Raw genomic sequence first — 56,464 nt, 5'->3', positions numbered from 1 at the left:
GCCCGATCTCTCTCCAGGATGGCGTCAACGCGCATGGCGCGTGACTGACGCGTAGGTGCCGCGAACAGGCGCGCCCGGCGCCCCGCGTCAACCACGCCACGAATTTTATCGTTGAGTATGACGTATCAACGCCGCGCGAAAAACCCGACATCGTGTCAAGCTAGTGTCAACTTCTAGATCGCGTATTTCGCCCGCTGTGGCCGGCTGAATCGCATTCGCCTCGTCGTCGCCGATGAAGCGCTCGGCTTTCGGGTCCCAATGTCACTCGCCCGGCGACAAACGCCAGCGAGTCAAGCATGCGCCCCGGCGCGAAGCCGGGGCACAGGAATCAGGCCGCCTTCTTCAGGTGCCGTCGGCCCAGCAGCTCGGCGATCTGCACGGCGTTGAGCGCTGCGCCCTTGCGGAGATTGTCGCTGACACACCACAGGCTCAGCCCGTTCTCGACGGTCGAATCCTCGCGGACGCGGCTGATGAAGGTGGCGAATTCGCCGACGCATTCGATCGGCGTGATGTATCCGCCGTCCTCATGCTTGTCGATCAGCATGACGCCGGGCGCCTCGCGCAGGATGCTCTTGGCCTGGGCCGCCGAGATCTCGTCCTCGAATTCGATGTTGATCGCTTCCGAATGGCCGACGAACACCGGCACGCGCACGCACGTCGCGGTCACCTTGATCTTCGGGTCGAGGATCTTCTTGGTCTCGACCACCATCTTCCATTCTTCCTTGGTCGAACCGTCGTCGAGGAAGCTATCGATGTGCGGGATCACGTTGAACGCGATCTGCTTGGTGAACTTGCTCGGCGTCGCCGGATCGCCGACGAAGATGTTGCGGCTCTGCTCGAACAGCTCGTCCATGCCGGCCTTGCCCGCACCGGAAACCGATTGATAGGTCGCGACGACGACGCGCTTGATCTTCGCGGCGTCGTGGAGCGGCTTGAGGGCCACGACCATCTGCGCGGTCGAGCAGTTCGGGTTCGCGATGATGTTGCGCTTCTTGTAGCCGTCGATCGCCTCGGGGTTCACTTCGGGGACGATCAGCGGCACGTCCGGGTCCATCCGGTAGAGCGAGGCATTGTCGATCACCGTGCAGCCGGCCGCGGCGAAACGGGGCGCGTGCAGCTTCGAGCCTTCCGAGCCGATCGCGAACAGCGCCATGTCCCAGCCCGTCGGGTCGAAATGGTCGATATTCTGGACCTTATACTGTTTTCCGGTCTCACCAAAATCGACCATGTCGCCTTGGCTGCGCGCCGAGGCTAGCACCGCCAGCTCGTCGATCGGGAATTCCCGCTCGGCAAGGATGTTCAGCATTTCACGCCCGACATTGCCGGTGGCGCCAGCGACCACGACACGGTAGCCCATTTTCGTCCTTCCATCAGGATCGTCGCACGATCGGCGACGAGCGGTTCATTGGTGGTAGATGTGGCGGAATGCCAGTGCATTCCAGTTGCTTCGCCGCAAAGCTCCGCTTCGCGCGCGCCTGAGGCTCAGGCGCGTTTGGTAATTCGCGTGGTAGTTCGCGGTTTTCGAAGCATAAGCGCGCCCCTAACAGACCGAATGCTGCGTGGCGAGGCTATTTTGCGAAAAAATGTGTCGGGGCGGATACCGCCCCGACCGTATCGTTTACTTGCTGTCTTTGCGGTTGCCCCGCCAGAACAGCAGCCCTGCGACGATCGCGGCCGAGCCGACGCCGACCGCCGCGCCGATGCCGAGCTGGCGTGACGTAGGACCGACGCGGCGCTGCTTCGCCGCAGCCATTTCGCGCACGATCGCTACGGTCTCATTGTCCTGGGCGTGGTCGTGTGGCGGTTCCGCGATCGGATAGGGCGACTGGTTTTCGGCGGGGACAGGCGGCTTCTTGCTCATGATCTTCCTTACTGATGCGCCATGCTTCAACGAGCCGCTAATGCGGCGGTTGCGTGGTTGGTTGCAAGCGGTCACAAGCCGGGCATGAATCCGCTCTACGCGCAGATGGGCACGACGATCTTCGAGGCGATGTCGGCCCGGGCACGCGAAACCGGCGCGATCAACCTCGGCCAGGGGTTCGCCGACGGGCGCGGCCCCGAAGCGGTTCTCGAGGCGGCGGCACGCGCATTGCTGGAGAAATCCAACCAATATCCGCCGATGGCCGGACTGCCCGAACTGCGTGAGGCAGTCGCCGACCATTATGTCCGCCATCAGGGCCTCGATCTCGCGCCGGAGGAAGTGATCGTCACCTCGGGCGCCACCGAGGCACTCGCCGCCGCCTTGTTCGCGCTGATCGAGCCCGGCGACGAAGTCCTGCTCTTCCAGCCGCTCTACGACGCCTATGTGCCTCTGGTCCGCCAAGCCGGCGGCGTCCCGCGCTTCGTCCGGCTCGAACCGCCGCACTGGCGGATCGATATCGCGGCGCTCGAAGCGGCGATCACCCCGCGCACCCGGCTGCTGGTGCTCAACAACCCCCTCAACCCCGCCGCCACGATGTGCAGCGCCGAGGAGCTGGCGACGCTGGCGGCATTCTGTGCCGCACATGATCTGGTGGCGGTGTGCGACGAGGTGTGGGAGCATGTCACTTTCGACGGCGCGCGCCATCTGCCGCTGATCGGCTTTCCCGGCATGCGCGAGCGCACGGTCAAGATCGGCAGCGCGGGCAAGATCTTCGCGCTCACCGGGTTCAAGGTCGGCTGGATGTGCGCCGCGCCGCCGCTCGCCCGCGTGCTCGCCCGCGCGCACCAGTTCCTCACCTTCACCACTCCGCCCAACCTGCAATGGGCAGTGGCCGAGGGCCTCGCGACGCAGGACGCGTGGGTGCAGGAAGCGCGCCACCGCTTCCAGCAGGGCCGCGACCGGCTCGCGGTCGGCCTGGCCGCGGCCGGGCTCGCGGTGCTGCCGAGCGCGGCGACCTATTTCCTATCGGTCGATCTCGCTGCCTCCGGAATCGCGCTCGACGATCGGAGCTTCTGCGATCGGCTGGTCGAAGCCGGCGTCGTCGCGATCCCGGTCTCGGCTTTCTATGCCGAGGCGCCGGTGACGCACGTCGTGCGCTTCTGCTTCGTCAAGGAAGACGCGACGCTCGACGCAGCCATTGCACGCATTATCGCAGCCCGGGACACGCTTGGTCGGTAGCCAGCACCGGTTCGTCGTCGCAACAGCAACCCTTGTCTACCGGAGCCGTTCGCCAGCGGGGCAACCAGGAGTTGCAAACATGCGAGCATATCAAATTATCATGCAGGGCGCCGGCATCGCGGCGCTGCTGGTCGCGACGCCGTCGCTCGCCCAGAGCCGGATCGATCGCGCACGCACCGCGGTCGCCGAAGCCACCGCCAGAGTCGACGCCGCCGAAAAGGCGGGTGCGGCGACCTATGCCGCCGAGACGATGGCACGGGCACAGGAGTCGCTGCGCGTCGCGCGCGACCAGCTGGCCCGCGACCATCGCGATTCGACGATCAACGAGGCCCGCCGCGCGTCGATGCTCGCCGATGAGGCATTGACCACCGCCGAGCGCAACAAGACGCAAGCTGCCTCGGCCGAGCGCGACGCGCGTCTCAATGCCGAGGCACAAGCCAGCGCCGAAGCCAGCCAGCGCGCAGTTGCCCAGGATGCGGCAGCGGCTGCCGAAACTCGGGCGGCGCAGGCGCAGCAGGCTGCGGCCAGCTCGGCCGCGGCCGCGGAAGCAGCCGCAGCGCGCGCCGCGGCGGCCCAGCAAGCGAGCGCCACGGTGACCACGGTCGAGCAGACCACCGCGCCGGCGCGCAGCTATTCGAGCCCGCGCAAGAAGACGACGGTCCGCAAGACCACCCGCAAGGTAAACCCCGCGCGTCCGGCGACGACTACGACCACCACGACCACAGTCGAGACCGGGCCTAACTGACGCTGACGAGAACCCCGCGCTCGGTGATGTACCCGGTCACCAGCCGCGCGGGGGTGACGTCGAAGGCCGGGTTGGCGGCGGGCGAATCGGTGATCTTGACGGTCGCCATCCCGCCCGCCGCCGGCCCCGTCAGCCGGGTCAGTTCCTCGGGAGCGCGCTCTTCGATCGGCACATCGGCACCCGTAGGAGTCGCTGGATCGAAGGTCGTGTAGGGCAGTGCGACATAGAAGGGTACGTTGTTGTCCGCCGCCGCAAGCGCCTTCAGATAGGTGCCGATCTTGTTGCAAACGTCGCCATTGGCGGTGACCCGATCGGTCCCGACGATCACTGCGTCGACCTTGCCCTGCATCATCAATAGCCCGCCGGCATTGTCGGCGATGACGGTGTGCGCCACTCCGTGATTGGCGAGCTCGAACGCAGTTAGCAGCGCACCCTGGTTGCGCGGCCGCGTCTCGTCGACCCAGACATGCACCGGAATGCCGGCGTCGTGCGCGAGATAGATCGGCGCGGTCGCGGTGCCATAGTCGACCGTCGCCAGCCAGCCGGCGTTGCAATGGGTGAGGATGTTGAGCGGACGATCCGGATTGGCAGCGTGAAGGGTCCGAAGGAGCGCCAGCCCATGCTCCCCGATCGCGCGGCACAGGGCCGCATCCTCTTCGCAGATCGCACCGGCACGCGCGAACGCAGCGTCGGCGCGTTGCGGCTCGGGTAGCGCCGCGACTGCGGTCCGAACTTCATCGAGCGCCCAGCGCAGATTGACCGCCGTCGGCCGCGTCGCGAGCAGTGCCTGATAGGTACGCGAAAGGCTCGCATCGCCCGGATCGTCTGCCAGCGCCATCGCCAGTCCATAAGCAGCGGTGGCGCCGATCATCGGGGCGCCGCGGGTCCACATCTCGTGGATCGCCACCGCCGCCGCTTCGGCGCTTCTTAGCTCGACCCAGCGCACTTCCCACGGCAGCAGCCGCTGATCGAGGATGCGCACGCCCTTGCCGTCCGCCGTGCGCGCAATCGATCGCCGATGCTGGCCCTCGAGAATCACGGCAGCACCTCCCCGAGACTCCGCACCTCGCCCCCACCCTCCCGGGCGATCAGCAGCGCCTGCAACCCCGCCGCATGGGCGGCGTCGACTTCCGCCTGGACGTCCGACACGAACAGGATCGCGCCGGGCGCCAGCCCGAGCGCAGCCGTGATCACTCTGTAGGACCCCGCCTCTTGCTTCGGCCCGCTGGTCGTGTCGAAATAGCCGGCAATCAGAGGGGTCAGATCCCCCTCGATCGAATGGCGAAACAGCAATTTCTGCGCCGCGATCGAGCCCGAGGAATAGATATGCACTGCGATCCCCGCTCCCCGCCAGCGCCGCAGTGCGACGGGCGTGTCGGGATAGACATGTCCCTTGAGCGTCCCGTCGGCATAGCCCTCCGCCCAGATCATTCCCTGCAGCGTCTTGAGCGGCGTTGCCTTGCGGTCATCGTCGATCCATCGGAGCAACGTCGCTACCGGATCATCGCCGGGCACTTCGGCGAGGATCGGCGCCACTGCATCGGCATGCCTCGCCACGAAATCGCGCAGATGCGCCCGCGCATAGGGAAACAAGACTTCCGAGACGAAGGCGATGCTGCTCGTCGTCCCCTCGATGTCGAGCAGGACCGCGCCGATCTCCGGCATCAGGCCGGTTCGTGCCTGGGAAAGCGATCGGCGATCGCGTCGCCGGTGAAGTTCGCGACCCAGCCCGCGGGATCGACGAACAGCCGGATCGCAGTGAAGCGCGGGCTCGGCCCCATGTCGAACCAGTGCCGCATTCCCGCGGGCACCGAGATCAAATCGCCTTCCCGGCAAAGCACCGCATATACCCGGTCCTCGTCACGCAGGGTGAACAGCCCCTCCCCCTCGACGAAGAAGCGCACTTCGTCCTCCGAATGGCGATGTTCGGACAGGAACTTGCTCCTCAGCGTCCCGCATTCGGGATGATCGGGCGTCATCCGGATCACATCGACCGCGCGATAGCCGTTCTCCGCCTTGAGCCGCCCCACCTCGGACGCAAACGCCGCGAGCACCGCCTGCTGCGCAGCCCCGGCGGGAAGCGCCCGCGACGGCCATTGCTCGAAGCGTACTCCGATCGTTGCGAGCGCCCCGGCGATGCGCGCCGGTTCTTCGGTCTCGAGCACGGGCTCGCCGTCGAGCGTGTAAACGGTGAGCTGCGTCATCGCGACAATGCCTTCCTGAAATTCCGTTCGGCAAGCTCGGCCGCGATCAGCCACTCGGTCGCCTCGAGCACGCGCTCCGCTTCGTCGAGATCCTTGCCCCAGGCATAGAGCCCATGGCTGCGGATCAGATAGGCCGGCGTCGCGCCCGGCGCGGTCAGCGCAGGACGTACCCTCGCTTCGATCTCGGCCATGTCTTGACTGTTGTCGATCATCGGCAGTCGCATCTCGCCTTCGTGCGATGCCACGCCGGGAAATGCCTTGAGCATCTCGTGCCCGCGAAACACCCATTCGCCGGCCTCGCTCGCAGCACGACTGAGGCCCACCGCCTGCGGCGAATGGCCGTGCAGCACCGCCCCGGCCTCGGGGAACATCCGATAGAGCGCAAGATGGAGCGCGGTCTCGGCCGAGGGCTTGCCCGACGTCAGTCCCTGCCCCGCCGCATCGACTCGCATGATACCGTCAGGGTCCAATCGCCCCTTGTGCGTGCCCGAGACGGTAACCGCGAAACTGCCGTCATCGAGCCGCGCCGAGTAATTGCCCGATGTCGCCGGCGCCCAGCCGCGCGCATCGAGCCGCCGTCCGATTGCGATCAGCGCCGGCACGGCCTCGGCAAAGTGGATCCCCGTCATGCCGCCCGTCTAGCGCACGACTATGACGGATTGCAGAAGGTTTTGCTTAGCGCGAGCCGCGCGCGCCCAGGGCTTGGCCCGCAGGCGGTCCGCCGCCCATCGTCAGCACCTCATAGGCGCCGCCCGCCAGATTCTGCGTCTCTGCGGCGAGCAGCGGCGCCGGCGGCGTATAGCTGGTCACCGAGGTGCGGAGGCTGCGGGTGTCCGCCATCAGCATTGGCTCGCGTAGCAGATGTGGCTGATAAAGCGGCGCGTCGGCCACATCGTCGACTACCAATACCGTCCCGCCCATCGCGGTCAGATCGAAAAGCTGGCGCGCAAATGCCTTGGGGAGCCGGATGCAGCCATGCGAGGCGGGATAGCCCGGCAACACACCGGCATGGAGCGCAATGCCACCCCAGGTGAGCCGCTGCATATGGGGCATCGGCGCATTGCTGTAGAGATTGGAGCGGTGGAACACCTTCTTCTCGAGAATGGTGAATTCGCCGAGCGGCGTCTCATAGCCCGGCGATCCGGTCGAGACGGTCGTGACTCCGGCCAGCCTGTCGCCCTGATAGACCAAGGCCTGTTGCTGGCGGATCGCCACGACGACCCGCACCGGCGAGTCCGTGCGCGTGCTCGCTTTCACCAGCTCAGGCGTTTCGAACCAGATCGACTGGCCGGGTTTCAGCTGCGGTATCGCCGGCTGGCTCGCTGCCGCGCGCGGATCGGCGCTGGCTGGCACTGCAGGAACGAACGCCAGTGCGGCCATCATCAACAGTGCGCGCACGCCAGGGATCATCATCGTCTTCCTCATGCCGCGGGAGCTCGCACCCATATCTTAAATATTATTAACCTATTTTGCCAGCGACCGCGAATCGGGCCTCGTCGACGCGGGCCCGGCAAAGTTTAGTTCCCCATCGGCGGCATAACCGGGTGAAATGGGCAGCGATTGCGGTGAGTTGCCCAGCGTGGGGCGGACGTTCACCCCATATCAAAGCTAAGCTTGGTACAAAGACCGGGCATAATGGCGGGTAGCGGGTAACCAGTGACGGACACTCTCGATTCGGTGCAGACGCGCCGCGCGCTGATCAGGTCGGCGTTTGTGATGGCCAGCGGCGCGGCGGTTTCGGCCTGCGCGACGCGGACCTTGAATCTCGCGAGCGCGCCGGCGCCGATCGTCCCGGTGCCTGCGCCCGTTCCGATCCCGGCTGCGCCAAGGGTGGCGAAGGCGACCCCCAGGGCGCCCGGCAATATCCGTCCCGAACTGTTCAAGCGCGCAGTCGCTGCGCTCGACCGGCATTCGATCCGCGTGCCTTCGCACGATCGAATCGCCATCGCCGATTTCGCGACTCCGTCCTATCGGCCGCGTTTTCACATCGTGAATCTCGGCAGCGGCGAAGTGCAGAGCTTCCTCGTCGCGCACGGCATCGGTTCGGATCCCGAACATACCGGGCTGCTCCACAGCTTCTCGAATGCGATCAACTCGGAGGCGACCAGCGAAGGTGCGTTCCTCACCGCCGATTATTATATCGGCAAGCACGGCGATTCGCAGCGCCTGCTCGGGCTCGATCCGACCAACAATAACGCCTTCGATCGCGCGATCGTGGTCCATTCGGCGTGGTATTCGAATGCCGACATGGTCGCGAAGCACGGCAAGCTCGGCCGCAGCCAGGGCTGTTTCGCAGTGGGCGAGAACGAACTCGCCAAGGTGTTCGAGCGCCTCGGCCCCGGCCGGATGATCTATTCCGCCAAGGTCTGACGCGGCGGCTTTCATCGGAATAGAAGGTTCTCGCGAGGGCCGGCGGCGTCCTTGCGCAGCAGCGCGATGATTTCGGCACCCGCCAGCAGCACTGGCCCGTAGCCATGCGCCGCCCGGACGTGGCGCGGGCGGAAGTAATAGAATGCCGGATCGAAGGCCATGCCGGTGCCGACGCACACGTCCTCCACTTCGCCGGCCGCGTTGACCTTGGTGCCCACTGCATTCCACGCGAGCACGGCCACAGGCGCATAAACCCGCCGATCTAGCCAGCCGCGATTGACCGCGCGGGCCAGTGCATAGGCATACATGGCGGAGGCGGAGGTCTCGAGATAGCTGTCGGGCCGATCCAGCAATTGATGCCACAGCCCCGTCCCCGACTGAACCCGGGCGAGGCCGGCCGCGTGGGCGCGCAGTTGCCCGAGGATCGCCGCGCGGCCGGAATGGTCCACCGGCAGCACCTCTAGCAGTTCGATCGTCGCCATGATCGCCCAGCCATTGGCGCGTCCCCAGAAGAAGCTGGGATGCGGGTCCATGCCGGCGACCCAGCCGTGTCGGTAGAGCCCTGTCTCGGACACGAACATGCGCCGCGAGAATTGCAGGATCTGGCGCACCGCATCGTCGAAATAACGCCGCTCGCTGGTCAGCGCCCCCATTTGCGCGAGTGCGGGGACGCTCATGTAGAGATCATCGAGCCACAGGCTGCTCGGCATAGGCACCTGCCGGGCGAGCGTACCGTCAGACAGGCGGAACTGCCGTTTCGAAATCCAGTCGAGATAGATGTCGATCTGCGTGCGACCTTCGGTAACCACTCCGGCACGCTGTGCCTTGATCAGTGCGGCGGCCATCGCGCCCGTATCGTCTAGCCTGTTGGGCGCCAGCATCTGGCGGACCGGCGTCCGTTCCGGATCCGTCTCCTGCCGACGATAGCGGCTCGCCGCACTCACCACGGCGCCAAGCCGATCCGCGACATAGCCCGTGTAACGCGCGTCTCCGGTAACAGTGCCGGCGAGAAGCGCGCCCGAATAAGTGACGCCCCACTCGTAGCTGGTGAGGCGATAGGCCGAGGCAAAGCGGCTGCCCGGCGCGAGCGCCTCGTCCGGCTCCTGTTCCCTGCCGGCGGCGCCGATCAGCTTGGTCGAGGTCTCGCGATCGATATAGCCAAGCACGCGGTCCATCACCGCCTTGACCGCCGCCTCCGCGGGCCGACCATAGGGAACCGGATAGGCCGGCTTGAGCCGCGTGGGAGCATCGGCGACATCCGTTACCAAATCGCGATGCATCCCGCCGGCAGGTCCGGCGAGCTGTGCTTCGGCGGCGGGAGCCACCAGCACGAAGGAAACCGCAACGGTCAATGGCAGGACGATGGTTCCGAGCGAGGCGTTCGGCATGTTCCCCTCCAAGATTTCCGGCAATGCTGCCGGCTTCGGTAAATTCAATCTTTGGCACCTGGTGCCATATGACGGCACCACGATCCTGAGCCGAACACAAACTGCAATCGCGAACACCGGAGGGCAACCCCGCGAACGGAGGACCCGCACGCCTTAGAACCCTGCCGCTCTCGCGAGGCAACCATCCGCTCCGCGCCGGGTTGGCATTATCCCGTGCCCCGGACTAGGACCATTGCATGACCGAAACGCTTTCGCCGGTCCTCCCCGATGAGGTCGACGCCGCCGCGCGCAAGCTGCTCGAGCGTGCCTGTGACAAAGATCTGTCGATCGCCACCGCGGAAAGCTGCACTGGCGGTCTGCTCGCCTCGCTGTTCACCGATGTCGAGGGCGCGAGCCACGCGTTCGAACGGGGCTTCGTCGTCTATACCAACGAAGCCAAGGCCGAGATGCTCGGAATCGCTCCCGAGCTGATCGAAGCCGAAGGCGCCGTCAGCGAAGCCGTGGCACGGCGCATGGCCGAGGGCGCATTGCGCTTCAGCAAGGCACAGGTCGCATTGTCAGTGACCGGGTTTGCCGGCGCGGGTGCGCCCGGCGACGAGCCGGGGCTGGTCCATTTCGCTTGCGCACGCGACGGTCGCCCGACCGAGCACCGCGAAGCGCATTTCGGTGACATCGGCCGCGGGCCGGTGCGAATCGAATGCCTCCGCGTCGGGCTTGAAATGCTATCGGAGGCGCTGTGATGGCGAAGTCCCACCCGTTTTTCTCGCTCCACCGCCAGGGTATGATCCGCGCGGGCGTGTGCACGCCCTCGGTTGTCGTGGGAGATCCCGCCGCCAACGCCGCCGCGACGATCGCGCTGGCGCAGCAGGGCGATGCCGAGGGCGCCGACCTGCTGGTCTTTCCCGAGCTCAACGTCACAACCTATGCGATCGACGACCTGCATTTGCAGGACGCGATCCTCGATGCGACCGAGGCGGGGATCGCCGCGATCGTCGCGGCCAGCACGAAATTGAAGCCGGTGCTGCTGGTCGGTGCGGCGCTTCGCCGCAACGGCCGGCTCTACAATTGCGCGCTGGCGATCGCTCGCGGCCGCATCCTCGGCGTGGTGCCCAAGCAGTTCCTGCCCAATTACCGCGAATATTACGAGAAACGCTGGTTCGCCTCGGGGCTGGGCCTCGCCGGACTCGATATCACTGTCGCGGGGCAAACCGCCCCATTCGGGGCCGATCTGATCTTCGCCGCGTCCGACCTCGAGGACTTCGTCTTCCACATCGAGATTTGCGAGGATTATTGGGCGCCCACCCCGCCCTCCACCGATGGGGCGCTCGCCGGCGCCCTGGTGCTGTGCAACCTCTCCGCCTCGAATATCGTGATCGGCAAGGGGCGCGAGCGCGAAATGCTCTGCGCCGCGCAATCGGCGCGGACGCTTTCGGCCTATCTCTATTCGGCCTCGGGTCCCGGCGAGAGCACCACCGATCTCGCCTGGGACGGCCAAGGCCTGATCTACGAATCCGGCGAATTGCTCGCCCGCTCCGAACGTTTCGAGCTGACCACCGAAGTGGTGTGCGCCGATCTCGATCTCGAACGGCTGCGGCTCGAGCGGATGCGCAACGGCACCTTCAACGACAGCACGCGCTACGCCAGCCATCCCGAGATGCGCTTCCGCCGCATCGCCTTCGCGCATCAGCCCGACATGGCCGATCGTGGGCTCATCCGCCCGCTACGCCGCTTCCCCTTCGTACCCAATACCCCTGCGCGGCTGGAGGAGGATTGCTACGAAGCTTTCAACATCCAGGTCGAGGGCCTTCGAAAGCGGCTCGAATCTACTGGCAGCAAGCATCTTGTGATCGGTGTCTCGGGCGGGCTCGATTCGACGCATGCGCTGATCGTCGCGTGCAAGGCGATGGACCGGCTCGGCCGGCCGCGTTCGGAGATTCTCGGCTTCACCATGCCCGGTTTCGCGACCGGGGAAGCGACGAAGGCGAATGCCTGGGCGCTGATGCGGGCGTTGGGTGTCACCGGCGAGGAAATCGACATCCGACCCACGGCGCGGCAGATGCTGGCCGATCTCGGCCATCCGTTCGCCGAAGGCCAGCCGGTCTATGACGTGACTTTCGAGAACGTTCAGGCGGGACTGCGCACCGACTATCTCTTCCGCCTCGCCAACCAGCGTCAGGGCTTCGTTGTCGGCACCGGCGACCTGTCCGAGCTGGCGCTCGGCTGGTGCACTTATGGCGTCGGCGATCAGATGAGCCATTATGGCGTCAATGCGGGGGTTCCGAAGACACTGATACAATATCTTATCCGCTGGACCTTGCAGACCGGTCAGTTCGCCGACGATGCCGCCACCACGCTGGACCAGATACTGAACACGGAGATCTCGCCCGAACTCGTCCCCGCGGACGCCGACGGCAAGATGCAGAGTACGCAGGACCGCATCGGCCCCTATGAGCTCCACGATTTCTTCCTCCATTACGTGGTCCGCCACGGTCTGCGCCCCTCGAAGATCGCCTTTCTCGCCTGGCATGCATGGCGGGATCGCGAAGCCGGACTGTGGCCGATCGGCTTCGAGGCGGGGCGCAACGAGTACGATCTAGAGACCATCGCCAAATGGCTCGAGACCTTCCTGTTCCGCTTCTTCCAGACCAGCCAGTTCAAGCGCTCGGCCATGCCCAACGGCCCCAAGGTTTCGGCCGGCGGCGCGCTCAGCCCGCGCGGCGACTGGCGGGCGCCTTCGGACAGCGTCGCGACGACATGGATCGAGGAACTGCGCCGCGCCTTGCCCTAGCGGCGGAGCAGCCCGGCGACCTTCCGCAGCAATTCCTGCGCCTCGAAGGGTTTCCACAGCACCGCCACGCTGGCGTCGGCAACTGCGTTGAGCTTCGCGGTGTCGGCAAAGCCGGTAACGAGTACGACCGGCAGATCGGGGTGTTCCTCGCGCACCTGCCCGACGACATCGGCGCCGGTCATCCCCGGCATCGCGAAGTCGACCACCAGCAGATCGGGGCGAACGCTACGGACGAGTTCGACCCCTGCCCCGCCGTCCGCTGCCTCGCGCACCGTCGCTCCGGCCGAAATCAGCGTATCGGCCAGTGAGCCGCGCACCTGCGCGTCGTCGTCGACCAGCGCGATGGTGTATCCCGAAAGATCGATCCGGGTATCCGACCGGGCATCGTCGCCGACGATCCGCCGCGGCTGACCGGCGGCCACCCGCAAGAACAGCGTGATCGCGGTTCCCCGCCCCTCTTCGCTATCGATCGCAAGTGATCCGCCCGAGCGACGCGCCACGCCGAGCGCCATGGAAAGCCCCATGCCGGTGCCCTTCCCCGCCGCCTTGGTGGTGAAGAACGGCTCTGCCGCGCGGGCGCGCACTTCCGGTGACATGCCGACGCCGGTGTCCGACAGAATAAGTGCGACATAATCGCCGACCGGCAGCTCGGGGGACACCGCGCCGCTGCGATGCTCGGCCGAGATCGTCAACGTGCCGCCTTCGGGCATCGCATCGCGCGCGTTGAAGGCGAGGTTGAGCAGCGCCAGTTCGAGCTGGAGCGCATCCACTTCCACGTTGAGGCCGGGGTCGATCCGTTCGACTCCCACCTGGCCGAGCGGCGCCACGGCCCGCTCGAGCAAATCCTTGACTCCGCCGATCAGTTCGGTGAGCCGCACCGACTGGAGGTCGACGCGCTGCTTGCTCGAAAAGGCGAGGAGTTGCCCCGTGAGCAGCCGTCCGCGCTCGACGGCATTCAGTGCGCTAGCGCTCCAGCTGACGACGCGGTCGATATCGTCGGGCTTGCGGGCGATCAGCTCCAGATTGCCGGCAACGGCCTGCAGCAAATTGTTGAAATCGTGCGCGATGCCGCCGGTCAATTGGCCGATCGCCTCGAGCTTCTGCGACTGGAGCAACGCTGCCTCGAGATCGCGCCGATGCGCGATCTGCTCGCGAAGCTCGGCGAGTGCGGCGTCGCGCTCCTCGACGATAGCTTCCAGTTCGGCATTTGCGGCAGAGAGCTGCGCGCGCGAGGGCATCGAAATCACCTTTGAGACGAGAGGCCAGAGGGCAATCGCCGTCGCGATCGACGCAGCAGCGGTCAACCCCTTAACTATTGCCTGCAAGCCATAGAAAGGATGCCACAAAGTGACAATGCTCATTAAATGATTGAGCGAGTCCGCGGCCAGGAAAAGCGCGAAGCACCAAAACATCCAGCCGAACGCGAAATCGCGGCGGCGGCGGATCAGCACGGCGAGGCCCAGCGCGATCAAGAAATAAGCAAGCGCCAGAATCGCGTCGGCGGCGACATTCGACCATAAAAGGTCGGATCGCCAGGCCATGGCCGCCCCATGCGGCGCGTAGCTGCCATTGGACAGCGCAGCCAGAAGGCTCAGCATGCAAAATCCCTAGTCTCGGAACGCGGCCGCGGAAAGCGTTTTGTATAGACGCATCGCCACGCCGTCCCACCTAAGGGAAATGCCCGAGCCCGATCATATCAGAACGGTAACGATCGGCCCTCTGCCGCGCTCTGCCGGGACAGCTCGATGATCCTGAGGCAGGCAAGCGCATCGGCCGGGGCCACCGGCGGCGGTACCTGCTCGTAGATTGCCTGCGCGACGCCCGAATAGAAGCGCCGATAGTCGCCGCGCTCAGAAGGAACGGTTTGCTTCGATCCGTCACTGGAGACCAGCACACCATATTGCGCCGGCTCCTCGACGCCGTGGTACGGGTCGTCGGCGCGCGCGCCGGCGCGCAGCTGCGCTTCCTGCGGGTCGAGCCCATGTTTGACGAAGCTCGCTTTGGTGCCGTGAACGGCAAAGCGCGGCCTCGGCGCCGGAACGATCGAGGCCGAGGAGAGCAATGCGCGCATCCGCCCATAATGCAGCGTCAGCTCGAAATAATCGTCGACCAGCGAACCTTTGCGCTGCGCGGTGATGTCGGCGGTCACCCTTTCGGGCGGGCCGAACAGTGCGAGTGCCTGATCGATCAGATGGGGGCCAAGATCGATCAGGATACCGCCGCCCGGCCCCGCATTTTCGTGCCAGCTGTCGCGCAATGCGGGGCGGAAGCGATCCCAGCGCGCTTCATAAAGCGTGATTTCTCCGAAACTTCCCTGATCCACCAAGTTGCGCAGGGTGAGGAAGTCGCCGTCCCAGCGGCGGTTGTGGAAGACGCTCAACACCCTGCCCTTCACCTCGGCCAGCGCGATCAATGCTTCGGCCTCGGCGACGGTGTTGGCGAAGGGCTTGTCGATCACGACGTGCTTGCCCGCCTCGAGCGCGGCCCCGGCCAGCGGGAAATGCGTGTCGTTCGGAGTAGAGATCACGACCAGCGCGATATCCGGATCGACGAGCAGCGCCGCGACATCGGGCACCGCCTGCACCCCCGGATAGCGCTCCCCCACTGCGTCGGCGCGCGAAGTGACGATCGCTGCGAGCTCCAGTTCGGGCACGGCGTCGATCAGCGGAGCATGGAATGCCGAGCCGCCAAGGCCGTAGCCGATCAGTCCAGTGCGGATCATTCAGGGGTCCTTTGGCGGTTTGCACTTTCTCCGGGCGGCATAGGGAAAAGGTGGAACATGCGCACGCCGAAGTTGACACCGGCCGCGTCGAGCGTGCGCGCGTTTTGCCCGGGAACGGGGAATTTGGTCGAGCGACGCTAGATCGCGTATTTTGCGCGTTGTGGACGACGGAGCATAGCATTGGCTTCATCGTCGCCGAGGAAGCGTTCCGCCTTCGGATCCCATTTGAGCCGGCGCCCGGTCTTCATCGCGGTCCAGTGGAGCAGACAGGTCGAGCAGGCGCGGTGCCCCACCTCCGCCGGCGCGCTGACCGGCACGCTGGTCAAAATCGCGTCGAGCCAGTTGCGATGCTGCTCGGGGACCTTGAGGAGGTGCACTTCGTTGGGACCGATCACGCTGGTCAGGATCTTGGGATCGCTCGCCTGCAGCGGATCGATCTGCGGCCCGCTCGGGTCCGAAGCGGTCACCGCGCCGCTCCGCGTGACGAAGATCCAGCCCTTGTCGCCGATGAACTTCACGCCGTTGGGCAAAGCCCCCGACACGGTCATCGTCACGCCATTGGCGTAGCGGGCATGCGTCTCGAAGGCGCCATGGACGTTCCACAGGCCGCTCTTGGGGAATTCGGCCTTGCCCCAGATCTCGACCGGGCCCGAATGCTCCATGTCCATGCCCCAATGGGCGGTATCGATATGGTGCGAGCCCCAGCCGGTGATCATCCCGGCGCCATATTGCTCGATGCGCAGCCAGCCCGGCCGGTTCTCGAACGAATCCTGCGGATGCACGCCGATCTCGGTATAGGGCACTTCGGGCGTGGTGCCGAGCCACGCGTCGTAATTGAGGTTGCGCGGTACGGGCATCGCCGGCGCCTCGGGTCCCGAAGGATCGCCCGGCAACCCCACCTCGACATGGCGGAGCGTGCCGATGCGGCCGTTGCGGACCAGCTCGCAGGCGCGGTGGAATTGCGGCCACGGATCCTGCGCGCGCTGCTGCGAGCCGATCTGCACGATGCGCCCGCTCGCCTTGACCGCATCGGCCATCGCCCGGCCCTCGGCGATGGTCAGCGCGGCGGGCTTCTGGAGATAGACGTGCTTGCCCGCGCGGACCGCGTGCACCGCCTGCGGCGCATGCTGGTGATCGGGCGTGGAGATCAGGACCGCATCGATCTCCTTGTTCGCCAGCAGCTCGCGATAATCATGGTACATCCGCGTGCCGGCATAGGGCTTGCCGGTGCTGGCGGTGTAGCGCGAGTCGACCAGTTCCTTGCCCGCCCCCAGGCGGACGGTGTCGACGTCGCAGACCGCGACGATCTGGGCGTCCTTGTGCTTGTGGACTTCCTTCATGTCGTGGATGCGCGAGATGCGCCCTACGCCGATCGCGCCGATCACCACCCGGTTCGACGGCGCATTCTGGCCGAACACGCTGGCGGGGACGATCGTCGGGGCGGCCAGCGCCGCGCCGGTCTTCAGGATGCCGCGTCGGGTTGTCTCGAGAGTCATCGACTGTCCTCCTATTCCGCCGTCGTCCCGGCGAAAGCCGGGACCTCATGCCGCAGACCGTTCGCTCGCGGCCCGAGATCCCGGCGAAAGCCGGGACGACGATTGATCATCATCCCAGCTTGGGCCGGGTCGCGTTCTTCTGCGCGGTCAGCACCAGTTCGGCGGCGAGCAGCGCCTGATCCTGATCCTGCGCGATCGACGATCGCTCGACCACGTCGGTCACGAATTGCGGGCCGAACGGCAGCGGCACTTTCGAGCAATCGACATAACGCACGCCCTTCTTGTCGGTGATGAACAGGTGGTTGCCCCCCGGACGGCCCGCGACGTCGACATATTTGCGAAGCTCGATCGAGCCTTCGGTGCCGACGAGGAACAGGCGGCCGTCGCCCCAGGTCGGCAGGCCATCCGGAGTGAACCAGTCGACCCGGATATAGCCCGTCCCCCCGTTGCCGGTGGCGATCATGTCGCCGAAATCCTCGAATTTCGGCTTGTCGGGCCAATGGAGATTGCCGGTCTGCGAAGCGACGACCTGCGCCGAAGTCGAGCCGGTGTAGAACAGGAACTGATCGGCCTGGTGGCTGCCGATATCGGTGAGGATGCCGCCGTAGCGAGCCTTGTCCCAGAACCAGTCGGGGCGGCTGGGCGCGCTGACCCGGTGCGGGGCGAGATTGACCGTCTGGATCACCTTGCCGATCGCGCCCTGCGCGACGAGATCGCCGGCATGGACCGCGGCGCGCACCTCGAGCCGCTCCGAATACATGATCGCGAACTTGCGGCCGGTCTCCTTCACCGCGCGGCGGACCTCGGCGAGCTGATCGAGGCTGGTGACCGCGGGCTTGTCGCCGAGATAGTCCTTGCCGGCGCGCATCGCGCGAATGCCAAGCGGCGCGCGCAAATCGGGGATCGGCGCGCCGATGATCAGCTGGATGCCCTTGTCGCCGAGGATCTCGTCTTCGCTCTTCGCGAGCTTGACGCCGTTGCCGTAGCGCTTGCCGAACGTCTCGATCTGCTTCGGATCGGTGGCGAAGAAGGCGACCGGCGTGCCGCCGCCGCGGATCATCGCGTCGGTCATGCCATAGATATGCGCGTGATCGAGGCCGATCACGCCGAACTTGATCCGGTGCTTCGCGGTCGGTTCGGGGCCGGCGGGCGCGGCGTCGGCGGAGACGGCATTGCCCTGGCTCTGCGACTGGGCGGCGAGCAGCTCGGGCGGCAGCGCGGCGGTGATTCCGGCCAGTCCGGCGCCGGTGAGCATCGTGCGACGGTGCATATCTTCTCCTCAATTCGCGGGCGTTGCCGGCGTCTTCCAGTTGATCACGTGATAGGTCGCCGGTGTTGCACCGACATTGCGCAGCGCGTGCGGCGAATTGGAAGCGTTGAAGATCACCGAGCCGGGGCCGAGACGCTTCCAGGTCCCGCCGTTCAGCACCTCGACAATGCCTTCGCGGACGATCACCAATTCCTCATTGGGATGGGTGTGGGGGGCATGCGAGGCGAGCCCGGGATTGAGCGTGGTGACGTGCATCTCGAGCTCGTCGAGCGTCGCGGTGGGCTGGCGGACGAGATTCCGGATTGCGCCGACATCGGTGGTCTTCGCTTCCATTCTCGCCCAGTCGAACACCGCAGGGCCGAGCTTTGCGGGAGCGGTTTGCGCAGATGCGGCGATCGCCCAGCCCGACAGCGCCGCGATACCGACAATGATGGCGTCCCTCGGCGTGACCCGCATCTTATCTCTCTCCTGCCGTGCTCCCGCGGAAGCGGAAGCCAGCGTTTCAGACCGGTTCGCTTGTGATCCTGGGCGCCTGCTTTCGCAGGCGCACGAATCCGGTGGTCGCCCTCAGACTACCCAAAACTGCAGCGAATGGAACTTATTGTCCGAGAATATTGCCATCGATGCGCACGGGCGCGGAGCTTACCCTCGCCGCAGAACCGTGGAAGCGATCTCGCAAATCGCCAATAGCCGTAAGTGGTGGTTAGCGACATTGGTCGCACGAGCCCGCGCCTGTATGGCGGCGTCTAACTGAATCCCAGAGGGCTGGATGACCTTCCCAACCTATGACGCTGATTCCGACTCGATCCGCCTGAACGGCGGCGCGGCCATTATGCTCGCCCTTTTGATGAAATCGAAGTTTGGCGAGCGTTTCGATGTTGAGACGATGTTCCATCCGCAACTCCCGGGCCTGATCAACCAGCTTTACGCGGCTACGGGCCATAAGCGACCCGCGGCGGGAGAATGTTTCGACAGGATGGCCCTGCTCCAGATCGCGGAGAGGGTGCTCAAAGACAGTGTGAATATCGGATGGTGGTCGATGCGCGGCGACGAGAAGAGAGACTTCCTGCAGGGCGCCGCATCCCCCTGGATTCTGACTGCCGAGCAGCTGGAGACGATCATTCAGGACGTTGACGACGATCTCAATCGGCAGCGTGAGGTGGTCGCCCTGGCTGACCGGGAGAATATCTGAACGTCCGCAACCGGGGGATAGCCGACCGGCAGGTTTGCCGCCCCAAAAGGGAACGACAGGTTCAGGGCACCCGCGCACCAGGCCCCGCCCGAATGTCCGGGATTGCGGACGTCGGCGGATCGCTGCATCCTCAATCGATGCAGCTACCCGGCGTTCCGATCGAAGATAGCTATCTGGCCGTTGTCCCGACGCTGAAAGCGCGTTTTCCAGCATTCGCGCTTTCGGAGGAATATGTGCTGGTCGATGATTGCGACGATCTGCCAGGTGTCATCCTGGCGGCTTTCGCCCGCTACCTCGCTACCCTTGCCGCGGCTGGAACGGTCATGCCCGAACTGTCGCGCGGAATTGCCGCGATCGAAGACCTGTACGGCTCGAACGACTCGCGCATTCGGGAGGCCATTCGCGACGAGTTCATCGAAGCCTTTGACGGTTCTCCGTCCGCCGTGGATCTTGTCCGCCCGTTGCTCGGCAAGCCACTCGCGGAGGATTTCGCTCGCATTCTCCAATAGATGAACATCCGTTGGCGGATGGTAGCTGCCGTCCGCTTACCGCCGAAAGCGGGCCAACAGGTTTCGGGCAACACGCACCGCCAGCTGGGTCGGGAATGACCGCGAATGGTGAAGCGGTCGTCAGGAAATTGCCTCTGCCTCGGCGATCCACTCGCTGAGCCTATCCAGATAATATTGGCCACGCGGTTCGATACCTTCGACCAATGACGCGGCCGCGTGTGTCATATCGCGCTCACCCAGGTCTGGATCGCGGGTAAGTCTCATGATGAATCCGGACAGGCGGTGGATGAACTCGCTGGACTGGTAAAGGCGCATCGGGTCATCGGGATGATCCAGATGTGCGCCGCGCACATGGATCGTTTCCATGTGAATGGTCCGAGCGAGAACGGCGATCTTCGCCCTTGACGAGAGGGCGACGAAGGCCACGGCGATGTCCTGATGCATATATCAGGATCGCGCGATCATCGGCGGCGGTCAACGTCCGCAATTGGAGCACTCGCCGCCCGGCAGGTTTCCTAAGCGGAACGGCAGGTTCAGGGCACCCGCGCGCTACAGCCGGAAACAGGGCGTCCGGGATTTGGGGGTTATCTGCCGTTCTCTTCTCGTGCTCCTGCGAAAGCAGGAGCCCAAGATAGCGGAGGGCTGCACGGCCCTGGGCTCCTGCCTTCGCAGGAGCACTGAATGGCTGAAGCTGGCGTTAGCTGCCGTTCGGCGGCCAAGGTATGGGGGAGCTTGGCTCTGCCTCCTCGAACTCCTCTGCGAGCCTGCCCCGAACCGTCAACAGGTCAAGCGCACTTTGAGCTACTGGCCTGATTCGATCGGGCCAGCCGGAGTGGATTATCTGTTGAACGGTCGGGTTTTTCGGGAGGTCTGCAATTGCTTGCTGCATGGTCAGGCACACGGCCCCGACAGCGGTCGCTTCATCTGTGGTCATGGCGGGGTACCCGTGGGGCTGCCCCTCGTAAGGAAAGTGATCGAAGAAGCTTTCGAACCATTCGACCGCCCCGACCTCCTTGATCCATGTATGATCTCTGGAGTGGCCCCAAAGTTCTTCCATTATGCGGTTTCGCAGCCTTTGCTCGATGAGGCGTTCGGAAGGCTTCTCTTCATTCATCCGAACAGTCTGATTGAAGACAGTACGTCCGCAATTGGGGCGATGGGGTCAGAAGGCGAAAAACCCCGTTCGCCTCATAGTTTCCGCGCCCGCAGGAACGGCTCGATCACGGTGGCCATCCGGTCATAGCCTTCATCGGTCGGGTGCACCCCGTCGGTGGCGAGGCCGGGCTTCATCGCGCCTTTCTCGTCGGCGAGCACCGGCCAATAATCGATCCAGGTCGCCCCGGCGGTCTTCGCATAGTCTTTGAGCCACGCGTTGATCGCGCGGATCGGCTTCACCGTCTCGAGCCCCTGGCGCCATGGGAAATGATCGGCGGGCGGCACCGAGGCGAGCAGCACGTGGATGCGATTGGCCTGTGCGATCGCAGTCATCATCCGGAAATTGTGGCAGGTCTGGGCGAGTGTGATCTTGCCGGTGTTGCCCGCCACGTCATTGGTCGCGGCCATGATGTGGACGTAACGCGGCTTCAACCCGACCACGTCGGCCATCATCCGCAGCACCATTTGCGGGGTGGTCTGTCCGCTGATCCCGCGGCCGACGCGGCCGGGCCTGAAGAAAGCCGGGCGCTGGCCCCGCCAGCCCTCGGTGATCGAATCGCCCATGAAGACGATGTTGGTCTTCGTGCCCGCGGCGCGCAGCTGGCGGTTCTCCTCGGCATAGCGACCGAGCCACGGCCAATCGTCCTTGAGCTGGCGCTGGCGTTTCTCTTCCCAGCTTTCCTGGGGCTGGGCATGCGCGACGAGCGGCAGCGCGAGCGCACCGGCGAGGAATCCGCGGCGGACGACCATGATCTCTCCTGTCCCGGCGGCTGGATCGCGCCGAATTTCGCGCGAGCTTAGCGGGACGCGAAGAAAGCTGGCAAGGTCGGGCGGCTGCGGTCGTTCTTGAGAAGGAGCCCGGTCGGGCGCGGGTGCCGGGCGCGGGTTCGGACAGTAATCCGCGCCCCTGTTTTGACCCGCGGCCGGCATATATCGGCCGCGGGTCAATAGTTGCTCGCACTCGCACCCGAAATTCGCCTATTAGCAACGCGATTCAGCTGATTTACCGGGGGGTGGACAGCCGGGCAGGAGTAATGACCAGTGAAATTGCGAGTGAGTTTGGGCAGATCCGTGCAGCTTGGCGCCGCCGTGGCGAGCGTCGTGGGGCTGGTGAGTGTGCCCGGCCTTGCGCAGCAGACCCCGGCCGCGCCGGTGGTGCAGTCGGTGCCGCCTGTCGCGCCGGTTCAGGTCGTGCCGCTGCCGACGCTCTCCGCCGCGCAGGCCGCGCAGCTCGGGCAATTGCTCGCCGATGCCGGGTTCGCCCACGGGCTGCGCCATGACGGCACCGCGAAGCCGCGGCTCGACGGCAATGACGCAGTCGTCCGGGCCGCGCTCGATTATGCCCGCGCGGTGCATTCGGGCCGGCTCGACATCAGCGACTTCCAGCAGGATTGGGGGCTGCGGCCGGTCGCCTATGACCCCGTCCCCGCCTTTGCCGACGCAGTGAAGCGCGACCGGATCGCCGCGTGGTTCCGCGCGCTGCCGCCGCCTTATGCCGGCTATGACGGACTGCAAAAGGGGCTCGTCAACTATCGGAAAATAGAGGCGAATGGCGGCTGGGCGACGCTTGCCGCCGGTCCGGATCTCGCGGTCGGCGCGAGCGGGCCGCGCGTTGCGGCGCTGCGCAAGCGGCTCGCGGTCGAGGACAGCGAGGTCGCCGCCGGCGGCGACAAGTTCGATGCGGCGCTCAAGGAAGCGGTGGTCCGGGCGCAGCGGCGCTATGGGCTCAATCCCACCGGGCTGGTGTCGACCGGGACGCTGCGGGCGCTCAACGTGCCCGCCGCCGATCGCGTGCGCCAGATCATGGCGAACATGGAGCGCTGGCGCTGGCTGCCCTCGGAGCTTCCGGCCAAGCGCATCCAGGTCAACATCGCCGCGGCGGTGCTGACGGTGTTCGAAGGCGATGCGCCGATCGCCTCGATGAAGGCAGTCACCGGGCGGCCGGGCAACGAGACGCCGATGCTCCAGTCGCGCATCCACTCGATCGTGCTCAATCCGCCGTGGAACGTGCCGGCCGGGATCGCCGCCAAGGAGCTGTTCCCCAAGGGCGCGGCCTATCTGGCGCGCAACAATTACAAGATCATCGGCACCGGCGCGGCCCGCCGGATCCAGCAGCAGCCGGGGCCGAAGAGCGCGCTCGGGCTCTACAAGTTCGACTTCGCCAACCCCTATGCGGTGTATCTCCACGACACGCCGGCGCAGGCGAAGTTCGCGAGCTTCGACCGGCTCGATAGCCATGGCTGCGTGCGGCTCGAGAAGCCGGGTCCGCTCGCGCAATTGCTGCTGCGCAACGATCCGGCATGGCAACCCGAGCAAATCGACGAGGCGCTGGGCAAGGGCAAGACGCTGCGCGTCCAGCTCCAGCCGCAGGACCAGGTGCAGGTCTATCTGCTCTACTGGACCGCGTTCGCCAGCGCGAACGGCCAGATGAACTTCCGCGGCGACCCCTATGGCTGGGACAAGACGCTCGCGGCGAAGATCGAAAGGCGCTCGGCGATCACCGCCGTCGCCGCACGTTGAAAAGGGAGCATCGAATGAAGTTCAAGCGTATCGCCCTGCTCGCCTCGGCGGCCGGCACTCTCGCCCTCGCCGCCTGCTCGGGCAAGGACGAGGCCGAAGCGCCGACGAGCAATGTCGGGAACATGGCGCCGATCGAAGCGGAGAACACCGCCGCCCCGGTGGCGAACGAAGCGCCGCCGGCGACCGTGATCGACAACGCCACCGCCACGACTCCTGCCGAGACGGTCCCCTCCGATCTCACTTCGGACGAGCAGACCCAGGACGATGCCGACGCCACCGGCATGACCGCCCGCGTCTCGCGCGACGAAGGCGGCAACGAGGCCCAGCCGGCCGAATAGGCTCAGGCATCGCCGGCGGGGCAATAGCTTTTCAGGAAATCGCCGTGGCGGGGCATCGCCTGCACCGCCGCGGCGATATCGCCGCGAATCCCGCCAAACGCGTTGCGCAGCTCTTCCGGCGGCATCATCCGCGCGAGCTGGTGATAGCCGCGGGGAGCCAGCCCCTGGCCGAACAGCACCTGCACCCAGCTGTCGACCCGGAACAGGTCGTCGGCCGCCTGATAGGCATGCGCGGCCTCGCCGAACAAAGCGAGCCGCTCGACGAGCGTATCGGGCACGGACATCTCGCGGCAGCGCTGCCAGAACGGTCCGTCGCGGGCGTTGAGATGATAATGCAGGATGATGAAGTCGCGGATCCGCTCCATCTCGTGGCGCGCCTGCGCGTTGAAGCGTTCGGCCTGCGCCTCGCCCACCCCTGAGAAGGGGAAGGTCTGGATCAGCCGCGTGATCGCCACCTGGATCAAGTGGATGCTGGTCGATTCGAGCGGCTCGATGAAGCCGCTCGACAGCCCGAGCGCGATGCAATTGCGGTCCCAGACCTTGCGCCGCTGCCCGGTCTTGTAACGGATCAGCCGGGGCTCGGTGAGCACTTCGCCTTCGACTGCGTCGAGCAGTTGCTGCCGCGCCGCGTCAGGCGAGAGGAACTCACTGCAGAACACCAGCCCGTTGCCGACGCGGTGCTGGAGCGGGATCTTCCAGCGCCAGCCCGCCTGATGCGCGATCGCCCGCGTGTAGGGCACCGCATCCTCGGTGGCGCGGGTCTGGATCGCGAAGGCACTGTCGGTGCTGATCCAATGGCCCCAATCCTCGAACCCGGCGCCGAGCGTCTGCTCGATCAGCAATGCGCGAAACCCGGTGCAGTCGAGGAACAGATCGCCTTCGATCCGCGCGCCCGATTCGAGCGCGAGTGCAGTCAGGAAGCCGCTCTCCGGATCCTGCTCGACGCGGGCGATCTTGCCCTCGACGCGGCGCACGCCCGCCCCTTCGCTCAGCCGGCGCAGGAAGCGCGCATAGAGCGTCGCGTCGAGATGATAGGCATGTTGGATCGTCGCGTCAGGGCCGGTGGCGAAACGCCCCGCTGCCGCTGCCTGAAGCTCGAGGCAATAGTCGCCGAGATCGCCGCCGAACCCCTTTTCGCGCGCCTCGAGCCAGAAATGGTGGAAATCGGCCATCCATGTCGAGGGGCGGCCGATCTGGCCGAAGGAGTGGAAATAGCGCGAACCGTCGCGCGTCCAGTTCTCGAAGGCGATGCCCAGTTTGAAGCTCGCCTGCGTCTCGCGCATGAAGATCCGCTCGTCGATCGTGAGCAATTGATGGAAACGCCGCGCGGTCGGGATCGTCGACTCCCCTACCCCCACCGTGCCGATCTCGTCGGACTCGACCAAAGTGATGTCGAGCATCGGCCCGAGTTGCTTGACCAGAGCCGCCGCGGCGACCCATCCCGCAGTTCCGCCGCCGGCGATCACTACGCGCCGCACGCGTTGTTCGGTCATCGATTCAGCCTGTTCAGGAGTTGCGCGCGGAGCCGCCGCGCCTTGATTTCGTCGAGAGGCCCCAGCGGGCCGCGGGCATCTTCGGGCAGATGCGCGCCGGCGCGGGTCGGATCGCCGAAGACGTAATAGTCGAACAGCGCCTTCCACCCTGCTTTCTCGTGCGCCGGGCGATCGCGCAGGCTGAGCAGCGCATGGAGCAGCGTGTTCTGCGGCGTATCCATGAACGCAGGCGAGGTGTTCCACCAATAGTTGATCATCGCATTGAACGAGTCGAGCGCCTCCACCTGATGCCACCACAAAGCGGGATAGATCAGCGCATCGCCCGGCTCCATCTCCGCCACCTCGGCCGCCGCAAGCGCTTCGGCGAAGCCGGGATGCCGGACCAGATCGGGTGCGTCGAAATCGACCATCGAGACCACCTGGCCGGCAGGCGTCAGATCGAGCGGGCCGGGATAGAGATTGGCGGCCTGATCGGGCGGGAACAAGGTGAAGCGCCGATGCCCGACCAAAGTGACGGCGATGTTGTTCGACATGTCGTAATGCGCGGACGCGATAGTCCGGTTGCCGATCCAGATGCTGACCAGCGGCGGATGCGCCGCCAGCTGCGGATCGCCGAAGGGCAGCGCCGCCTGCGCGCGAAGGCCGGGCAGATACTGATCGATATCGGTGGAGCCGATATAGATAGCCGGCGCATCGGAATCGCCCATGCCGGCGAGAAGCCGGTCGAGATAGCCTGACAGCGATCCGCGTTCCCTGGCGAAATTGAGCGCAGTGCAATCCTGATCATAGCCAAAGCGGCCACCGATCGCCGGATCGCCGACATAAGCCGTAACCGGGCGCCCGCCGTCGAACTGCTTGAGCCAGGCAATCGCCGACCCGGCGCTTTCCAGCCCAGCGGCGACCAGCGGCACATGCCGCCCAATTCCGCGCAGGATCGCGGGGCGGCCATCGGCGATCAGATCGGCCACGGGCAGACTGCCGGCGTCCGCCTCTTCGATCACACGCGTGCGTCGGGTGATGGCATGCATCGCGATCAGCCGATCGGATCCGGTAGCGCCTGCTTGCGTGCAATCAGCTGCTGGACGTTGCCGAGCGATGCCGTGGCGAGGATGGCCAGCCGCAGCACGCCCGAGCGGTGCAACCGCTCCAGCGGTTCGCCGGCCAGCGCGGCGAGCCGCTCGATATCCACCACGAGCACGTCGGGCACGGTGTAACGGCGATCCTCGCTCACATCGATGCTGAGCGTAACCGGCGCGAGCAGCGCGGCGTCGTCGAGCGCGGCATAAGCGGGCGGAGCGCTCTCTATCCCCTCGTAAAGCAGCCGCAGCACGCCGGAAATCTGGTTGAGATAGGGCGCATTGCCGCCATGCTGGAGGAACAGCGGCAGGTCTTCGCTTTCCCCGACGCGCGGATCGTCCATGTCGACATGGATCATCGGCTCGCCCGGCGCACCATCGACGGAGTCCCGCGATATGCCGATGGAGAAGGGTCCGCGCTGGTGGCTGGCGGGCACATAGCGGCTCGTCCAGCGATCGCCGGACAAGTACAGGTTTTCGTCTCGGTCCAGCCCCAGCAATGCATAGGCCTGAAGCCCGGTCTCACGACGGCGGAATATGATCGCGAACTCGCGTTGGAGCTCCTCGAACTCGGCGGGGAACACCAGAGCCTGATTGGCGGCGTCGCCGAACGCGGCGCCCGCCTTCGGGCTGACGCGCAGATCGGCATGATCGATATTATTGATCTGTACGGGGTTCATCCGCTCCGTTCCTGTTTCGGCTCAGGTCTATCAGCGCGATTGCAACCGACAAAAGAAAAAGGCCGCTGCACAGCGCGCGGCGGCCTTTCTCCCCCTTTATCGGGAGTGGACCGGGGCCCACTCCCGAATTCGGTCAGAAGCGGAAACGCCCGCCAAGCCAGAAGCGCGGCTTGAGCTCCTGAACATAGACCAAATTGGTCTCGGTACGGGCATATTGCCGGAACGACTCGCTCGTCAGATTGACCGCCTCGAGCGACAGCGAGAAGTTCTGGGTTATGTCGTAGCTGATGTTCGCGTCCAGCGTGCCGAAGGTGTCGGTGAACAGCGGGTTGCGGTTGCCGCCCTGGTTGGTTCCCGACAGATACTTGTCGCGCCAGTTGTACGAGACGCGGGCCGAAAGACCGCCCTTGTCGTAGATGGCAGTGAGGTTGGCACTGTCGCCCAGCCCCGTCAGCGCGAAGATGTTGACGTTCGGATCGGCATAGGGATCCACGTTCACGTCGCCGTCGACCTTGGTGTACGACGCCGAGAAGCCGAAGCCGGTTTGCCCGAAGAAGTGGGTCCAGGCGACTTCGAAGCCGTGGATATTGCCTTCGCGGTTGTTGACCGGACCGCTGATCGCAAAGTTGACGAGCGGATCGTTGGCATCCCCGAGAATGTCGACCGAGGTGGCAAGATTATTGTAGAAGCTTCCGCTGATCCGGTCGAGATTGCCGGTGACGGGGTTATAGTTCGCCTGGAACGCCGTGGTTGCGGCCGCGGCGTTTCCATTATTCTGCACCAGAAGCGCGGTGTATGCGAACAGATTGATGTCGCTCAGGGCAATTCCGTTGGACCTGAGATAATTCAGCGCGACGCCGGAACGTGAGCCCGCGGCACCCGAGCCTGGATCCCGCAGGCCGAAAAGGTTGCCGTTGGTGACCTGGTTACCGATGAAGTTGCGCACATTCTTGTTGAAGAAGCCGACCGAGACGAAGCTCGAAGGCTTGTAATACCACTCCAGCGACACGTCGAAATTGTCGGATTCGAGCGGCAGCAGCGCCGGATCCTGCCTGGTTGCGCCCGCAGGCGCCGCACCGAGTGCCGTCGGACGGTTCGGCGCGTTCGCAGTCACCGATGCGAACAAATTGCCATAGTCCGCCCGGGCGAGCGTCTGGCTGAACGAGGCACGCGCCATCACGTTGTCGAGCACCTCGATGTTGAAGTCCATCGACGGCAACAGATTGTCGTACTTCGCCTTTACGGTCACGGCACCGCCGGCGGGTCCACCGTCGACGTTGAAGTCGTTGTCCTGCGTCCAGCGCATCGCCGCCGGCACCGACTGGAGACTGAGCGAATTGACCCTCGTCTGCTCGTAGCGGGCGCCGATCAGCGCATTTGCACGGCGCCCGCCAATTTCGCCGGACCAGGCCATCTGGCCGTAGACCGCCCAGGTCTTCTCGCCCACCGTGTCGTCGGCCGACCCCTGCTGCATGACGCCCCTGCCGGCGATCCCGCTGTTCGTATAATAAGGGGAGAAGACATTGAGCAGATCGACTGCGTTTCCGCGGAACGCGACCAGCGCCGACCCGGTCGAAGCCGGATCATATTTGTCGAACTTGCAGGTCATGCAGTAGGTTTTGACGAGATCGCTGGCCAGCTGGTTTACGAGGCCGGTGTCGGTGATGCCCCAGTCACCCAGCATCTGCTGAGTATCGGAAGTCGCCGACCGCATTTTCGCATCGACATAATCGCCGCCGAAGGTGAAGCGGCTCCCCTCGCCCAGGTCCCAGGCGAATTCCGCACCGTATTGGTTGATCCGGGCTTCCTGCTCCGAGGTGATCGTGCGCGCGATCTGCGTGCCCATATCGCCGATATCGAGCTGGTTGTTGCAGTTGCCGCCGCGGCCGCCGTTGGTCGCGTTGCAGTCGTTGATCGTTTCCGACTGCTGCGGGAAGCCGCTGGTGAAGTCGACGCGATGCGTTGCGCGGACCGGCGCACCGATCGAGATCGTCGTCGCCGACGAGCCGTTCGAATTGTCCGGATTGGTCGTCGACTTCGAGTGGTTGGCGTCGAGCGTCAGCGACAGGGCGTCGGTGAAGTTCCACTTCAGATTGCCGCCGATCGAATACAATTCGGTATCGGTGGCAAAACGCTGCTGCTCGTAGCCCTTGTCCGCCTGCTTGGCCTCGGCGAGGATGACGGCACTCTGCATCTGCTTGTTGTCGTCGAAAGTGACGTCGCTGAACGGACGCTGGAACCAGTTGGTCTGCTCGCTGCGCTCGTCGCTCAGCTTGTTCCGCGCATAGAGGCCGTCGACGGTGATCTCGATGGCATCCGACGGCTTGAACTGGACGACCGCCTGGCCGTTCATGCGCTCGCGGCGATTCTCGGAGAACTGGTAGCGGCTGTCGTTAGGGATCTGGACGTACGGCGTCGTCGGGGCGTTGGTGATGTTCGTGGTCGGCGTGGTGTAGACGCCGTCCCGAGCCATGAAGGCGGCCACCGGCACGATGTTCCAATAGTTCGGGTTCGACTGGATCGAAGTCGATTCGCGCAGCTGGTAGCTGCCGAACACGGTGACGCCGAAGGTTCCGGCATCGTTCTTCCAGTTGATCAGGCCGGAGACTTCGGGCGTGATCTTGCTCAGATCACCCTCGGCATCCTCTACCGAGCGGTCATACAGCGCCTTGGCGCCGATCGAACCGGAAAAGCCGTCTTCCCGCGCGTCGAGCGGGCGGCGCGTGACGACGTTGATCGACGCGCCGATGCCGCCTGAAGGGATGTTGGAGCGGCCGGTCTTGTAGACTTCCAGCGTGGCGACGCCTTCCGACGCGAGGTTCTGGAAGTCGAACGAGCGGCCGGTGCCGCGCGCGAAGGCGTTGCCGGTGCTGGTGTCGATGCTGGTGGAGGGAAGCTGGCGGCCGTTCAGCGTCACGAGGTTGAACCCGCCGCTGAAGCCGCGGACTGCGACCTGCGAGCCTTCGCCATTGGCGCGGGTGATCGATACGCCGGTGATACGCTGGAGCGACTCGGCGAGGTTGGTGTCGGGGAATTTGCCGATGTCTTCAGCGGAGATCGCGTCGACGACGCCGGCGGAGTTGCGCTTGATCGCGATCGCCTGGTCCAGCGACGCGCGGATGCCGGTGACGATGATGTCCTCGCCGGTGGCCGTATCGTCCTGCGCTGTCTGGTCTGCCTGCGCCGCTGCGGCGTCCTGCGCCGCTGCGATGCCGGGCATCATCAGGCAAGCGGTGATGGCGATTGCGGAAGCCGTGCGCGCGAGCGCCGGCGTGAGCCGTAAGCTATTCATCTGTCCCCTCCTCGTCAGCATGCCGAAAGCACGCCGCATGGTTTTTTATATGAGCCGGCGTGGTCGCCACTCGATGTTAACGCTACCAAATTGTCTTACGTTGTCAACAGTCGAACACATGCTCTGTGTGCGATAGTTTTCCAAACAATTTCTAGTACTTAACAGATGGTCGCGCTTTCATTGCCGCGATGCAAAAACGAAACCCGTGACTTGCGGCAAAAATGCCACATGTGTGATTAGGGTTTGCGTCGGCGACCGGCGTTCAACGGTCGCTGCGCGCGACACGGAACCAGTCTATGTCGACTAGGCCGGCTGACCCGCGGGTGAAGGTGAAAACTCCGGGCCGCGAGCCCTTCCACCATGAGAAGCGCGCCAGCCAGAGCGGCGGACCGAGCGGGGCGAAATTGCGCCCATTGTCGAGGCTGTACGAATAACGCACCGCCTGTCCCTCGCTCACTTCGGCGGCGAGCACCACCGTCGCGCCGGCGAGTCGCGGGCCGGCGGTTTCCTCGCCTTCCGCCGCAACCGCGATTCGATTGATGCCGGCGCTGCGCACCACGCCGATCCAGCTCGGCCGCACGCCGAACAAGGTAAGCCCGGCGCGTTGGCCCTCCGCCATATGGCCGATGTCGAGCCGTGTGGTGACGCGGGTGCGCGGCCCCTGAAGGATCTGGGTGAGCGTGTTGCGCGCAGTGACGAGATGGTCGGCGGGCATCGCGGTGAGGCGGAGCCAGCCGGGGCGCCGTGCCAGGCTCCACGCGCTGTCGACGGGGTTGTGGTTCCACGACCATTGCAGGCCGAGCGTGCGGCCGGCGAATTCATCCGAATCCTGCAGGCGATCGGCAGTCGCCGCGGCTGGCATGCGATATGTCAGCACCGGCTGTCCGGATTGTTTGTCGGGGATCGGCTGGCCGACCAGCGGCCAATCGTCCGCCCAGCGCACCGGCTGGAGATGGACGATGCGGCCGAATGCCCCGGTCGAATTGAAATGCGCGAACCAGCCCTCGCCCGACGGCGTCTCGACATAGCCGCCCTGGTGCGGCCCCTGCACCGGGGTGGTGCCGGGATCGAGGACGACTCGCCACGCGTACGGACCACGTATGTCGCGCGCGCGGCCGACTGCCTGCGGGCCGGTGCCGACCCCGCCGATCGGCGCCCAGATGTAATAATAGCCGTTCCGCTTGTAGAATTTGGGGCCTTCGAGGACGGGGAGCTTCTCCTTGTCCTCGGCGATCACCGTGCCTTCGTCGAGCACGCCGGTGCCGTCGGGGCGCATCCGATGGAGGACCAGCGGGCCGGCGCCGACCTTGCCGTGGACGAGCCAGGCAGTCCCGTCGTCATCCCAAAAGGGGCATGGATCCTCGAGGCCGGGTTTGGCGATGACCGCGACCGGCGCGGTCCACGGGCCTGCCGGATCGCTGGCGGTGGCCATGAACACGCCTTCGTCGGGGGTCGCCCAATAGACCCAGAATTTGCCGGCGTGATGGCGGATGCTCGGCGCCCAGACGCCGCTGGCATATTTGGTGCCGCCGATCGGCTTGGAGATCTTGTCGGTGAGGGTGTGCGGGCCGGGCATGTCGTAGAGCGGCCCGAACGGCAGCCGCGGCAGGACATGCCCGATGATCGTCCAATGGACGAGGTCGCGCGACTTGAGCACCGGGATGCCCGGCGAGAAATGGAAGCTCGAGGCCACCATATAATAATCCTGCCCGACGCGGATCACGTCGGGATCGGAATAGTCCGCATAGAGAATCGGATTGGTGTAGGTCGCCTGCGCCTGCGCCGCCGCCGGCATTGCCAGCGCCACAGCCAGGCTCACGAACTTCCACATATGCGCTCTCCCCCACCGGTCGCCGCCGGCGGTTGGGAGCGCTATCATTTACCGCTGGTCAGCGCCAAGCCTTGCGCGCATCGTGACGACCGCCGAAGCTGGCTCGACAGCGGGTTCCATCTTATGGCACAGCATATCACGCAATGAGACAAGCAGCTTCCACCCTCGATTATCGCGAGCTCGCCCGCCGGCGGCTGCCGCATTTCCTGTTCGAATATATCGACGGCGGCTCCTATGCCGAAGTGACGCTGAAACGGAATGTCGACGATCTCGCGGCGATCGCACTGCGTCAGCGCATCCTGCGCGACGTCTCGTCGCTCGATCTCACCACCGAGCTGTTCGGGCAGAAGCTGGCGATGCCGGTCGCGCTGGCGCCGATCGGGCTGGCGGGGATGAGCGCGCGGCGCGGCGAAGTGCAGGCGGCACGCGCGGCGGAGAAAGCGGGCATTCCCTTTTGCCTCTCCACCGTTTCCGCCTGCCCCCTGGGCGAAGTGGCGCGCGGGACGAGTGCGCCTTTCTGGTTTCAGCTCTACATGATCCGCGACCGCGGGTTCATGCGCGAATTGCTCGACCAGGCGACCGCGGCGGGGTGTAACGCTCTGGTCTTCACCGTCGACATGCCGGTTCCGGGATCACGCTATCGCGACTATCGCTCGGGCCTTGCCGGCGCGAGCGGCATGTCCGGCGGCCTCCGCCGGATGTGGCAGGCAGTGCAGCGCCCGGGCTGGGCGTGGGACGTCGGCGTGCACGGCCGCCCGCACCAGCTCGGCAACGTCGCCCCGGTGCTCGGCAAGAATACCGGGCTCGAGGATTTCTTCGCATGGATGCGGGGCAATTTCGACCCCACGGTGAGCTGGCGCGACCTCGACTTCATCCGCGAGCGCTGGAACGGCCCGCTGATCATCAAGGGCATCCTCGACGCCGAGGACGCGCGCGCGGCGGCCGAGATCGGCGCCGACGGGATCGTCGTCTCCAACCATGGCGGCCGCCAGCTCGACGGCGTTCCCTCGACTGCGCACGCCCTCCCGGCGATCGCCGACGCAGTGGGCGACAAATTGACCGTGCTCGCCGATGGTGGAGTGCGCTCCGGACTCGACGTGGTACGGATGCTCGCATTGGGAGCGAAGGGCGTGCTGCTCGGCCGCGCCTGGACCTTCGCGCTAGCGGCACGCGGCGAGGCGGGCGTCAGCCACATGCTCAAGCTGGTCGAGGCCGAGATGCGAGTCGCGATGGCTCTGACCGGCTGCACCAGCATCGACCAGATCACCCGCGACGCGCTGGTGGAGACGACACGCCGCTGAAGTTCGAAAGAAGGGCGCAAAAGCCCGGCAGGAGAGGATTGAGCATGGATCGTAGCGAAGGACCCGCCGTTCGGCGGCGTGACGTTCTGGGCGGACTCGCGGCGGGCACCGCGCTCGCGACTGCGCTCGACGCCAATGCGGCAAGCGTCGCCGCGGACAAGCGCAAGCGCTATGTCGCGGTAGGCGTCGGCAGCCGCAATCGCCTGTACCAGGAAGCTTTGTGGGGACCCCACAAGGCACATGGCGAGCTGATCGCCGCCTGCGACACCAATCCCGGCCGGCTCAATCATATTTCCGCCCGCGCAACCAAGGCCGGCGCGAAGCCCCCAGCGCCGTATCTCGCGGCCGATTTCGACAAGATGCTGCGCGAGCTCAAGCCCGACGCAGTGATCATCACCACGCCCGACGCGTTCCATGACGATTATGTCGTCCGCGCGCTCGACGCCGGCTGCGACGTCATCACCGAAAAACCGATGACGACCACCGCGGAGAAGGCACAGCGCATCCTCGACGCAGTCAAACGCAGCGGGCGGCACATCCGCGTGACCTTCAACTATCGCTATTCGCCGTTCCGCAGCCAGGTGAAGGAGCTGCTGATGTCGGGCGAGATCGGCGACATACTGTCGATCGATTTCCAGTGGCTGCTCAACACCGTCCACGGCGCCGATTATTTCCGCCGGTGGCATTCGAACAAGGCGATCTCCGGCGGGCTGATGGTGCACAAGGCGACGCACCATTTCGATCTGGTCAATTGGTGGCTCTCGGACTTGCCGGTCAGCGTCAACGCCACCGGCAAACGCGAATTCTACACCCCCGAGATGGCGCGCCGCTTCGGCTTGCAGGGGCCGCATCAGCGCTGCCGCACCTGCCCCGAAAAGGCCGAATGCAATTTCTATTTCGATATGGCTGCCGATCCGGGATTGAAGGCGCTGTTCCTCGATAACGAGAAATATGAGGGCTATTTCCGCGATCAGTGCGTCTGGCGCCCCGAAATCAACATTGAGGACACAATGAACGTGATCGTCGGCTATGCCGGCGGCACGACGCTGAGCTACAGCCTCAACGCGTTCAATGCGTGGGAAGGCTATCACATCGCCTTCAACGGCACGAAGGGCCGGCTCGAGCACAGCGTGGTCGAGCAGGCCGGCGTCGCCGGTGCGAGCGGCCAGGACGAGAGCGACCGGATCAAGACCCGGATCGTGCCGATGCGCGGGAATCCGCGCGACATCGTGCCGGCGACCGGCGCGGGCGGGCATGGCGGCGGCGACGCCGTGATGCTCGCCGACATCTTCGATCCGAACGCACCGAAGGACCCGCTGCTGCGCGCCGCCGACGAGCGCAGCGGGGCCGCCTCGATCCTGATCGGCGTTGCCGCCAACCGCTGCTTCGAGACCGGCAAGCCAGTGAAGATCGGCGAGCTGGTCAGCGGGCTCGACTGGCCCGATTATCCGAAGATGCCGGGGCACAAGGATCCGGTGGCGCAGCCGCCGCGGATGCAGCGGGCGTAGAGTGACGCTCCCCTTCCCGCGTCATCCCGGCGCCGGCCGGGATCCAGAGCCTCGCAGGGCAGCGTTTGTGGCTCTGGGCCCCGGCCTTCGCCGGGGTGAGGGGGTTATATGAGGCGGCGCGAGATGCGGTGGCCCCTGCTCGTCTTCGCGGCAACGGCCCTCACCTCCCCGGCCGCCGGCCAGCCAATCGACCGGCAGGCGCTGGTCACCCGCCACAATGTGACACTCACCCGCGTAGACCCGCACGCCCCATTGATGCTCGGCAACGGCAATCTGGGTTTCACTGCCGACATCACCGGGCTGCAGACCTTTCCCGAGCAATATTCGACGATCGCGCCGCTGCTGACCATGGCGCAATGGGCGTGGCACAGTTTCCCTAACCCCAGGGGCTATACCGAGCGCGACGGGCTGGTGATGGTGCCAGTCCCCGGCCGGGGCGCGCAGCCTTATCCGTGGATCCGCGACTGGTCCGAGATCGCGCAAAGGCCCGCGCTGCAATGGCTGCGTGAGAATCCGCACCGCTTCTCGCTCGGCCGGGTAAGCCTCGCGCTGCTCCGGGCGGATGGCACGCAGGCGCGGTTCGCGGATATCACCGGGACCCGCCAGAGGCTCGACCTGTGGTCGGGCGCGCTCGTCAGCAGCTTCGTGTTCGACGGCCAGCCGGTGACGGTGGAGACGCGCGTGCACCCGAGCCGCGACATGGTGATGGTGTCGATCCGCTCGCCGCTGGTCGCTTCGGGCAGGATCGGCGTCGATGTCCGCTATCCCGGCATATCCGCGAAGCTCAATCCCGATCCGTCCGATTGGACGCACGACGAGGCGCATCGCACGCGGGTCCTGAGCCAGCGCGCCGGGCAATTGGTGGCGGAGCGCACGCTCGATACGACGCATTATTATTCGGCGATCGGCGCGCCGGGCGGCATGATCGCGCGAGCCGGCCCGCATCGCTTTCGTGTGCTTCGTCAGGGCGGCGACCGGCTGGATGCGACGGTCAGCTTCGAACGTACCCGGCAACAGCCCGGCGCCTATGCCGTTGCGGCGGTCGCAACGCATTGGCGCGATTACTGGATGCACGGTGGCGCGATCGACTTCAGCGGCAGCACCGACGCGCGGGCCGCAGAGCTCGAACGGCGCGTGGTGCTCTCGCAATATCTCGCCGCGATCAATCAGACCGGCGAGGTTCCGCCGCAGGAGGAAGGGCTGTTCTCGAACAGCTGGAACGGCAAGTTCCACCTCGAGATGCCGATCTTCCATACCGGGCATTGGGCGAGCTGGGGCCGGCCCCAATTGCTCGAACGCAGCCTCGGCTGGTATCTGAAGATGTTGCCCCAGGCCCAACAGCTCGCCCGGCGTCACCGAGTGCGGGGTGCGTGGTGGAGCAAGATGGCCGGGCCGAACGGGTGGAACAGCCCGAGCACGGTCAATCCGTTCATCATGTGGCAGCAGCCGCATCCGATCTACCTGGCCGAACTCGTCTATCGGGCGGGCGGCGATCAGGCGGCGTTGGCGAAATATGGCGAGATGGTCGAGCAGACCGCGGCGCTGCTCGCCAGCTGGCCGCGGCGCGAAGGCAGTCGCTATGTGCTCGGGCCACCGATCATCCCGGTGCAGGAGAATCACCCGCCGCTCACCACGCTGAACCCCGCGTTCGAACTCGAATATTATCGCTGGGCGCTACGCACCGCACAGCATTGGCGCGAGCGGCGCGGCCTTGCGCGCAATGCGGAGTGGGACCGGGTGATCGCCGGGCTCGCGCCGCCCCCCGAGCGCGACGGGCTGTATCTGCCGGTCGAGAGCGGACCCGATTTCTGGCGCACCAGCGCCGCACCCGAATGCAGCCGCCACGCCACGCCGCCGCGTTGCCTCAACCGCGACCATCCCTCCTTCCTGATGGCGTTCGGGCTGATCCCCGGGAGCCGGGTAGATCGCGCGACGATGCGCCGCACCCTCGCCGCCACCGAAGCGCATTGGGACCTGCGCCAGACCTGGGGCTGGGACTTTCCGGTGATCGCGATGACCGCGGCGCGGCTGGGCGATCCGGAGAAAGCGGTAGAATGGCTGTTCCGCGATGTGCCCAACAATCGCTGGGGCGTGAGCGGGATGACGCCGCGCGTGCATCTGCAGGAAGAGAAGCAGCTGATCGGCCCGGCTGCCGGCACTTCGGGTCCTGGCCCCGATGGACCCGGTTTCGCGCGGGCCGCCGAGACGTATTTCCCCTCCAACGGCTCGCTGCTGCTGGCAGTGGGGATGATGGCCGCGGGTTGGGAAGGGTCGGACGGAGTCGCGCCGGGATTCCCGCGACGCGGCTGGAAAGTGCGCGCGGAGGACATCCGCCCGCTACCGTGAGCTGTACCACTTCGGGGATTTTGCGTACTGGCCGAAAGACGCATTCAGGAGTATGAAGGTTAGGCTCCGCAGGGTTCCCCCCTAAGGGGTGCGGCCGGGCGGCGTTTAACTCCCTTTTCCGCCGTCCGGTCGTCCAGATGCGCCAGGCGATCGATTTGGCCCGCCCAATGCGCGTCGATCAAGCCGGTCGGATCTTCGCCTGCAGCGCGAACGCCAGCACCACGACGAAGCAGCCCGCCGGCACCAGCATCGCCCACAGGATCGAGCCGCTCGCATCCGAGACATAGCCCATCAGCGCGGTCAGGACTGCGCCGCCGATGATCGCCATCACCAGCAACGCCGCTGCCGATTTGGTGCGCGGCCCCAGCCCGGCCACCGATTCGGCGAAAATCGTCGGGAACATGATCGACATGAAGAAGCTCGTCGCGACCAGCGCCACGACACCCGGCATCCCGCCCACCAGGGCGGCGGCGACGCAGAGCAAAGCGGCGATGCCGGCAAAGCTCGCCAGCAACGGCAGCGCGGCGACCCGGCCCATCAGCGCGGCACCGGCGAAGCGACCGACCATGAACAATGCCAGCGAGAGCGTGAGCCAGCCCGCGGCCTCGTGCTCGCCCGTCCCCGGCACGGCGACCTGCGTGTAACGGATCAGATAGCTCCACACCCCCACCTGCGCGCCGACATAGAAGAATTGCGCGATCACCCCGGACATCAGGCGCGGCTCGCGCAGCAATGCGCGGAAATCGCCGAACGCGCCGACACCCTCGTCCACGTCGCGCTCGGTCGCCACCGGGGGGAAGCGCACGACGCGGATCAGTACTGCCCAGCCGATGACGACGAGCGCGATCAGCAGATAGGGAATCTGTACCGACGCGGCCTCGCTTGCGCGCCACGCTGCGCGCGCCGCCGGGTCCATCGCCGCGAGCTGGCCGGGCGAGACCGAAATGCCCGAGAGGATGAACTGGCTGCCGAGCACCACCCCGGTCATCGACCCGAGCGGGTTGAAAGCCTGGGCAAGATTGAGCCGACGCGACGCGGTCTCCTCGGGACCGAGGCGCGCGATCAGCGGGTTGGCGGACGTCTCGAGAAAGGCCAGCCCGCCGGCGATCACGAACAAGGCCGCGAGGAAGAAGGGATAGCTCTGCGCGCCGGCCGCCGGCCAGAACAGCAGCGCGCCGACGCCATAGAGCCCCAGCCCGGCCAGCACCGCGGCGCGATAGCCATAAGCGCGCATGAACAAGGCGGCGGGAATAGCGAGGCAGAAATAGCCGAGATAGAAAGCCGACTGGACGAGCCCTGCCTGCAGATCGCTCAGCGTGAACAGCTTCTTGAAATGCGCGATCAGCACGTCGTTGAGATTGTTCGCCACGCCCCACAGGAAGAACAAGGCAACGATCAGCACGATCGGGAGCAGCGCTACGGTGCGCCCCGACGACAATCCCCGTGCGTCTGACGGCGCTCTGGCTTCCACGCTCATTCTCCCCTGCCAGCCCTCTGCGGGGCTTGCGCATATAAAAACTTTTTCACATGCAAATGCAACCGGCTCGCCGCGCCTTCTGTCCTGCCCATCTTCATTCCGGGGCCGGCAACAGATACACGGTGCCGGCAAGAACGCCATGAGGGGGTGCCGTGAAGAAGGTCGCTGAAGACAAGAGCGAGATCGACTCGCGCTATCGCGCACCCGCGCTCGAAAAGGGGCTCGACGTCCTCGAACTGCTGGCGATCGAGGCGCGACCGATGACGCTGACCGCCATCGTCAACCGGCTCGATCGCTCGCACGGCGAGCTGTTCCGGATGGTCCAGGTGCTCGAGTTCCGCGGCTATATCGAGCAGGACCCCTCGAACGAAGGCTATCGGCTCACCGACCGGCTGTTCTCGCTGGGGATGCAGCAGCCGCGCACCCGCAATCTGATCGAGGCGGCGCTGCCGGTGATGCGCCAGCTCGCGTCCAGCGTCGGCCAATCATGCCACCTCGCTCTGCATACCCAGGGCGAGATGGTCGTCGTCGCGCGGATGGAATCGAGCGAGCAGCTCGGTTTCTCGGTGCGCGTCGGCTATCGCCGGCCGCTGGTCCAGGCGGCGTCCGGGCTGGTGCTCTACGCGTTTCAGCCCGAGGACGTGCGCCGGCGCTGGGAGAGCCTGCTCGACCCGCCGCTCGACGAAGCCGGGCTCGCGGCGTTCCGCCAGCACGCCGACGAGATCCGCGAACGCCAGGTCGAACTCACCCCCAGCAAGTTCGTCGCGGGAGTGACCGACATCTCCGCGCCGGTGATGCGCGGCGGAATGGCGGCGGCGGCGCTCACCGTGCCCTATCTCAAGAAGCTCCAATCCTCGGTCTCGCCCAAAGAGACCAGCGAGCTGGTCCAGCAGGCGGCCGCGCAGATCTCCGACCAATTGGTCGAAGGCGACAGCCGGATCTGACGCTCAGACGGTCCAGCCGCCGTCGATCACGTGGATCTGGCCGGTGGTGAAGGCCGATTCGTCCGAGCCGAGATACAGCGCCAGCGCGGCGATCTCCTCCGCCGTGCCCAGCCGCCCCATCGGCTGGCGCGCGTTGAAGGCGATCAGTGCATTCGCGTAATCACCGGTGGCGCGCAGCCGCTGGTGGAGCGCGGACGTGTCGACCGTACCGGGGCAGATCGCGTTGCAGCGAATGCCCTGGCCGACGAAATCGGCGGCCACTGCCTTGGTGAGGCCGATCACCGCCGCCTTCGAGGCGCCATAAGCGAAGCGGTTGGGCACCCCGGTGATCGAGCCGGCCACCGAGGCCATGTTGACGATCGAGCCGCCGCCTTTGGCGATCATCGCCGGCAGAGCCGCGCGGATGAGGCGGTACATCGCCGTGGCGTTGAGATCGAACGAGCGCTGCCAGTCTTCCTCGGAGCAATCGAGGATCGTGCCGGCGGCGACCATGCCGGCGCAGTTGAACAATATGTCGAGCGCCGGCGCCTCGGCGATCAACGCCGCGACCGCCGCGGCGTCGCAGATGTCGACGGCGCGCGTCACGCACCCGTCGAGTGTGGCGAGCGCTTCGGCGTCGCGGTCGATTGCCCAGAGTGTCGCGCCCTCCTGAATATAGCGCTCGGCAGTGGCGCGACCGATCCCATGTGCGGCGCCGGTGATCAGCGCCGTCTTGCCCGCGAGCCTGCCAGTCATGCCGTATGAATCTCCTTTGTCTCGGGGACCGGCGCGTCGGCGCGGAGCAGCCCGTCGTGTTTGAGTTCAGCCCAGAGCTGGGCCGGTATCGCCCCAGTGTAGCGGACCATGGTCTCGGCGACCTCGCTTGCGCTCGCCAGCCCGGGCACCACGCTGGCAACCCCCGGATGGCCGAGCACGAACTGCAGCGCCGCAGCACCGAGATCGACCTGATGCCGCGCGCAGGCCGCCTCGATCCGGCGGGCCTTGTCGAGCACCGGCGCCGGGGCCGCCGCATAATCGTAGCGCGCGTCGGCACGCAGCCCCCGCCCCGCCAATATCCCGCTATTATAAGGGCCGCCGATCACCACGCCGGTGCCGGTCGCCGCGCAGCGCGGCAGCACCGCATCGAGCGCGCCTTGCTCGAGCAAGGTGTAGCGGCCCGCGAGGAGGATCAGATCGAGCGGGCTGCGATCGAGCAATTCCATCGCGACTTCGCATTCGTTGACGCCGATCCCGAACGCCGTGATCGCGCCCTCGTCGCGCAGCCGTTCGAGCGCGGCAAGCCCGCCGCCGGTCAGCGCGGCCATTCGCTCGGCGTGGCGCGCGCCATGGGTCTGGCGGCCGATATCGTGGACGAGCAGAATGTCGACCCGCTCGACGCCGAGCCGCGCGAGGCTGGCCGCATGCGAGCGCAGCACCCCGTCATAGGAATAATCGTAGACCGGCTCGAACGGCTCGGCCGAGCGGAAGCCGTGGCGTTCCTCCGGGAACGGCCCCTCGGCTGGCGCGAGCAACCGCCCCACCTTGGTCGAGACGATCGCCTGCTGGCCGGCAAGCCCCGCCCCCAGCCGCTTCTCGGCAAGGCCGAAGCCGTAATAAGGCGCGGTGTCGGCATAGCCGATCCCGGCGGCGAGCGCGGCGGCGATCGTCGCGGCGGCATCCGCGTCGGAAACGCTCCGGTAGAGATTGCCGAGCGGCGCGGTGCCGAACCCCAGTTCGGGCAGCGCCAGGCCGCTGCCGGGCAAGCGCCGGAGCGGGATCACTGCTGGTCGCCAAACGCGAAGATGCGCTGCATCGGCACCCATTTTTCGCCCGGGACGGCGTGCGGCAGCGCGCGCTGGAAGCGCCACATCAGCGTCTCCCATTCGGCGATCTCGGCGGGCGCCGCGACGGCACGGGGATAGTCGTCGGCGACTTCGGCGATCATCACCATCCGGTCGCCGGTGCGCCAGATTTCCATCGCCTCGACGCCCTGCGCCGCGATATGCGCGAGCACCGCCGGCCACACCGCGCCGGGCGCATGCCGCGCCTCATATTCGGCGATGAGCGCGGCATCGTCGACAAGATCGAGCGCGAAGCAATGCCGCCGTGCCATCTTCTTTCCTCTCGCATTTGTCCGCTGGCTTGCGCCCAACAGGAAACTTGCGCCGTCGTCAATTCCCACCTATGAAAATCACGATCATCTGCAAACATAAACTAGTATCGCTCGGCACAGTGCGGGCCGTGCAGGAGAGGCAGCGAACGATGGCCAAAGACGCGCGCGCAAGAAGCCGGAATCTGGATCGGGAGGCCGCGGGCGCAGCACGATGACGACCATCCGTAAAATACGCGTACTCGACGTGCGCTTCCCGACCTCGAAGATGCTCGACGGTTCGGACGCGATGAATCCCGATCCGGATTATTCGGCTGCCTATTGCATCCTCGAAACCGATGGCGGGCTCGAAGGCCACGGCCTCACCTTCACCATCGGACGGGGTAACGACATCGTCTGCGCGGCGATCGAGGCGCTGGCGCCGCTGGTCGAAGGGCTCGACCTCGACTGGATCCGCGAAGACGGCGCGCGCTTCTGGCGGCACATCACCGGCGACAGCCAGCTGCGCTGGATCGGCCCCGAGAAGGGCGTGATCCACCTCGCCACCGGCGCCGTCGTCAATGCCGTATGGGATTTGCTCGCCAAGGCGGCGGGCAAGCCGCTGTGGCAGCTGATCGGCGAGATGTCGCCCGCCGAGCTGATCGGGCTGATCGACTTTCGCTACATCACCGATTGCATCACGCCCGAGGAAGGGCTCGCGCTGCTCGAGGCGCGCGCGCCGGGCAAGGCCGATCGGATCGCGACGCTGCGCGCCAAAGGCTATCCGGCCTACACCACGTCGGCCGGCTGGCTCGGCTATTCGGACGAGAAGCTCGAACGACTGTGCCACGAGGCAGTTGCCGAGGGTTTCGACCATGTGAAATTGAAGGTCGGGCGATCGGTGGAGGATGATATCCGCCGCGTCGGGATCGCGCGGCGCGCGCTGGGTCCGGACCGCAAATTGATGATCGACGCCAACCAGGTTTGGGAAGTCGATCAGGCGATCGCCCATCTGGGTGCGCTCGCCTTCGCCGATCCGTGGTTCATCGAGGAACCGACCAGCCCCGACGATGTCGAGGGGCACCGCCAGATCCGCGAGGCCGTGGCGCCGATGCGCGTCGCCACCGGCGAGATGTGCCAGAACCGGGTGGTGTTCAAACAGTTCATCATGCGCGGCGCGATCGACGTGGTGCAGATCGACGCCTGCCGGCTGGGCGGCGTCAACGAAGTGCTCAGCGTTCTGCTGATGGCGGCGAAATACGAATTGCCGGTGTGCCCGCATGCCGGGGGCGTGGGCCTGTGCGAATATGTCCAGCATCTCGCAATGATCGACTATCTCGCCTTCGCGGGAACGACCGAGGGACGGGTGATCGAATATGTCGACCACCTCCACGAGCATTTCGTGGACCCGTGCGTGATCGAGCGCGGCGCCTATCGCGCACCCACCGCACCGGGCTTCTCGATCGAGATGAAAGCATCGAGCCTCACGAATTTCGCCTATCGCAAGGGTGCGGCGCTGGCGGCGAACGCGGCCGAATAGCGGTAGATCGACACGCTCGCGGGTTTGCGCGGCGCAGCGCAGGACGTTGCGGCGCGGGCGCGATATGCAGATGCGCTATGGCATCGCCATTTCGGCGGGCTGTACGGGGACGGCCGCCGACGCCATAGCTATGGGCAGTCGCTGACCCGAGGTGCCCGATGAAGAAACTCGTCCTGCTTGCCCTGCTCGCCACCGCCGCCTGCGCCACCTCGCGCGCCGCGCCGGGGGACGATGGCGACCTGCACAAGCGGCTGCTGACGCTCGACACCCATCTCGACACGCCGGTCTATTTCAGCCGCCCCGGCTGGAATTTCGGCGAGCGGCACCGCTACGAGGACGATCTGGTGCAGGTCGATCTGGGGCGGATGGACGAAGGCGACCTCGATGGCGGTTTTTTCGTGATCTATACCGCGCAGGGGCCGCTGACTGCCGAGGGCTATGCCGCCGCGAAGGCCTTCGCGTTCAAGCGTTCGGACGAGATCCATTCGACGCTGGCCAAGTTCCCCGACCGGATCGGACTAGCGACCAAGGCGACCGACGCCGCAAGGCTCGACAGAGCAGGAAAGCGCTTCGGCTATATCAGCATCGAGAACAGCTATCCGATCGGCGAGGATCTGTCGCTGCTCGGCCAATTCTACCAGCGCGGGGTGCGGATGGCGTCGCCGGTGCATTTCCGGAACAACCAGTTCGCCGATTCGGCGACCGACAAGCCAAAATATAACGGGCTCAGTCCGCTGGGCAGGCAATGGGTCGCCGAGATGAACCAGCTGGGAATGGTGCTCGACGCGAGCCACGCCTCGGACGCGGTGCTCGATCAGATGATCGAGCTATCCAAAACGCCAGTGATTCTGTCGCATAGCGGCGCCAAGGCGATCTTCGACCATCCGCGCAATCTCGACGATGCGCGCATCCGCAAGCTCGCCGCCTCGGGCGGAGCGATCTGCGCCAACGCCGCCTATCTCAACACGATGCGCTCGACGCCCGAGCGCATCGCGCTTTCGGACCAGGCCGAGGAGATGGGCAAGCTCTCGCCCGCCGAGCAGAAGGAGCTGGTCCGGAAAATCCGCGCGCTCGACGCCACTTCGCCGGTGCAGGACGCCGATTTCGAGACCTATATGCGACTGGTGCTCCACCTCATCAAAGTGGCGGGGGTCAACCATGTCTGCTTCGGCGCCGACTGGGACGGCGGCGGCGGCGTGCCGGGCTTCGAGGATATCGACGCGCTGCCCAAGATCACCGCGCGGCTCCGCCAGGCAGGCTATTCGACGGCCGATATCGAGAAGATGTGGAGCGGCAACGTGCTTCGGCTGTTGCGCATCGCGGAGGAGCGCAAGGGGCGCTGAGCCCACCTCAATCCTCACGCGTCACCCCGGCCTTGTGCCGGGGTCCACTTCTCAAACTGCGAACACATAGCGGCTCCTGTGGAGACGTCGCCACAAGAGCCGCATGCTTCTCTCTTCCTGCCCGGTGGACCCCGACACAAGGCCGGGGTGACGGTTATGGTAATGGTTAAGCTTGCGGCGTCTGCCACCCGCCCCCGAGCGCCTTGAACAAATCGACCTGGGTATCGGCGATCTGCGCGTCGGCGGCGGCAAGCGAGGCTTCGGCATCGGCGAAGGTGCGTTCGGCATCGAGCAAGGCCAGCGAGTCGATGTCGCCTTCGCGCTGGCGCGCGCGCGAGATGTTCACCGCGGCCTGCGCCTCGTTCCACGCCGCCTGCAGCGCGGCCCGGCGCTCAAGCGCATGGGCATAAGCCGAGAGCGCAGTCTCGGTCTCCTGCAATGCGCCGAGCACGACGCCGTCGAAGGTGGCCAGCGCGGCCTGGGTGTCGGCCTCCGCCGCGGCGACGCGGGCGCGCGCCGGTTCGGGATTGACTGCCCAGTTGATCAGCCCCCGAGCAGCCAGCGCAGCGGCCCGCCGGTGAAGATCTCGCCGATATCATTGCCCGTAGAACCGACCGACCCGCCCAGACTGATCTTGGGATAGAGATCGGCGGTGGCGACGCCGATCCGCGCGGTGTTGGCCACAAGGCGGCGCTCGGCGGCACGGATGTCGGGCCGGCGGGCGAGCAACGCGGCGCCGTCGCCGACCGGGATCGGCTGGTCGAGGCGCAGCGTCTCGGTGCGGGCCCGCGCCGCCTGCGGCAGATCGGCGGGGGCGCGGCCGGTGAGCGTGGCGAGGCGGAACAGGGCCGCATCGCGCCGGGCGGCGAGCGCAGGCACCTCGGCCTGCCGCTGGTTGCGCAACGCGCCGATCCGGGCAGTGTCGAGCCGCGTCGCGAGCCCGACATTGCGGCGGCGCTCGGTCAAGTCGATCGACTGGTCGAGCAGCTTGACGATGCGCTCGGCCACTGCGAGCCGTTCGGCGGCGGAGGCGCCATCGGCATAAGCTCGCGCGGTTTCGGCGGCGACGATCACTCGAACCGCGTCGGCATCGGCCTCGGCGGCGGCGACATCGCCGCGCGTCGCCTCGACATTGCGCGACACCCGGCCGAACAGATCGACTTCGTAGGAAACGTCGAGCCCGGCATCGATCTGCCAATCCTCGCGCGGGGCGCCGGCCGGACGCTGGCCTTCGGGAACCCGGCCGTAATTGGCTCCGGCGCTCACCCCGGCCTGCGGCAAGCGATCGGCACGGGCGCCGCGCAGTGCCGCGCGGGCGCGGGCGATGCGGGCGACGGCGACGCGGACGTCAGTGTTGGCCGCCAGCGCGTCGGTGACAAGGCTGTCGAGCACCGGATCGTTGTAGAGCCGCCACCAGTCGCCCTTGACCGGCTCGGGAGTGACCGCGGGGCTGGCGGCGATGAAATTGCCGGCGGCGGTCTGCGGGTGGACGGGAGCGGCGTAATCGGGGCCGGCGGCGCAGGCGGCTAGAGCCAGTGCCGAGGCGGTGGCGAAGAATATGCGGTAGGTCATTTCACTTCCTCCTGCCCGTCGTCCCGGCGGAAGCCGGGATCTCGGGCGATGGCGGGATGGAGCCGCCTGAGATCCCGGCTTTCGCCGGGACGACGGTTATTACTCGGCGGGCTGGAGCACCGGCTCGTGGCCATCCGCGGATCCACGCCGCCTGCGCGCGAGACGCTGTCCAAGCTCGCGGCAGACGACGTAGAAGGTTGGCGTGAAGAGCAGACCGAAGCCGGTCACGCCCATCATCCCGAAGAACACAGCAGTGCCGAGCGCCTGACGAAGCTCCGCCCCTGCGCCGGTCGCGATCAGCAGCGGCACGGCGCCGAGGATGAAGGCGAACGACGTCATCAGGATCGGCCGCAGACGATCGCGCGCGGCGCGCACTGCCGCCTCGACCGGCGACAGCCCGTCCTCTTCCTCGGCCTGTTTGGCGAACTCGACCACAAGGATCGCGTTCTTCGCGGCCAGCGCGATCAGCACGACGAGGCCGATCTGGGTGAGGACGTTATTGTCCATCCCCCGCAGGTTCACCCCGGCCATCGCCGCGAGCAGACACATCGGCACGATCAGGATGATCGCCAGCGGCATCGTCAGGCTCTCATATTGCGCCGCGAGCACGAGGAAGACGAACAATACCGCCAGCCCGAAGACGAGGCCCGCAGTGCTTCCCGCCATCTTCTGCTGGAAAGCGATGCCGGTCCATTCGGCGTTGTAGCCGGCGGGCAAGTTGCTCGCGAGCTGCTCCATCGTGTCCAGCGACCGGCCCGAGCTATAGCCCGGCGCGGTATCGCCATCGACTTCGACTGCCGGGAACAGATTGTAGCGCGTCACGCGATACGGCCCGGTCTTGTTCTCGAAGGTCGCGACCGAACCGATCGGCACCATCGCCCCCGAGTTCGAACGGGTCTTCAAGTTGGCGATGTCCGCCTCGGTTGCGCGGAACGGTGCGTCTGCTTGCGCCGTCACCCGATACGTCCGGCCGAGCATGTTGAAATCGTTGACGAAGGCCGAGCCGAGATAGACGTTGAGCGCCTCAAACACCCGCTCGGGCGGCACGCCGAGCAGATTGGCCTTGCGCCGGTCGATATCGGCGAAGACGCGCGGCGTGGCGGTGTTGAAGAAGGTGTAGATCTGCTGGAGGCCGGGGGTCTGGTTGGCCTGACCGATCAGCCCATAAGCCGTCTTGCCGAGTTCGGCATAGCCATGCTCGCCGCGATCCTGGACCATCATCCGATAGCCACCGGCCGAGCCGATGCCCTGGATGAGCGGCGGCGGGACGACGAGCAGCATCGCCTCGTTGATGTCGGCGGTGCGCGTTCGCGCCTCGTTCATGATCTCGGCGTAGCTGACGCCGAGCTTCTTGCGCTCCTCGAACGAGAGCAGGGGAACGTACGCCGCGGCGCTATTGGGGGCGAGGGTCTGCGACGGGCCGTCGAAGCCGGCAAGCATCACCGAGCCCTTGACGCCCTTGATCGGCAGGATGCGCGCGACGACCTTGCGCATCACTTCGTCGGTGCGCTCGAGCGACGAGCCCGGCGGCAGCTGGATCACGGTGAGGAAATAGCCCTGGTCCTGCGCCGGGATGAAGCCGACCGGCGTCACCCAGAACAGCCCGACCGTGGCGGCGATCAGGCCGGCATAGGCCACCATCATCCGCCTCGGCCGCATCACCAGCGTCCGGGTCAGCCGCGAATAGCTGTCGCTCATCCGCTCGAAGCCGCGGTTGAACGCGTCCGCCCCGCGCCGCATCACGCGCGAGATCGGACCCTTCGGCTCGCCTTCATGCCCCTTGAGCAGCACTGCGGCGAGCGCCGGAGAGAGCGTGAGCGAGACCAGCAGCGAAATCGCAGTCGCGACCGAGATCGTCACGGCGAACTGCTTGTAGAAGGCGCCCGACAGACCGTTGAGGAACAAGGTCGGCAGGAACACCGCGAGCAGCACCAGCACGATCGCAACCAGCGCGCCCGACACTTCGTCCATCGACGTGCGCGCCGCCTCGAGCGGGGTCATGCCGCGCGACAGGTTTCGCTCGACATTCTCGACCACGACGATCGCGTCGTCGACGACGATGCCGATCGCCAGCACCAGGCCGAACAGCGAGAGGTTGTTGAGCGAATAGCCGAGCGGCAGCAGCACTGCCATCGTGCCGATCAGCGAGACCGGGATCGCGACCACCGGAATGATCGCAGCGCGCCATTTCTGGAGGAACACGATGACGACGAGCACGACGAGCAGGATCGCTTCGCCCAGCGTGTGATAGACTGCGTCGATCGACTGCGAGATGAACTCGGTCGGGTTGTAGATGACGCGATATTCGAGGCCCTTGGGGAAGTTCTTCGACATCGCCTTGAGCTCGTCCTCGACCGCCGTCGCCGCGGCGAGTGCGTTCGAGCCCGGGCGCTGGAAGACGCCGAGGATGACAGTGGGCTGGTTCGAAAGATAGGTGTTCGACGAATAGTCCGCCGCGCCCAGCTCGACGCGCGCCACGTCGCTGACGCGCACCTGCCGCCCGTCGGTATCGGTGCGGATCACCACCTGGCCGAATTCGCTCGGGTCCTTGAGACGGCCCTGCGTCTCGATGTTGAGCTGGAAGGCACTGCCGCTCGGCTGCGAGCCCGCCTGGCCGAGGGTACCCGCCGCGACCTGGATGTTCTGCGACCGCAGCGCCTGGACGATATCGCCGGCAGTCAGGTCGAGCGCCGCCGCGCGGCCCGGATCGATCCAGATCCGCATCGCATAGTCACGCGCGCCGAACATCCGCACGTCGCCGACGCCGTTGATCCGGGCGAGCCGGTCCTTGACCTGGGTCAGTGCGTAATTGGAGATGTAGCTGCGATCGACCGATTTGTCGGGCGAGATCAGATTGACCACCATCAGGAAGTCCGGGGTGGTCTTGCGCGTCACGACGCCGAGGCGCTGCACTTCCTCCGGCAGGCGTGGGATTGCGACCGCGACGCGGTTCTGGACGAGCACCTGCGCGGCATCGAGATCGGTGCCCGACTTGAACGTCACGGTGATCGTGACGTTGCCGTCGCCAGTCGATTGCGACGACTGGTAGAGCATGTCGTCGACGCCGTTGATTTCCTGTTCGATCGGCGCGGCGACGGTCTCGGCGACGGTCTCGGCCGAGGCGCCGGGATAGCCGGCAGTGACCGTCACCGTCGGGGGGACGATGTCGGGATATTGCGAAATCGGGAGCGCCAGATAGGCGATCGCACCGATGATCGTGATCACGACCGCGATGACCGCGGCGAAGATCGGACGCGTGATGAAGAAACGCGAGAGGCGCATGGCCTACTCCTCGCTGGAGGGATTTCTGAAAAGGGTCCTGCCGCCGGGCTCTTGGGGACCGCCCGGCGGCAGGTCGGTCAGCGGGCGAAGGTTGCTTCGCCCGTGACCGGAGCCGAGATGGCGGGTGCGGCGGCCACCGCCTGGGGTTCGATCTTGCCCGGCTTGATCTGGACCTTGCTTCCCGGGGGCGCCATCAGCCCGCCGGCGAGGACGACGCGGTCCTGCGGGGTGAGCCCCGAGCGGACGACGCGGAGCCCGTCGACCACGGGGCCGAGAACCACCGGCTTGGGCTGGAGCGTGCCGTCCTTGCCAACCGTGACGACGATCTTGCGCGCCTGATCGGTGCCGATCGCCGAATCGGGAACCATCAGCGCGGTGGTGGTGCCACCCGCCGAGAGCCGCATGTTGCCGAACATGCCGGGGGTGAGAAACATCCCCGGATTGCTCAGCACCGCGCGGCCGCGCATCGTCCCCGAGCGGGGATCGAGCCCGTTGTCAGTAAAGTCGAGATGGCCCTTCCAGCGATGGTCCGGCTCGTCCTGCAGGCGGATCTCGACCGGCGACGCCGCGCCGCCGGCAGCCGCCGCACGCTTGGCCTTGAGGAACAAAGCCTCGGAACCGTCGAAGCTGAAATAGATCGGGTCGAGCGCATTGATCGTGGTGAGCAGCGAACCGCCCGCCCCTTCGCCCGCTGCGACCAGATTGCCGGCATCGACCTTGCGATCCGAGATCCGGCCGGCGATCGGCGCGCGGACCTGAGTGAACTCGACGTCGAGCGAACGGGCGCGAACCCGGGCCTGCGCCGCGGCGACCGAAGCACGCGCCGCACGGACCCGCGCCTGGAGCCGCTCGACATCGCTTTTCGACACCGCCTCGACCGCGACCAGCCGCTCGGCGCGGCCGAGATCGGATTCGGCGAGCGCCTGTTCGCTCTGCGCGCTGGCGAGGCCGGCACGCGCTTCGGCCAGCGCCGCGGCGAACGGCCGCGCGTCGAGCGTGAAGAGCAATTGCCCCTTCTGGACGATCGCGCCATCGGTGAAGTGGATGCCGGTGATCTGCCCCGAGACGCGCGGACGCACCTCGACGCTACGGCTCGCCTCGAAGCGGCCGACATAATCGTCCCATTCGTTCACCTGGCGCACCAGCGGCTGGGCGACGGTGACGGTGGGCGGCGGCGGTGCGGCGATCGCCGGCGATTCACGATTGAAGAAGCCGACGCCTCCGGCAACGAGCAGCACCGGCAGCGCGACGAGCGCGCCCTTTTGCCAGAGCGGACGGCGCCGGCGGTCGAGCGGGCCCGCTTCGGCCGCAGCGGGCTCGACCGGGTCGATACGCGTGATCATGTTCATGCACGAATTCCCTGATTGAGAGCTGCCCGGCCCCGGCTGATGCTGGCGAGCAGCGTTTCATATTGTTCGATGGTGAAGCCGGCCTCGTGGAAGGCGCGGATCGCGGCGCGCGGCACCGAATAGCCGCGGTGCCACGCATGGACGGCGAGGCGGCGGAGCGCCTCGAGACGCGAGTCGGCGAGCTCGGGATTGGGCCGCTGGCCGCCGAAGATCATGGTGAGCGCAGTGGCGAGCCGGCCCGGCTTTGCCAGCGACGAGAGCCGGTCGTGCTGGGCGATCGCCACCACTTGCCATTCCAGCGCGGAAAGGCCGGTGCGGGTGCGCGGTGCGGCCGTGACGTCGGTGGTCGTGACGTCGTCGGGCGTGGCGACGGGGCTGCCCTGCAGCGTCGCGAAATTCAGATAGGCCATGGTTTTTCTCCCTTCCAACCGGTGGCGGACGTACCGCTCCCCTGCCCGCGGCGACTGGGCCGCGGGATCACCGGTGATTATTGTCGCGAAAGCGCAGACCCTCCTCGCCCGAGCGATGCTCGCGCGGCAGGATGGCTGGGCCTCGAATGTGGATCGGCGCGCGAGGCGCCGATGGTTCAGGCCGTGGCCCGATCTCGCTGTTTGGTTGGCTGACGCATAGGCAGCTCCTTCGTCTGGTCCCGGTTGCGAAGGTGACGGATCACTTCCATACCGCTTGGTATAGAAATCGCGCTGCGGTGCGTCAAGAGCTTTCTATACTGGCCGGTACTTTTATTGTCCAGAGGGGCGGGAGGCCCCGGACGGGAGAAAAAACCGGCCCCACCGCCCCTGCCCGGAAGCGCGCGCGCCGAAAGATTCCCCCCTTTCTGTCACCCCGAACTTATTCCGGGGCCCTCCAGGCGTCCGAGCGATGCGATAGAGGCTCTTTGCCGGCACTCGCGGCGCAGTGGACCCCGGAACAAGTCCGGGGTGACAGGGAAAAGAATGTCGGCCCACTCTAATGCACCGCGCCAAGATGCCGCAATTTGTCCGGATTGCGCATGATGTAGATGCCCAGGATCTTGCCGTCCTCGATCGCCAGCGCCGTGGTCTGCAGCACGCCGCCGGGTTCGCGGGTCACGAATCCGGGCAGCCCGTTGATCATCCCCCAGCGCTCGATGCGCGACATCTCCTTCGCGAAGAAGCGCGCCAGCGAGCCATGCAGCTTCATCACGTCCTCAATGCCGAGGATCGGCCGCAGCCCGGCATGGACCTTGCCGCCGCCGTCCGAATAGACCGAGACATCGTCGGCAAGCAGACCGCGCAGCGCGCCCATGTCGCCGCTGCGCGAAGCATGGAAGAACGCTTCGGCAATCTCAAGCCCGCGCGCCTTCGGTATTTCGAAGCGCGGCCGCGCGGCGCGGACATGGGTGCGGGCGCGACTCGCGAGCTGGCGTGTCGCGGCGGCGTCGCGACCGATCGTCTCGGCGATCTCGTCGAACGGCACGCCGAACACGTCGTGGAGCAGGAACGCCGCGCGCTCGAGCGGGCTCAGCCGCTCGAGCGCCAGCATCAGCGGCAAGGTGACGTCGTCCGCCTCCTCCCCCTCCTCGACCACCGGCTCGGGTAGCCACGGCCCGACATAGGTCTCGCGTCGCGCCCGCGCCGATTTGAGCTGATCGAGGCACAATCGCGTCACCACCCGGCGCAGGAACGCCTCGGGCTCGCGGATCGCATCGCGGTCCGCACCCATCCAGCGCAGGAACGCATCCTGCACCACGTCCTCTGCGTCCGCGACCGAGCCCAGCATGCGATAGGCGATGCGGGCCAGCCGCGGCCGCAGCGGATCGAACGAGATCGCCGCGTCGCTCACGCGGCCCGCGCCGTGGCCGGCTTGCCCTCGTAGAACAGCCCGCAACCGACCGCGAGGCGGTTCCATCCGTTGATCACGTTGATCATCAGGGTCAGCTGCACCTGTTCCTCCGGCGTGAATTCCGCGGCGAGCGCATCGTACACTTCGCGCGGCGCCCGCGCCGTCGATATCAGAGTCAGTGCATCGGTCCATGCCAGCGCCGCACGCTCGCGCGCCGAAAAGACCGGCGCGTCGTGCCATGCGCTCAGCAGATAGATGCGCTGCTCGGTCTCGCCCGCCTTGCGCGCATCGGCGGTGTGCATGTTGATGCAATTGGCGCAGCCGTTGATCTGCGAGGCGCGGATCTTGACCAGTTCGAGCAGGCTATGCTCGATCGCCGGCGCGATCTTGAGCGACATGTCGAGCCATGCCTGCATCTGGACAGGCGCGGCGGCGAACGGATCGAGGCGTTGAGTCATGGTCAGTCTCCTTATGGGTACGAAGACATGACGAGGCGACGCGCCCGGATGTGACATGGGGCGCGATTTTTTTGTGCGCGCTCCCCCCATAATCGTCCTTCCGGCGAAAGCCGGGATCTCAGGCGTCGCGCTCGCGGCCCGAGGCCCCGGCTTTAGCCGGGGCGATGACAGAACCACAAACCTCGGTCACCGGCCTTGTGCCGGGGGCCACTGCTCCCCGGGCGAGCCCCTCTCGCCTCGTGCGACTTTCCTCACCGCACGGTGGACCCCGGCACAGGGCCGGGGTGACAATTGGGTTTCTGGATAGCCCGCCGCACGAGGAAGCGGCCGGTGGTGACACCCTTCAAATGTAGGATCTTCGTCCGCTACGTCCGAGACGCTCTTTGAACCGGTGAACGCAAGCAAGCGCCAGGCGCAAACGCAACATCGTCACCGCCGGCAACTAAATTGCCGATTCACCGCGCAAACCGTGAAACCAGACCCGCTGTTTCCAACAGCAGCCCCGCCGAATCACCCGCGCCCGATCAGCCGCTGCGCGATTCGGTCGGCGACTTCGCTCTCAGGATCGCCGGTGCGGTCGCTCTCGTCCCACACTTCGGTCAGCCGCTCGGGGATCTTGTCCACCCGCGCCTGGACCTCGGCCATATTGCCCTGCCCGAGATATTCGAGCCCGACATTGATGATCCCGCCCGCGTTGATCACGTAATCGGGCGCGTACAGGATGCCGCGATCGTGCAGCCGCGCACCGTCGGCCCGCGTCGCAAGCTGGTTGTTCGCGCCGCCCGCGATCACCTTCGCCTTGATCGCCGGGATCGATTGTTCGGTCAGGATCGCGCCCAGCGCGTTGGGGCTGAACAGGTCGGTATCGAGCGTCAGGATATCCCCGGCGTCGACAGCCTCGGCGCCCAGCTCGGCGGCCAGCGCCTTTGCTCGCTCGGCATTGACGTCGGCGAGCACCAATTTCGCATTGTCCTGAGCCAGCAGCCGGGCAAGCCCGCCGCCGACCGAGCCGACGCCCTGGATCGCGACGCGCACGCCGGCCATCGAATCGGCCCCGAGCCCGCGCTTCGCCGCCGCCTTGACGCCCAGATAGACACCGCGCGCGGTCACCGGGCCGGGATCGCCGCCCGCGCTGCCCGCCGCGACCGGCAGGCCCGAGACGTGCTTCGTCCGGGTCGCGACGATTTTCATCCGCGCCTCGGACATGCCGACATCCTCGGCGGTGACATATTTGCCCTGGAGCGATTCGACTGCGCGGCCGAAGGCCTCGAGCTGGGCAGTCGTCACTGTCGCGCCGGGCTCGGCGGCGAGGATCACGCCCTTGCCCCCGCCCATCGGCAGGTTGGCCATCGCGTTCTTGTAGCTCATCCCCCGCGACAGCCGCAGCGCGTCGGTGATCGCCGCGTCCGAATTGGCATAATGCCAGAAGCGCACGCCGCCCGCTGCCGGCCCCAATGCAGTCGAGTGGATCGCGATAATCGCGCTCAGCCCGCTGGCATGGTCGGTGAAGAGGTGAACGCCCTCATGTTGGTCGAAATCGGGGAAGCCCCAGTCGGTTTTCAAGGGAAAATTCCGGGCCAAGGAGAATGGGGCGACCGACGGGACTTGAACCCGCAACTTCCGGCATCACAAGCCGACGCTCTAACCAATTGAACTACGGTCGCCGCGAACGAATGGGCGCTTAGCGGGGGCTTTCGCGAAGCGCAAGATCATTGCGCGATGCGCCGACCGCCGCCTCGGGCGCAATCACGCCCTCGCGGGCCAAAGCGCGGGCCGCCGAGGCGAAATTCGCCGCCGACAGAAACGCGTGACGCGCCAGCAACGGGGCGTCCGCGCCGTCGTAGATCAGCCGGCGCATCGCCGCATCCACTTCGAAACCCTCGAAGATCCGCACCGGGCTGCCTTCCCCGCTCCCGCCGCACTGCTCGCAGCCGGGCGCCGACCACAGGATCGCACCCGGATCGAGCCCGAGCAGAGCGGCGCGCGAACCGAACGCCTGGATCGGCTCGCGGCACGCGCGGCACAGCCCCGGCGCGAGCCGCTGCGCGATCACCAGCCGCAGTGCCGCGGCCAGCGCGAACCGGTCGTTGGCCAGCCGCCGCAGGTTGAGGATGGTGCCGACCGCATCGCCGCTGTCGAACCAGGCGAGCACCAGCCCGCGATCGGCCGCCTCGATCAGCAGATTGGCGGCGATCCGGTCGGCGATCACGCCGCCCAATGCGATGCCGTAGCGCCGATGCAACGCGGCCGCGGTCTCCGCCGCGCCCGGCCCGGCGAGCGCGATCAGCCCGGTGAGCCGTCCCGCGGCCTGCTCGAGCGCCGCGCCCAGCCGCGCCGGCACGCCCAGCGCGTCCAGCGGCACTTCGGCTTCGAGCTGCGTGTCGACGGCCATCCTGCTCGACTGCCCGCGCAATGTGACGGCTTGCTTGCGCTTTTGTTACGCTGCGATGTTGATCACGCCGCGCTGGCGAAAAGCGACGGGATTTGGCAAATCCGTGCGATGCAGACCCTCGCCCCGCAAGCCACGCCCCCCAATTTCGGTGGCGGCCATCCTTCCGAGCCCGTGATCGAGCACCTCCTGCGCCAGACCGGCGTCCAGCGCGTGCCCAATCCCAAGGTGGCGATGTTCATCGGCAAGAAGTTCCTCGAGCCCGAGCTCTGCCAGTTGCTGATGCTCCAGATCGACTCGCGGCGTCGCCCCTCGACGATTGCCGATGCCAATGGCGACTATGCCTTCCGCACCAGCGAGACCTGCGATCTCGATCCCGAGGACGCGCTGGCAGTGGAATTGAAACGCCGGATCATCGCGCTGACCGGGCTCGACCCGGCGCGTGCCGAGCCGATGCAGGGCCAGCGCTACGATGTAGGCCAGGAGTTCAAGGCGCACACCGATTATTTCGAGCCGACCGGGGCCGATTACGACAAATATTGCAGCGTCTCGGGACAGCGGACGTGGACGGTGATGCTCTATCTCAACCAGGTCGAGGCCGGCGGGGTGACGCGCTTCAAGGCGATCGACAAGATGGTCGAGCCCGAAGTCGGCAAGGTGCTCGCCTGGAACAATCTGCGCGCCAACGGCACGCCCAATCCCTCGACCATCCACCACGCGATGAAGGTGCGCGCCGGCACCAAATACGTGATCACCCAGTGGTTCCGCGAGCGTCCCTGGGGCTGGTGACGCAGAAAGGACCCCGGCGGGCATTGCCCGGCCGGAGCCCCCTCCCCCTTTTAACCGATCAGAATTTGGTGCTGAGGCCGATCGAGAAGATGCGGCCCTGATCGAAGC

49 protein-coding genes, 1 tRNA gene and 1 pseudogene (1 of these 51 cut by a window edge) are annotated in these 56,464 nt (G+C 66.2%); 16 read left to right on the top strand and 35 right to left on the bottom strand.

Going from position 1 to position 56,464, the window contains the following annotated elements:
• Window positions 1-328 precede the first annotated feature (328 nt).
• Together CVN68_RS01560 and CVN68_RS01555 are read right to left on the bottom strand one after the other, a co-directional pair.
• Window positions 329-1,357, bottom strand: coding sequence for an aspartate-semialdehyde dehydrogenase (locus tag CVN68_RS01560; protein ID WP_100280646.1), 1,029 nt, complete (start codon window positions 1,355-1,357; stop codon window positions 329-331).
• Between the two features lie 261 nt (window positions 1,358-1,618).
• The gene (locus CVN68_RS01555) at window positions 1,619-1,861 is read right to left on the bottom strand and encodes a hypothetical protein (RefSeq protein WP_100280645.1); all 243 of its coding nucleotides are present in this window, start codon (window positions 1,859-1,861) and stop codon (window positions 1,619-1,621) included.
• Between the two features lie 84 nt (window positions 1,862-1,945).
• On the opposite strand from CVN68_RS01555, the gene CVN68_RS01550 reads away from it, so the two are divergent.
• Both CVN68_RS01550 and CVN68_RS01545 read left to right on the top strand, forming a co-directional pair.
• Window positions 1,946-3,100, top strand: a complete 1,155-nt coding sequence (locus CVN68_RS01550; RefSeq protein WP_100280644.1) for an aminotransferase — start codon at window positions 1,946-1,948, stop codon at window positions 3,098-3,100.
• A gap of 79 nt (window positions 3,101-3,179) precedes the next feature.
• On the top strand, window positions 3,180-3,845 hold the full coding sequence (locus tag CVN68_RS01545) for a hypothetical protein (protein ID WP_158298651.1): 666 nt from the start codon (window positions 3,180-3,182) through the stop codon (window positions 3,843-3,845).
• Here CVN68_RS01545 and mtnA read toward each other — a convergent pair.
• Genes mtnA through CVN68_RS01520 form a run of 5 tightly spaced genes read right to left on the bottom strand, consistent with a single transcriptional unit; the run spans window position 3,838 to window position 7,474 of the window.
• Window positions 3,838-4,884, bottom strand: a complete 1,047-nt coding sequence (mtnA, locus tag CVN68_RS01540; protein WP_100280642.1) for an S-methyl-5-thioribose-1-phosphate isomerase — start codon at window positions 4,882-4,884, stop codon at window positions 3,838-3,840. The two genes, CVN68_RS01545 and mtnA, sit on opposite strands and share 8 nt — an antisense overlap.
• The gene (gene mtnC / locus CVN68_RS01535) at window positions 4,881-5,510 is read right to left on the bottom strand and encodes an acireductone synthase (protein ID WP_100280641.1); all 630 of its coding nucleotides are present in this window, start codon (window positions 5,508-5,510) and stop codon (window positions 4,881-4,883) included. The genes mtnA and mtnC overlap by 4 nt, the downstream gene beginning before the upstream one ends.
• On the bottom strand, window positions 5,510-6,049 hold the full coding sequence (locus CVN68_RS01530; protein WP_100280640.1) for a 1,2-dihydroxy-3-keto-5-methylthiopentene dioxygenase: 540 nt from the start codon (window positions 6,047-6,049) through the stop codon (window positions 5,510-5,512). Before CVN68_RS01530 ends, mtnC begins: the two co-directional genes overlap by 1 nt.
• Window positions 6,046-6,678: a methylthioribulose 1-phosphate dehydratase gene (locus CVN68_RS01525; protein WP_100280639.1), complete on the bottom strand. Its 633-nt coding sequence runs from the start codon at window positions 6,676-6,678 to the stop codon at window positions 6,046-6,048. The genes CVN68_RS01530 and CVN68_RS01525 overlap by 4 nt, the downstream gene beginning before the upstream one ends.
• Before the next feature lie 46 nt (window positions 6,679-6,724).
• Window positions 6,725-7,474 carry a L,D-transpeptidase family protein gene (locus CVN68_RS01520; RefSeq protein ID WP_233503514.1) on the bottom strand — a complete coding sequence of 250 codons (750 nt, stop codon included), beginning with the start codon at window positions 7,472-7,474 and terminating at the stop codon, window positions 6,725-6,727.
• A 291-nt stretch (window positions 7,475-7,765) separates the two neighbouring features.
• On the opposite strand from CVN68_RS01520, the gene CVN68_RS01515 reads away from it, so the two are divergent.
• Window positions 7,766-8,419: a murein L,D-transpeptidase catalytic domain family protein gene (locus tag CVN68_RS01515; RefSeq protein WP_100284147.1), complete on the top strand. Its 654-nt coding sequence runs from the start codon at window positions 7,766-7,768 to the stop codon at window positions 8,417-8,419.
• An 11-nt stretch (window positions 8,420-8,430) separates the two neighbouring features.
• Here the strand turns inward: CVN68_RS01515 and CVN68_RS01510 are convergent, their stop codons facing one another.
• The gene (locus CVN68_RS01510) at window positions 8,431-9,807 is read right to left on the bottom strand and encodes a glycoside hydrolase family 88/105 protein (protein WP_199560177.1); all 1,377 of its coding nucleotides are present in this window, start codon (window positions 9,805-9,807) and stop codon (window positions 8,431-8,433) included.
• A gap of 236 nt (window positions 9,808-10,043) precedes the next feature.
• On the opposite strand from CVN68_RS01510, the gene CVN68_RS01505 reads away from it, so the two are divergent.
• The gene (locus CVN68_RS01505) at window positions 10,044-10,547 is read left to right on the top strand and encodes a CinA family protein (protein WP_100280638.1); all 504 of its coding nucleotides are present in this window, start codon (window positions 10,044-10,046) and stop codon (window positions 10,545-10,547) included.
• On the top strand, window positions 10,547-12,595 hold the full coding sequence (locus CVN68_RS01500) for an NAD(+) synthase (protein ID WP_100280637.1): 2,049 nt from the start codon (window positions 10,547-10,549) through the stop codon (window positions 12,593-12,595). The genes CVN68_RS01505 and CVN68_RS01500 overlap by 1 nt, the downstream gene beginning before the upstream one ends.
• Here CVN68_RS01500 and CVN68_RS01495 read toward each other — a convergent pair.
• The 5 genes from CVN68_RS01495 to CVN68_RS01475 all read right to left on the bottom strand — a co-directional run bounded on the left by CVN68_RS01495 (window position 12,592) and on the right by CVN68_RS01475 (window position 18,539).
• A complete protein-coding gene (locus CVN68_RS01495) occupies window positions 12,592-14,193 on the bottom strand; it encodes a response regulator (protein WP_100280636.1) in 1,602 nt (533 codons plus the stop codon). The two genes, CVN68_RS01500 and CVN68_RS01495, sit on opposite strands and share 4 nt — an antisense overlap.
• Window positions 14,194-14,291: 98 nt before the next feature.
• Complete coding sequence (locus tag CVN68_RS01490) at window positions 14,292-15,317, bottom strand: oxidoreductase (protein ID WP_100280635.1); 1,026 nt, start codon at window positions 15,315-15,317, stop codon at window positions 14,292-14,294.
• Between the two features lie 137 nt (window positions 15,318-15,454).
• Window positions 15,455-16,813 (bottom strand): Gfo/Idh/MocA family protein, encoded by a 1,359-nt coding sequence (locus CVN68_RS01485; protein WP_100280634.1) that lies wholly within the window; start codon window positions 16,811-16,813, stop codon window positions 15,455-15,457.
• Between the two features lie 109 nt (window positions 16,814-16,922).
• Window positions 16,923-18,083 carry a Gfo/Idh/MocA family protein gene (locus tag CVN68_RS01480; RefSeq protein WP_100280633.1) on the bottom strand — a complete coding sequence of 387 codons (1,161 nt, stop codon included), beginning with the start codon at window positions 18,081-18,083 and terminating at the stop codon, window positions 16,923-16,925.
• Window positions 18,084-18,092: 9 nt separating this feature from the next.
• Complete coding sequence (locus CVN68_RS01475; RefSeq protein WP_100280632.1) at window positions 18,093-18,539, bottom strand: cupin domain-containing protein; 447 nt, start codon at window positions 18,537-18,539, stop codon at window positions 18,093-18,095.
• A gap of 313 nt (window positions 18,540-18,852) precedes the next feature.
• Between CVN68_RS01475 and CVN68_RS01470 the strand changes: the two genes are divergently transcribed.
• On the top strand, window positions 18,853-19,275 hold the full coding sequence (locus CVN68_RS01470; RefSeq protein ID WP_100280631.1) for a hypothetical protein: 423 nt from the start codon (window positions 18,853-18,855) through the stop codon (window positions 19,273-19,275).
• A 137-nt stretch (window positions 19,276-19,412) separates the two neighbouring features.
• Window positions 19,413-19,784: a DUF7674 family protein gene (locus CVN68_RS01465; protein ID WP_100280630.1), complete on the top strand. Its 372-nt coding sequence runs from the start codon at window positions 19,413-19,415 to the stop codon at window positions 19,782-19,784.
• A 120-nt stretch (window positions 19,785-19,904) separates the two neighbouring features.
• On the opposite strand, the gene CVN68_RS01460 is transcribed toward CVN68_RS01465, so the two are convergent.
• The 3 genes from CVN68_RS01460 to CVN68_RS01450 all read right to left on the bottom strand — a co-directional run bounded on the left by CVN68_RS01460 (window position 19,905) and on the right by CVN68_RS01450 (window position 21,689).
• On the bottom strand, window positions 19,905-20,228 hold the full coding sequence (locus CVN68_RS01460; protein WP_100280629.1) for a hypothetical protein: 324 nt from the start codon (window positions 20,226-20,228) through the stop codon (window positions 19,905-19,907).
• A gap of 253 nt (window positions 20,229-20,481) precedes the next feature.
• Window positions 20,482-20,898, bottom strand: a complete 417-nt coding sequence (locus CVN68_RS01455; RefSeq protein WP_100280628.1) for a hypothetical protein — start codon at window positions 20,896-20,898, stop codon at window positions 20,482-20,484.
• A gap of 74 nt (window positions 20,899-20,972) precedes the next feature.
• Entirely contained in the window at window positions 20,973-21,689 is a 717-nt protein-coding gene (locus tag CVN68_RS01450; protein WP_233503512.1) for a GDSL-type esterase/lipase family protein, read from the bottom strand.
• A 321-nt stretch (window positions 21,690-22,010) separates the two neighbouring features.
• Here CVN68_RS01450 and CVN68_RS01445 point away from each other — a divergent pair, with 321 nt between their 5' ends.
• The gene (locus CVN68_RS01445) at window positions 22,011-23,459 is read left to right on the top strand and encodes a L,D-transpeptidase family protein (RefSeq protein WP_233503511.1); all 1,449 of its coding nucleotides are present in this window, start codon (window positions 22,011-22,013) and stop codon (window positions 23,457-23,459) included.
• 14 nt (window positions 23,460-23,473) lie between these two features.
• Window positions 23,474-23,797 carry a hypothetical protein gene (locus CVN68_RS01440; RefSeq protein ID WP_233503510.1) on the top strand — a complete coding sequence of 108 codons (324 nt, stop codon included), beginning with the start codon at window positions 23,474-23,476 and terminating at the stop codon, window positions 23,795-23,797.
• A 2-nt stretch (window positions 23,798-23,799) separates the two neighbouring features.
• Here the strand turns inward: CVN68_RS01440 and CVN68_RS01435 are convergent, their stop codons facing one another.
• The 5 genes from CVN68_RS01435 to CVN68_RS01415 all read right to left on the bottom strand — a co-directional run bounded on the left by CVN68_RS01435 (window position 23,800) and on the right by CVN68_RS01415 (window position 32,169).
• Window positions 23,800-25,290: a tryptophan halogenase family protein gene (locus tag CVN68_RS01435; protein ID WP_100280627.1), complete on the bottom strand. Its 1,491-nt coding sequence runs from the start codon at window positions 25,288-25,290 to the stop codon at window positions 23,800-23,802.
• Complete coding sequence (locus CVN68_RS01430) at window positions 25,287-26,318, bottom strand: cupin-like domain-containing protein (protein WP_100280626.1); 1,032 nt, start codon at window positions 26,316-26,318, stop codon at window positions 25,287-25,289. The genes CVN68_RS01435 and CVN68_RS01430 overlap by 4 nt, the downstream gene beginning before the upstream one ends.
• A 5-nt stretch (window positions 26,319-26,323) precedes the next feature.
• Window positions 26,324-27,046: a SapC family protein gene (locus tag CVN68_RS01425; protein ID WP_100280625.1), complete on the bottom strand. Its 723-nt coding sequence runs from the start codon at window positions 27,044-27,046 to the stop codon at window positions 26,324-26,326.
• Between the two features lie 133 nt (window positions 27,047-27,179).
• Window positions 27,180-30,338, bottom strand: a complete 3,159-nt coding sequence (locus CVN68_RS01420) for a TonB-dependent receptor (RefSeq protein ID WP_199560176.1) — start codon at window positions 30,336-30,338, stop codon at window positions 27,180-27,182.
• 262 nt (window positions 30,339-30,600) lie between these two features.
• Window positions 30,601-32,169, bottom strand: a complete 1,569-nt coding sequence (locus tag CVN68_RS01415) for a glycoside hydrolase family 43 protein (protein WP_100280624.1) — start codon at window positions 32,167-32,169, stop codon at window positions 30,601-30,603.
• A 143-nt stretch (window positions 32,170-32,312) separates the two neighbouring features.
• Between CVN68_RS01415 and lldD the strand changes: the two genes are divergently transcribed.
• The 3 genes from lldD to CVN68_RS01400 all read left to right on the top strand — a co-directional run bounded on the left by lldD (window position 32,313) and on the right by CVN68_RS01400 (window position 37,324).
• A complete protein-coding gene (lldD, locus tag CVN68_RS01410; RefSeq protein ID WP_100280623.1) occupies window positions 32,313-33,470 on the top strand; it encodes an FMN-dependent L-lactate dehydrogenase LldD in 1,158 nt (385 codons plus the stop codon).
• 44 nt (window positions 33,471-33,514) lie between these two features.
• Entirely contained in the window at window positions 33,515-34,978 is a 1,464-nt protein-coding gene (locus CVN68_RS01405) for a Gfo/Idh/MocA family protein (protein WP_100280622.1), read from the top strand.
• A gap of 123 nt (window positions 34,979-35,101) precedes the next feature.
• On the top strand, window positions 35,102-37,324 hold the full coding sequence (locus tag CVN68_RS01400; RefSeq protein ID WP_100284141.1) for a hypothetical protein: 2,223 nt from the start codon (window positions 35,102-35,104) through the stop codon (window positions 37,322-37,324).
• Window positions 37,325-37,502: 178 nt separating this feature from the next.
• Here CVN68_RS01400 and fucP read toward each other — a convergent pair whose 3' ends face one another.
• On the bottom strand, window positions 37,503-38,801 hold the full coding sequence (gene fucP / locus CVN68_RS01395; protein ID WP_100280621.1) for an L-fucose:H+ symporter permease: 1,299 nt from the start codon (window positions 38,799-38,801) through the stop codon (window positions 37,503-37,505).
• A gap of 152 nt (window positions 38,802-38,953) precedes the next feature.
• Between fucP and CVN68_RS01390 the strand changes: the two genes are divergently transcribed.
• Window positions 38,954-39,745, top strand: coding sequence for an IclR family transcriptional regulator (locus tag CVN68_RS01390; protein WP_100280620.1), 792 nt, complete (start codon window positions 38,954-38,956; stop codon window positions 39,743-39,745).
• A gap of 3 nt (window positions 39,746-39,748) precedes the next feature.
• Here CVN68_RS01390 and CVN68_RS01385 read toward each other — a convergent pair whose 3' ends face one another.
• From CVN68_RS01385 to CVN68_RS01375, 3 genes are read right to left on the bottom strand one after another with little or no spacing between them, the layout of a single operon-like run.
• Window positions 39,749-40,480 (bottom strand): SDR family oxidoreductase, encoded by a 732-nt coding sequence (locus tag CVN68_RS01385; RefSeq protein WP_100280619.1) that lies wholly within the window; start codon window positions 40,478-40,480, stop codon window positions 39,749-39,751.
• Window positions 40,477-41,505: an aldo/keto reductase gene (locus CVN68_RS01380; RefSeq protein ID WP_233503509.1), complete on the bottom strand. Its 1,029-nt coding sequence runs from the start codon at window positions 41,503-41,505 to the stop codon at window positions 40,477-40,479. The genes CVN68_RS01385 and CVN68_RS01380 overlap by 4 nt, the downstream gene beginning before the upstream one ends.
• Window positions 41,502-41,837, bottom strand: coding sequence for an L-rhamnose mutarotase (locus CVN68_RS01375; RefSeq protein ID WP_100280617.1), 336 nt, complete (start codon window positions 41,835-41,837; stop codon window positions 41,502-41,504). Before CVN68_RS01375 ends, CVN68_RS01380 begins: the two co-directional genes overlap by 4 nt.
• A 211-nt stretch (window positions 41,838-42,048) precedes the next feature.
• Between CVN68_RS01375 and CVN68_RS01370 the strand changes: the two genes are divergently transcribed.
• Window positions 42,049-43,353 carry an L-fuconate dehydratase gene (locus CVN68_RS01370; protein WP_100280616.1) on the top strand — a complete coding sequence of 435 codons (1,305 nt, stop codon included), beginning with the start codon at window positions 42,049-42,051 and terminating at the stop codon, window positions 43,351-43,353.
• 158 nt (window positions 43,354-43,511) lie between these two features.
• Window positions 43,512-44,696, top strand: coding sequence for a dipeptidase (locus CVN68_RS01365; protein WP_100280615.1), 1,185 nt, complete (start codon window positions 43,512-43,514; stop codon window positions 44,694-44,696).
• A 166-nt stretch (window positions 44,697-44,862) separates the two neighbouring features.
• On the opposite strand, the pseudogene CVN68_RS01360 reads toward CVN68_RS01365, so the two are convergent.
• The 9 genes and pseudogenes from CVN68_RS01360 to CVN68_RS01320 form a co-directional block, all read right to left on the bottom strand.
• Window positions 44,863-46,268, bottom strand: a pseudogene (locus CVN68_RS01360) (efflux transporter outer membrane subunit).
• A 99-nt stretch (window positions 46,269-46,367) separates the two neighbouring features.
• Window positions 46,368-49,550 (bottom strand): efflux RND transporter permease subunit, encoded by a 3,183-nt coding sequence (locus tag CVN68_RS01355; protein ID WP_100280614.1) that lies wholly within the window; start codon window positions 49,548-49,550, stop codon window positions 46,368-46,370.
• A 77-nt stretch (window positions 49,551-49,627) separates the two neighbouring features.
• Window positions 49,628-50,899 carry an efflux RND transporter periplasmic adaptor subunit gene (locus CVN68_RS01350; protein WP_100280613.1) on the bottom strand — a complete coding sequence of 424 codons (1,272 nt, stop codon included), beginning with the start codon at window positions 50,897-50,899 and terminating at the stop codon, window positions 49,628-49,630.
• Entirely contained in the window at window positions 50,896-51,309 is a 414-nt protein-coding gene (locus CVN68_RS01345; RefSeq protein ID WP_233503508.1) for a hypothetical protein, read from the bottom strand. Before CVN68_RS01345 ends, CVN68_RS01350 begins: the two co-directional genes overlap by 4 nt.
• A 556-nt stretch (window positions 51,310-51,865) precedes the next feature.
• Window positions 51,866-52,786, bottom strand: a complete 921-nt coding sequence (locus CVN68_RS01340; RefSeq protein WP_100280612.1) for a sigma-70 family RNA polymerase sigma factor — start codon at window positions 52,784-52,786, stop codon at window positions 51,866-51,868.
• Window positions 52,717-53,178, bottom strand: a complete 462-nt coding sequence (locus CVN68_RS01335; protein WP_100280611.1) for a carboxymuconolactone decarboxylase family protein — start codon at window positions 53,176-53,178, stop codon at window positions 52,717-52,719. The genes CVN68_RS01340 and CVN68_RS01335 overlap by 70 nt, the downstream gene beginning before the upstream one ends.
• 510 nt (window positions 53,179-53,688) lie before the next feature.
• The gene (locus tag CVN68_RS01330) at window positions 53,689-54,741 is read right to left on the bottom strand and encodes a Glu/Leu/Phe/Val family dehydrogenase (protein ID WP_100280610.1); all 1,053 of its coding nucleotides are present in this window, start codon (window positions 54,739-54,741) and stop codon (window positions 53,689-53,691) included.
• 24 nt (window positions 54,742-54,765) lie between these two features.
• Window positions 54,766-54,842 (bottom strand) — tRNA-His (locus tag CVN68_RS01325).
• A 17-nt stretch (window positions 54,843-54,859) separates the two neighbouring features.
• Complete coding sequence (locus CVN68_RS01320) at window positions 54,860-55,570, bottom strand: ATPase, T2SS/T4P/T4SS family (protein ID WP_100280609.1); 711 nt, start codon at window positions 55,568-55,570, stop codon at window positions 54,860-54,862.
• A gap of 108 nt (window positions 55,571-55,678) precedes the next feature.
• Here CVN68_RS01320 and CVN68_RS01315 point away from each other — a divergent pair, with 108 nt between their 5' ends.
• A complete protein-coding gene (locus CVN68_RS01315) occupies window positions 55,679-56,356 on the top strand; it encodes a prolyl hydroxylase family protein (protein WP_233503506.1) in 678 nt (225 codons plus the stop codon).
• A 58-nt stretch (window positions 56,357-56,414) separates the two neighbouring features.
• Here CVN68_RS01315 and CVN68_RS01310 read toward each other — a convergent pair whose 3' ends face one another.
• Window positions 56,415-56,464: the final stretch of a TonB-dependent receptor domain-containing protein gene (locus tag CVN68_RS01310; protein ID WP_100280608.1), read on the bottom strand. It continues 2,638 nt past the right edge of the window; the window shows 50 of its 2,688 coding nt (coding positions 2,639-2,688); the start codon falls outside the window, past its right edge; it ends in the stop codon at window positions 56,415-56,417.

The sequence above is a fragment of the Sphingomonas psychrotolerans genome, from assembly GCF_002796605.1.
GTDB classification, from domain to species: Bacteria; Pseudomonadota; Alphaproteobacteria; order Sphingomonadales; family Sphingomonadaceae; genus Sphingomonas; species Sphingomonas psychrotolerans.
This window is presented reverse-complemented; position numbering and strand designations above follow the sequence as displayed.

Excerpts from the sequence above, each read along its gene's own strand:
- CVN68_RS01560 (WP_100280646.1), bottom strand. The coding sequence starts at position 1,357 with ATGGGCTACCGTGTCGTGGTCGCTGGCGCCACCGGCAATGTCGGGCGT.
- CVN68_RS01555 (WP_100280645.1), bottom strand. The coding sequence starts at position 1,861 with ATGAGCAAGAAGCCGCCTGTCCCCGCCGAAAACCAGTCGCCCTATCCG.
- CVN68_RS01550 (WP_100280644.1), top strand. The coding sequence starts at position 1,946 with ATGAATCCGCTCTACGCGCAGATGGGCACGACGATCTTCGAGGCGATG.
- CVN68_RS01545 (WP_158298651.1), top strand. The coding sequence starts at position 3,180 with ATGCGAGCATATCAAATTATCATGCAGGGCGCCGGCATCGCGGCGCTG.
- mtnC (WP_100280641.1), bottom strand. The coding sequence starts at position 5,510 with ATGCCGGAGATCGGCGCGGTCCTGCTCGACATCGAGGGGACGACGAGC.
- CVN68_RS01530 (WP_100280640.1), bottom strand. The coding sequence starts at position 6,049 with ATGACGCAGCTCACCGTTTACACGCTCGACGGCGAGCCCGTGCTCGAG.
- CVN68_RS01525 (WP_100280639.1), bottom strand. The coding sequence starts at position 6,678 with ATGACGGGGATCCACTTTGCCGAGGCCGTGCCGGCGCTGATCGCAATC.
- CVN68_RS01520 (WP_233503514.1), bottom strand. The coding sequence starts at position 7,474 with ATGAGGAAGACGATGATGATCCCTGGCGTGCGCGCACTGTTGATGATG.
- CVN68_RS01515 (WP_100284147.1), top strand. The coding sequence starts at position 7,766 with ATGGCCAGCGGCGCGGCGGTTTCGGCCTGCGCGACGCGGACCTTGAAT.
- CVN68_RS01510 (WP_199560177.1), bottom strand. The coding sequence starts at position 9,807 with ATGCCGAACGCCTCGCTCGGAACCATCGTCCTGCCATTGACCGTTGCG.
- CVN68_RS01505 (WP_100280638.1), top strand. The coding sequence starts at position 10,044 with ATGACCGAAACGCTTTCGCCGGTCCTCCCCGATGAGGTCGACGCCGCC.
- CVN68_RS01500 (WP_100280637.1), top strand. The coding sequence starts at position 10,547 with ATGGCGAAGTCCCACCCGTTTTTCTCGCTCCACCGCCAGGGTATGATC.
- CVN68_RS01495 (WP_100280636.1), bottom strand. The coding sequence starts at position 14,193 with ATGCTGAGCCTTCTGGCTGCGCTGTCCAATGGCAGCTACGCGCCGCAT.
- CVN68_RS01490 (WP_100280635.1), bottom strand. The coding sequence starts at position 15,317 with ATGATCCGCACTGGACTGATCGGCTACGGCCTTGGCGGCTCGGCATTC.
- CVN68_RS01485 (WP_100280634.1), bottom strand. The coding sequence starts at position 16,813 with ATGACTCTCGAGACAACCCGACGCGGCATCCTGAAGACCGGCGCGGCG.
- CVN68_RS01480 (WP_100280633.1), bottom strand. The coding sequence starts at position 18,083 with ATGCACCGTCGCACGATGCTCACCGGCGCCGGACTGGCCGGAATCACC.
- CVN68_RS01475 (WP_100280632.1), bottom strand. The coding sequence starts at position 18,539 with ATGCGGGTCACGCCGAGGGACGCCATCATTGTCGGTATCGCGGCGCTG.
- CVN68_RS01470 (WP_100280631.1), top strand. The coding sequence starts at position 18,853 with ATGACCTTCCCAACCTATGACGCTGATTCCGACTCGATCCGCCTGAAC.
- CVN68_RS01465 (WP_100280630.1), top strand. The coding sequence starts at position 19,413 with ATGCAGCTACCCGGCGTTCCGATCGAAGATAGCTATCTGGCCGTTGTC.
- CVN68_RS01460 (WP_100280629.1), bottom strand. The coding sequence starts at position 20,228 with ATGCATCAGGACATCGCCGTGGCCTTCGTCGCCCTCTCGTCAAGGGCG.
- CVN68_RS01455 (WP_100280628.1), bottom strand. The coding sequence starts at position 20,898 with ATGAATGAAGAGAAGCCTTCCGAACGCCTCATCGAGCAAAGGCTGCGA.
- CVN68_RS01450 (WP_233503512.1), bottom strand. The coding sequence starts at position 21,689 with ATGGTCGTCCGCCGCGGATTCCTCGCCGGTGCGCTCGCGCTGCCGCTC.
- CVN68_RS01440 (WP_233503510.1), top strand. The coding sequence starts at position 23,474 with ATGAAGTTCAAGCGTATCGCCCTGCTCGCCTCGGCGGCCGGCACTCTC.
- CVN68_RS01435 (WP_100280627.1), bottom strand. The coding sequence starts at position 25,290 with ATGACCGAACAACGCGTGCGGCGCGTAGTGATCGCCGGCGGCGGAACT.
- CVN68_RS01430 (WP_100280626.1), bottom strand. The coding sequence starts at position 26,318 with ATGCATGCCATCACCCGACGCACGCGTGTGATCGAAGAGGCGGACGCC.
- CVN68_RS01425 (WP_100280625.1), bottom strand. The coding sequence starts at position 27,046 with ATGAACCCCGTACAGATCAATAATATCGATCATGCCGATCTGCGCGTC.
- CVN68_RS01420 (WP_199560176.1), bottom strand. The coding sequence starts at position 30,338 with ATGAATAGCTTACGGCTCACGCCGGCGCTCGCGCGCACGGCTTCCGCA.
- CVN68_RS01415 (WP_100280624.1), bottom strand. The coding sequence starts at position 32,169 with ATGTGGAAGTTCGTGAGCCTGGCTGTGGCGCTGGCAATGCCGGCGGCG.
- lldD (WP_100280623.1), top strand. The coding sequence starts at position 32,313 with ATGAGACAAGCAGCTTCCACCCTCGATTATCGCGAGCTCGCCCGCCGG.
- CVN68_RS01405 (WP_100280622.1), top strand. The coding sequence starts at position 33,515 with ATGGATCGTAGCGAAGGACCCGCCGTTCGGCGGCGTGACGTTCTGGGC.
- CVN68_RS01400 (WP_100284141.1), top strand. The coding sequence starts at position 35,102 with ATGCGGTGGCCCCTGCTCGTCTTCGCGGCAACGGCCCTCACCTCCCCG.
- fucP (WP_100280621.1), bottom strand. The coding sequence starts at position 38,801 with ATGAGCGTGGAAGCCAGAGCGCCGTCAGACGCACGGGGATTGTCGTCG.
- CVN68_RS01385 (WP_100280619.1), bottom strand. The coding sequence starts at position 40,480 with ATGACTGGCAGGCTCGCGGGCAAGACGGCGCTGATCACCGGCGCCGCA.
- CVN68_RS01375 (WP_100280617.1), bottom strand. The coding sequence starts at position 41,837 with ATGGCACGGCGGCATTGCTTCGCGCTCGATCTTGTCGACGATGCCGCG.
- CVN68_RS01370 (WP_100280616.1), top strand. The coding sequence starts at position 42,049 with ATGACGACCATCCGTAAAATACGCGTACTCGACGTGCGCTTCCCGACC.
- CVN68_RS01365 (WP_100280615.1), top strand. The coding sequence starts at position 43,512 with ATGAAGAAACTCGTCCTGCTTGCCCTGCTCGCCACCGCCGCCTGCGCC.
- CVN68_RS01355 (WP_100280614.1), bottom strand. The coding sequence starts at position 49,550 with ATGCGCCTCTCGCGTTTCTTCATCACGCGTCCGATCTTCGCCGCGGTC.
- CVN68_RS01350 (WP_100280613.1), bottom strand. The coding sequence starts at position 50,899 with ATGAACATGATCACGCGTATCGACCCGGTCGAGCCCGCTGCGGCCGAA.
- CVN68_RS01345 (WP_233503508.1), bottom strand. The coding sequence starts at position 51,309 with ATGGCCTATCTGAATTTCGCGACGCTGCAGGGCAGCCCCGTCGCCACG.
- CVN68_RS01340 (WP_100280612.1), bottom strand. The coding sequence starts at position 52,786 with ATGGAACCGCCTCGCGGTCGGTTGCGGGCTGTTCTACGAGGGCAAGCC.
- CVN68_RS01335 (WP_100280611.1), bottom strand. The coding sequence starts at position 53,178 with ATGACTCAACGCCTCGATCCGTTCGCCGCCGCGCCTGTCCAGATGCAG.
- CVN68_RS01320 (WP_100280609.1), bottom strand. The coding sequence starts at position 55,570 with ATGGCCGTCGACACGCAGCTCGAAGCCGAAGTGCCGCTGGACGCGCTG.
- CVN68_RS01315 (WP_233503506.1), top strand. The coding sequence starts at position 55,679 with ATGCAGACCCTCGCCCCGCAAGCCACGCCCCCCAATTTCGGTGGCGGC.